The organism is Nonomuraea sp. AD125B, from assembly GCF_041402765.1.
Lineage (GTDB): Bacteria > Actinomycetota > Actinomycetes > Streptosporangiales > Streptosporangiaceae > Nonomuraea > Nonomuraea bangladeshensis.
In genome coordinates, this window is record NZ_JBGLOU010000032.1 from 1 (window position 1) to 46,961 (window position 46,961).

Here is a 46,961-nt window from a genome sequence, read left to right on the forward strand (position 1 = left end):
GTTCCGGGGCAACGCCGACCCCCCGCCCCGATCACGCCGCCTGTCGCTCCCCGTGCCACGCGGGTTCCGGGTGCTGGTCCCGGTCGAACGGCTCAGCCTGGTGCGGACGGCCGAGCTCCTGATGGCCGTCATCCTCTTCCTCACGACCCAGGACATGGTGAGGGTCTGGGCGATCGTGGCCGAAGCAGGCGGCCGGATGTCGGTGCCGACCCCGGGGACGCTCGCGTTGCTCTGCGCCGTCGCGGCCGCGCTGCCGGTGGCGCTGCGCGACCGATGGCCGCTCGCGGCCTGGCGTACGGCCTTCGCGCTGCTGCCGCTCTCCTTGTGGACGACCCTGCGTGTCAGCGAGCCGCCCTACCCGGTCTTCACCGTGCTGTCCTACCTGCTGGTGCTCTACTCCGTCGCCGTGCGCTGCGACCGGCGGATCACCCTGGCCGTGTGGGTCCTCACCATGCTGACCGCGTGGATCGCGCACCCCGACTCGATGGCCGTCGTCACGGTCGTGGTGACCGTGGTCGTGCTGTTCGGCCACAACGTACGGGTGCGGCGCACCGCGACGTCCCGGCTGGCCGAGGAGGAGCGGCGCAGCCGGCTCGCGCAGGACGCGCAGGCGGTGCTGGAGGAGCGCGCCCGCATCGCCCGCGAGCTGCACGACGTGGTCGCCCACCACATGTCGGTGATCGCGATCCAGGCCGAGGCGGTGCCGATCAAGGCGGCCGGGGACCCGGTGCAGCTGGAGGCGGGCCTGGCGGAGATCCGCAACCTGTCGCTGGAGGCCATCGCGGAGCTGCGGCAGGTGCTGGGGGTGCTGCGCGACCAGGACGGCCGCACCGAGACCACGCCGCAGCCCGGCCTCGACCGGGTGGACGAGCTGGTGGCCAACGCCCGCTCCACGGGGCTGGCGGTGCTGATCAAGCGGTCCGGGCCGCTGGACGGGCTGGGGCCGGCCGTGGAGCTGTCGGCGTACCGGATCGTGCAGGAGTCGCTGAGCAACGCCATGCGGCACGCGCCCGGAGCCGCCGTGGGCGTGGAGCTCCTCCGCGAGGGCGACGAGCTACGGCTCCGCGTGGCCAACAGCCGGGGCACGGGCGACGGCGGGCCACCAGGAGCCGGCCAGGGGTTGGTGGGCATGCGCGAACGAGCGTCCCTGCTGGGCGGCACGCTGACGGCGGGCCCGACACCGAGCGGCGGCTTCGAGGTGGCGGCGACCCTGCCGATCACCGCCCCGAGGACCGCCGCGAACGAGACGGACGACAGATGAGCAGGCGGCACCCCTCGCCGGCCGATGGCCGGGCAACGGGCCGCGCAGTACGGGCCACCCTGCGCCACGCGCCAGCGCCGCGGGCGACGGAGCACGGTGGCCGGGAGAATGGTGTCCGGTGTCGAGGAACGGAGCCCGGCGCCCAGGAGAAGACGGCCGGCGGGCAGGCAGGACAGAGGTGCCCGGTGAGCGGGCGGGAGAAGGGGGACCGGTGAGCGGCGGAGAGAGGGGGGACGGTTGATCCGGGTTCTGATCGCCGACGACCAGGGGATGGTGCGCACCGGGTTCACGGTGTTCCTGAGCGCGCAGCCGGACATCCAGGTCGTGGGCGAGGCGGCCGACGGCCGGGAGGCGATCCGGCGGGCGGCGGAGCTGGCCCCCGACGTGGTGCTCATGGACGTCCGCATGCCGGTCATGAACGGCCTGGAGGCCACCAGGGAGCTGCTGTCCGGCGGCGGCAGGCCGCCGAAGGTGCTGATCCTGACGACGTTCGACCTCGACGACTACGTGTACGAGGCCCTGCGCGCCGGAGCCAGCGGCTTCCTGCTGAAGGACGCCTCGGCGGCGCAGCTCGCCGAGGCGGTGCGCGTGGTGGCGGCCGGGGACGCGCTGCTGGCTCCGCAGGTCACCCGCCGGCTGATCCACGAGTTCGCCCGGCTGGGCGCGCCCCGGCCGGCGGCGGGGCGGCGGCTGGCCGAGCTGACCGAACGCGAGACGGAGGTGCTGACGCTCGTCGCGCAGGCGCTGTCCAACCAGGAGATCGCCGACAAGCTGTTCGTGGCCGAGCAGACGGTCAAGACGCACGTCGGGCGGGTGCTCATGAAGCTCGGGCTGCGCGACCGGGCCCAGGCCATCGTCTGGGCCTACGAGAACGGCCTGGTCCGCCCTGGGGAATGACCGCCCAGGCGGGACAACCGGGGATGCAGGTGGAGGGTGCGCCGGGACGCCGGAGATCGTACAGTCGGCTGGTGGAACCGGTTGAGCTCTTCCAGCAGGCCGCGGCGACCGTCCCCGCCTACGGCGCGTTCCTCGCCGAGCACGGCGTCGATCCCGCCCGCGTCCGGACCCTTGAGGACTTCCGGCGGCTGCCGATGACCACGAAGGACGGCTACGTCCGCCGTCACCCGCTGCCCGACCTGTGCCGCGACGGCGTGATCGGCGACATGATCGCGGTGTCGTCGGGCTCGACCGGCGTGCCGTCGTTCTGGCCGCGTTCGGCCGCCGACGAGCGGGCCGTCGCCGCCCGTTTCGAGGAGGTCTTCCGCGACTCCTTCGCGGCCGGGGAGCGCCGCACGCTGGCCGTGGTCTGTTTCGCGCTCGGCACCTGGGTGGGCGGCCTGTTCACCGTCAACTGCTGCCGTCACCTGGCCGAACGCGGCTATCCGATCACGGTCGTCGCCCCCGGCACCGACCGCAGGGAGATCGCCCGGGTGCTGCCGGAGCTGGCCCCCCACTTCGACCAGGTCGTGCTGCTGGGCTATCCGCCGTTCCTCAAGAACGTCATCGACGCCGAGGACCTGCCCTGGCACGAGTGGGACCTCAAGCTGGTCACGGCGGGCGAGGTCTTCAGCGAGGAATGGCGGTCGCTGGTGTGCGAGCGGGCCGGGATCGCCGATCCGCTGCGCGGCATCGCCTCCCTGTACGGCACCGCCGACGCCGGCGTCCTCGCGAACGAGACGCCGCTCTCGGTCGAGCTGCGCCGCTTCCTCGCGGCCCGTCCCGCGGCGGCCAGGGAGCTGTTCGGCGCGTCGCGACTGCCCTCGCTCCTGCAGTACGACCCGCAGGCGCGCTTCTTCGAGGAGGACGCGGGGACCCTGCTGTTCTCCGGCGACAACGGCATCCCGCTGGTCAGATATCACATCGCCGACGAGGGCGGCGTGCTCCCGTACGACCGCCTGCTCGGCTTCGCCCGCGACCACGGCTTCGCTGTTCCAGGCCGATCGCGATGTTCTCCGGGTAGACGTTCGCGCCGTAGTAGGAGACGGTGAAGTGGCTGCGGCCGAAGACGTACACGAAGGGCCGCTCGGGGCCGGGCGCCGACGGGCTGACCCACCTGCTCCGCCTCAACAGCGAGTTCGCGGCCTACGTCCCGCCGCACCGCCAGCGGCCGGACATCCAGCTCCGCGAGACCGGCGACCCCGACTACTTCCCGCCCGGCGCCAAGCACCGCTACACCCGCGGCTGACCGGTCAATTCAGCGGTTCGAAGAGGTTGACCACGGACACGCCGGTCCCTGCGAAATCCTTCACATTCCTGCTCACCAGCGTCCAGCCGTGCACCCTGGCCGTCGCCGCGATCAAGTCGTCCGCGGTCGGGAGTGGACGGACGGCGTTCATCCGTCCCCATTCCTCCGTGACCTCTGGGGCGACGGGGATGATGCGGTCATCGAACTGCCGGTGAAGAGCGTGCAGCCAGCGTTCCAGAAGGGTCGCCTGGGCTGGATTCTTGGGCCTGCGGAGCTCGGCTCCACAGCGAATCTCTCCGACGGTCAGGGCGCTGAGGTAGAGCGTGGGTCCATGAGCTCCGCCGATCCAGTCCCTGACGTGCGGGCTGCCGTTGCGTTTGCGGACTTCGGAGACCACGTTCGTGTCGAGGAGGTAGCCGACGTCCATCAGTCGAAGTTCACCTCTCGGGGGAGGTCACGGTTCCGATCCCGCGAAGACTCGTACGCACGTCACTGGGTACAGAAGAAGGAAACCAGGCTTTGATGACATGGTGTCATCAAAGGGTTGACGTGCGCTCCCAGTGTTTGTGACACTTCGTCATGAAAGTACCGTGCGATTGAGGTGGGCCGTGACGACGTCGTTCTCCGAGACCTTGAGGAACGCCACCTGGGGCGACCACCAGTCCGCCGAGGCCGAAGGCTACCTGACCGAGCTCATGGCGGGACGCCTGACCGAGCACGAGTACGGCGAGATGGTGGCTCAGCACTACTTCGCGTACGTGGCCCTCGACGGCGTCTCCCGCGAGCTGGCCGACCACCCGGTCGCGGGCGCCTTCGTCTTCCCCGAGCTGTACCGCGAGGCGGCGCTCGAACGCGACCTCACGACGATCTACGGCCCGTCGTGGCGCGACCGCGTCACCCCTTCCAGGTCCACGACCGCGCTGGTCGACCGGATCCGCAAGGTGGCCGACTGGCCGTGCGGCTACATCGCCCACCACTACACCCGCTACCTCGGCGACCTGTCCGGCGGCCAGTTCATCCGGATGGAGCTGCAGAAGATCTACGGCTACGACAGGGGCGGTGGCGTCGACTTCTACTTCTTCGACGAGCTGGGCAGCCTGCCCCGCTTCAAGAACGACTACCGCTCCCGCCTGGACGCCCTCGACCTGGACGAGCGCGAGCGGCAGCGGATGATCCGCGAGGTGCGGCTGGCGTACCGGCTGAACACGGACGTCCTCACCGAGCTGCTCGACGTCGTCAGGACCGCGGCCTGACCCCCGGGCGGTACGGGTCCCGCAGCGGCGTGACGCGCTCGGCGAACTCCTCCTTGAGCCGCGCCAGCCGGGGGCCCGCCGTGTAGTGGCGGCCCTTCGTCTCCCCGTACGGCTGGAGCCAGCGCTTGGCGGTCAGGTCGCGCAGGTCACGGGCGGCCTGGCCCTGGCTGAGGTCCTCGTCGGCCTGGTAGCGGCTGCGGCGCACCCGGCGGCTGACGAAAGCCTCGTACAGGGCGGACACGCAGCGCGTGTTGAGGCCGTCGCGGTCCACCTCGCCTTCGAGCAGCGTCCACACCTCGCCCGCCTCGGCCAGGCGCTGGCGTACGCGCTGGGCCTGCAGGTGGTGGGCGCGCAGGCAGAAGCGCACCCACGCGAGCGTGTCGCCGTGCGGCTGCCAGTGCCGGCCGCCGACCGCGCCCAGCACGTCGTAGTAGTCGACGGTGACCCGATGCCGGCCCAGCCACTCCTCGATCGAGGAGAACTCCGGTGTCGTGATCTGGTCGCGGCCGAGGACGAGGGTCTGCAGGGCGCGCGACATGCGGCCGTTCCCGTCGCGCCAGGGATGGATCTTGACGAGGTTGAGGTGGGCCATCGCGGCCCGGACGTGGCTCGGCAGGTCCAGGTCTCCGTCGTTGAGCCAGCCCACTAGCTCGTCGAGGAGGCCGGGGACGAGGGCGGCGTCGGGGCCCTCGTACACGACCTCGCGGGAGAGGGAGTCCCGGATGTAGATGGGACCGGGGCGTACCAGCCCAGGGGTGTTGTGGCGGTGGTGGCCGATCATCATGAAGTTGAGCGCGTTGAGCATGCCGAGGTCGTAGCGGAAGAACGGGGCCTTCGACAGGAGCGCGATGCAGGTGAGCGCCTGCTGGTAGCCGCCGATCTCCTTGGCCACGGCGTCAGAGGCGTCCAGCGGCTCCTCGCCGGCCATGATCGACTGGATGTCCTCCACGCTCGCCTGGTAGCCCTCGATGGAGTTCGAGCCCTGGATGGCGCGGGCCTGGAGGTGGCGCCGCAACTGGCCGTCCCATCGGTGCGTCTCGGCGAGACGGCGGGTCAGGTCCCGCCGCATGTCCCCGACCTCGTCGAGCACCACCTGGTCCGCCGCTTCGAGGACGGGCGTGCCGTACAGCATGAGGACATCGAAGCATGAACGGATCATCCGCCGCGGGCCTACCATGGGCCTATGCCCAGGATCTCGGCCGCCACCATCGGTGAGCATCGTGCTCAGACGCGCGACCGCATCCTCCAGGCCGTCTCGCGCCTGTCGAGGACGCAGGGCATCGACGCGATCTCCATGACCGACGTGGCGAGCGAGGCCGGCATCACCCGCACCGTGCTCTACAACTACTTCCCGGACAAGGCGGCGCTGCTGCTGGCGTTCACCGAGCGGGTGACGAGCTACTTCATCGACAGCTACGAGCGTGAGCTGCCCGCCGGCGCCTCGCCGGCCGACCGGCTGCGGGCGTTCGTACGGCTGCAGCTGGAGGGGCTGCTGGCGCATCCGCACCCGGGGGCGGCCGATCTCGGCGCGGCGCTCGGGCCGGACGCCTACCAGCAGCTCGCCGAGCACGTGGCGCCCATGCAGCGGGTGCTGGCCGGGATCCTGGAGAGCGGGGCCGCCTCGGGCGACTTCCGGGTGGTGGACGTCGCGGCGACGGCGCGGATGGTCCTGGCGGTGATCGGCGCCGAGCGGGTGCCGCTGATCAGCGGGAGCGTCACCGTCGAGGCGGCGGCGGCGCTGGTGTCCGAGTTCGTCCTGCGGGCGCTGGGCAGTCCGGCGGAGGCAGGCAGCCGGGGGGAGGCAGTCGGGCGGGCGGAGGCAGGCAGTCCGGCCGAGCTGGGCAGTCCGGCTCAGCCTGGCAGTCCGGCCGACCTGGCCAGTTCGGCCGAGCTGGGCGCTGCGGTGGAGCAGTGAGCGGTCCCGTTCAGGCCGGCGGGCATCTGGAGCTGAAGTCCGCGCGCGGCCGGTGGGTGTTGCTCGCGACCGTGCTCGGCTCCGGGCTGGCCCTGCTGGACAGCACGATCGTCAACGTCGCGCTGCCGTTCCTGGGGCGTGAGCTGAACGCGGGCATGGCCGGGCTGCAGTGGACGGTCAACGCCTACACGCTGACGCTGGCCGGGCTGATCCTGCTGGGCGGCTCGCTCGGCGACCGGTACGGCCGGCGCACCGTCTTCGTCATCGGCACGATCTGGTTCGCGGTCGCGTCGGCGCTGTGCGGGCTGTCGCCGAACATCGAGTTCCTGATCGCCGCCCGCGCGCTCCAGGGCGTCGGCGGGGCGCTGCTGACGCCGGGCGCGCTGGCGATCATCCAGGCGTCGTTCGCCCGAGCCGACCGGCCGCGGGCGGTCGGGGCGTGGTCGGGGCTCGGCGGCGTGGCCAGCGCGGCCGGGCCGCTGCTCGGCGGCTGGCTGGTGCAGAGCGCGGGATGGCGGTGGGCGTTCCTGGTCAACCTGCCGTTCGCGCTGCTGGTCGTGGTCGTGGCGGTGCGGCACGTGCCGGAGTCCAGGGACGAGCAGGCGGCCGGGCGGTTCGACGTGCTGGGCGCGGCGCTGGCGGCGCTGGCGCTGGCCGGGATCACGTACGGGTTGATCCAGGGGGGCGCGCCGGTGCCGCTGGCCGTGGGGCTGCTGCTGGCCGCGGCGTTCGTGGTGGTCGAGGTGCGCCGGTCGCCGGACGCGCTGGTGCCGGTGGGACTGTTCAGGAACCACGTGTTCACGGCGGTCAACGTCGTGACGCTCGTCATGTACGCCGCCATGGGCGTGGCGTTCTTCCTGCTGGTCGTGCAGTTGCAGGTGGTGTCGGGGTTCTCGCCGATCGCGGCGGGCCTGGCGATGCTGCCGACGACCATCCTCATGCTGCTGCTGTCGGCCAAGGCCGGGGACGTCGCCAAGCGCTACGGCCCCCGCTGGCCGATGACGATCGGCATCCTGCTGGCGGGCGCCGGGTTCGTGGCGATGAGCACGATCGGGTTCGGCGCGTCGTACCCGCTGCGGGTGCTGCCGGCGGTGACGATCTTCGGGCTCGGGCTGTCGGCGGCGGTCGCGCCGCTGACCGCGACCGTGCTGGCCACGGTGGACGAGCGCTACGCGGGCACCGCCAGCGGCGTCAACAACGCGGTGGCCCGCACCGGGGGCCTGCTGGCGGTGGCCGCCGTGCCGCCCCTGGTGGGGCTGGTGGGCGAGGCGTTCCAGAACCCGCCGGTGTTCGACGCCGGGTTCCGGGCCGCGATGCTGGTCAGCGCCGCGATGATGGCGGTGTCGGCGCTGGTCACGTTCGTGACCATCCGGACGAACGTGCTCGCCCCAGAATGATCAGAACGTGAAGGGCTGGCTGCGGACGCTGTTGTCGAAGTTGGACAGCAGCAGCTCCGGCTCGCCGGTCGCGCGCAGATCGGGCAGGCGGGTCAGCAGCTCGCGGTACATCGTGCGGATCTCCTGACGGGCGAGGTTGGCGCCGAGGCAGAAGTGCGGGCCGGGGCCGCCGAAGCCGACGTGCGGCTTGGTCTCGCGGGTGATGTCGAAGGTGTCCGGGTTGGGGAAGACGGTCTCGTCGCGGTTGGCGGAGCCGTAGAAGAGCACGACCTTGTCGCCCTTCTTCAGCTCCAGCCCGCGCAGGGAGTAGTCCTCGGTGACCGTGCGGCGGAACTGCATGATCGGCGAGACGTAGCGGACCATCTCCTCGACGGCGTTGCCGATGTGCTTGTCGAAGTCGCTCATCAGCAGCTCGCGCTGCGCCGGGTTGTCGGTGAGAATCTTCAGGCCGTGGGCCATGGTGTTGCGCGCGGTCTCGTTGCCCGCCACCAGCAGCAGCGAGAAGAACGAGCCGAGCTCCTTGTCGGTCAGCTTCTCGCCGTCGACGTTGGCGGTGACCAGCAGCGAGACGAGGTCGCCCTTGGGGTCGGCGGCGCGTTCGTGGCCGAGCTTGATGACCATGCGCTGGAGCGCGAGCAGGGCCAGCATGTTCTGGCCGGCCATCTGGACGCTGCGGGCCAGGCTGGGCCGTACGCCGGTGTAGGCGGTGGAGATGTCGACGTGCTGGTGCACCTTGTCCCGCAGCTCCTGCGGGATGTCCAGCATGTCGCAGATGACGTGGATCGGCAGGCGGGCGGCGACCTGCGACACGAAGTCGCGGGGACCCTCGCGGACCACGTCGTCCACGATGCGGGCACAGGCGGCCTCGATGTCGCTCTGCAGGCCGGCCAGCATCTTGGGGCTGAACGAGCGGGTCACGATGCGGCGCAGCCGGGCGTGTCGGGGATCGTCCATGTTGACCATGGACTCGCCGAACACCTGCTTGATCCAGCCGGGCGGCTCGGGATTGGTCACCGCGGGCTCGCTGGAGAAGATCTTGGCGTTGCGGCTGGCCTCGACCACGTCCGCGTGCCGGACGAGGGCGTAGAAGCCCTTGCCCGAGCGCAGGAAGGGCACTTTCTTCTCCGGGAAGAACACCGGATGCTCCAGCTGACGGAGCCGGGCGAAAGCCTCGTGCCGCTCTTTCAGCGGTTTGCGCCAGAAATCCAAATCCGCGAGATCGATGTCCACGCGACTATCCTGGCACGTTCCCACCGCGTTAAGCCCGAGTTCGCGCCGGGAGGACATCACTGGTCGTATGAACGCGCTGCTCGCCGCCCTCCTGGCGGTTCCGCTCGCCTCCGGCACGGCTCCCGCGGCCCGCCCGTGCGGCGGCCACCCGCTCGACTTCGACGGCGACGGCCGCGCCGACCTCGCCGTCGCCGCCCCCTACGACCGCGACCGGGCCGGCTCGGTGGCCGTGCTGTACGGCTCCGGCACGAAGGTCACCCTCACCCAGGGCGACGGGGCCGAGCCGGGCGACTCGTTCGGCTCGGCGCTGGCCGTGGGCGACTTCGACGGCGACGGGTGCGCGGACCTGGCGGTCGGCGTGTCGGAGGAGTTCGCAGGCGAGCGGGTGCCCGGCGGCGACGGCAACGGGGTCGTGCAGGTCTTCCGCGGCTCCCCCGCCGGGCTCGTCAAGGGCGAGGAGCTGGCGCTGCCCAAGCCGTCCAGCGACCGGTTCGGGGCCGCGCTCGCCGCCGGGGACCTCGACGGTGACGGCGTGGACGAGCTGGTCGTCGGCGCGCCCAGCCACCGCTCGGGCGGCGCGGTCGCCGTGTACGGGCTGAAGGGCCGCGAGCCGTACGTGATCACGCAGCGGACGACGTGGGTGCGGCAGTCCGCGCAGGTCACCGACCAGTGGGGGGCCGCGCTCGCCACCGGCGACTTCGACGGCGACGGCCGGGACGAGCTGGCCGTCGGCGCGCCCGCCGACAGCGTCACGCAGGACGGCCAGGGCTCGGTCACGGTCGTCGACGTACACCGCAAGCGGGCAAGGCTGCTCACCCAGAGCACCCCCGGCATCACCGGCGCCGCCGAGAAGTGGGACGCCTTCGGCGCGGCGCTCGCCACCGGCGACTTCGACGGCGACGGCCGCGACGACCTCGCCATCGGCGTGCCGGGCGAGGGCCTGAGCGCGAACCAGCGGGCCATGGACTACGGCGACGGCACGGTGGACGTCCTGTACGGCTCGCGCGGCGGCCTCAGCACCGCTCGCGCCGAGGCGTGGTCGCAGAACACCCTCAAGGGGCGGCCCCGCTACTACGACCGGTTCGGCTCGGCGCTGGCGGCCGGCGACTTCAACGGCGACGGCCGCGACGAGCTCGCCATCGGCGTGCCCGGCGAGCGCGCGGTGCAGGTGCTGGCCGGCAGCGCCGGCGGCGGGCTGACCCGCAAGGGCAACCTGCTGATCAAGGGCGAGGGACGCGACTTCGGCGCCGCACTGGCGGCGCTGCCCGGCGGCGGACGGTTCCGATCGCTGGAGCGGAACGAGTCGCTGGTGCGGGGCGGGGCGCCGCAGGGGCTCGTGGTGGCCGCCCCCGGCCAGGGGCTGGTGATGTACGCGCCCGGCTCGCGGACGCGGGGCCTGCGCCTCGGCCAGGTCCGCGAGATCGCCAAAGGCACCGGCCTGTACGGCTACGCCTTCGGCTGAGCCGGGCCCTCCCGCGGCCGGTCCGCCGTCGGCGGAGCTGAGCCCTTCGCCCAGCCGCCAGGCGATCGGCCACGCGTTACGGGTTCGGCTGATCCGTGCCTTCCCCCGGCCGGTGCGCCGGCAGGATCACCCGGAACAGCGCCCCCTTGCCCGGCTCGCTCTCCGCCACGATCACCCCGCCGTGCGCCTCCACCAGCGTCGCCGCGATCGACAGCCCGAGCCCCGACCCGCCCGTGCTCCGCGCCGGATCGGCCCGGTAGAACCGCTCGAACACCCGCTCGCCCACCTCCGGCGGGAACCCCGGCCCTTCGTCGGCCACCTCGACCACGGCGTGGTCGCCGTCCACGCCCACCCGCACCTGGAACGGCGTGCCGGCGGGCGTGTGCGCGAGCGCGTTGCCGACGAGGTTGCCCAGCACCTGCGCCAGCCGCGGCTCGTCGCCGGTCACCAGCACCTCGCCGTCGCCGCCGAAGAGGCGTACCAGCTCGATACGCCGGTCGGGGGCCAGCGTCTGCGCGTCGATCACCGCCGTGGCGGCCAGGCTGAGCAGGTCGACCGGCCGGGTGGCGAGGGCGCGCCGCTGGTCGAGCCGGGCCAGCAGCAGCATGTCCTCCACCAGCAGGCCCATGCGGGCCGCCTGCCCCTCGATGCGGCCGAGGAGCCGGACGGCCTCGTCCAGGTCCTTCTCCTCCCCCAGCCGGTACAGCTCGGCGAACCCCCTGATCGAGGTGAGCGGCGTACGCAGCTCGTGCGAGGCGTCGGCCATGAAGCGGCGCATCAGCTCCTCGGAGCGGCGGGCCGCGGTGGCGGAACGCCGGGCCGACTCGGCGGCCTCCTCGCGCTCGCGCACGGCGTCCTCGATGCGGGCCAGCATGGTGTTGAGCGAGCGGCCGAGCTTGCCGACCTCGGTGGTGCCGGACCAGAGGGGGACGCGGCGCGACAGGTCGCCGCCCGCGATGTCGTTGGCGGTGCGGGAGATCTCCTGGAGGGGGCGCAGGCTGCGGCGTACCAGCCAGTGGCAGGCGAAGCCGAGCACGATCACCGTGCCGCCACCGCCCACCGCGACGATGAGGCCGAGCTGGGAGACGGTGTCGTCCACGTCGCCCAGGTTGATGGCGATCACCCGGCTCTCGTCGTCGCGTCCCGGCACGGCGACGACCCGCCAGGTGGGCCCGGCGGCATCGACGGACTCGACGGTGAAGGGCCGGCCCCCCAGCTCGGCCACGTCGGCGGCGGCCAGTCGGGGCAGGCTCGGCGTGTGCGCGGCGGTGGACTCGCTGAGCGTACGGACCGGCGCGCCCCTCGCGTCCAGCACCACCACGTGGAACAGGCCGAGGAAGCGCTGCGGCCGGGTGCCCGCGAGCCGCGGCTCCGGCGGCGGGAGCACGTCACGCGGGGCGGCCGCGGCCCTCAACTGCTGGTCCACCCGCTCCACGAGGTAGCCGCGCAGCAGCCGCACCGCGAACAGGCCGGTCAGCGTGATCGCCAAGGTGACCAGCAGCAGGGTCGCCGACACCAGCCGGAGCCACAGCGGCGTCCTGGCCAGGTGCTTGCGGAGCCTGCTCGGCATCGCGTTCACAGACCGCGCGGCGGGCGCAGGATGTAGCCGACGCCGCGCAGGGTGTGCAGGTACTTGTGCTCGCCGGTGTCGACCTTGCGGCGCAGGTAGGAGACGTACGACTCCACGAGGCCGACGTCGGTGCGCCAGTCGCCGTTCCAGACGTGGTCGAGGATCTGCGTCTTCGACAGCACCCGGCCCACGTTGAGCATGAAGTAGCGCAGCAGCCGGAACTCCGTCGGCGACAGCTTCACCGGCAGGCCGTCGCGCCACACCTCGTGGGTCTCCTCGTCCAGCTCCAGGTCGGCGACGCGCAGCCGGTTGGGCGGCGGGGTGCCGCGCCGGGTGCGGCGCAGCACGGCCCGGATGCGCGCGATGGTCTCCTCCAGGCTGAACGGCTTGGTCACGTAGTCCTCGCCGAGGCCGAGCCCGGCGATGCGGTCCTCGGGGGTGTCCTTGGCGGTCACGAACAGGACGGGGACCCGCCGGCCGCGCGAGCGCAGCCGGCCCGCGACCGTCATGCCGTCGAGGTCGGGCAGCATGATGTCGAGCATCACCAGGTCGGGGCTGCTCTCCTCGGCCACCCGCAGCGCCTCCCGGCCGTCGGCGGCGGTCAGCACCTCGAACCCGGCCATGCGCAGGCTGGCCGAGAACAGCTCCCTGATGTTGGGCTCGTCGTCGACCACCAGCAGCCTGGCCTCGGGCTCGGGGCTCATCGCGGTCCGCCTCCCGGGAACTGCCGGCCGCCCTGGGTGATGGCGGAGGCCGTGACCGAGCCGTCGGCGCCCTGCTCGCCGCGTACGGTGACGTCGCTGCCCTGCTCCAGGTCGGTGACCTTGCCGGGCTTGGAGATCTGGACCGTGGTCTGGTCGGTGGTGGTGACGGTGACCGTCTTGCCGTCCGCGGTCTTGACGTACACCTTGCCGTCCTCGACCTTCTCGACGGTGCCGAACGTGCCGCCGCCCATGCGCTGGCCACCGCCGGGGAAGCCGCCGTTCCGCTGCTGGCCGTAGCCGGGAGGGCCGCCGCCCTGCTGCTGGCCGGTGCCGGCCGCCGGGCGCTGCCCGCCGGCGACGGCGGGCGTGTCGTCGCCGAAGAGCTTGCCCGCCTGGATGCCGATGAGGATGCCGGCCACCAGCACCACGCCGGCGGCCAGCGCCAGCGTGACCTTCGACCTGCCCTGGCGCGGCTCGACGGCGAGCTCCTCCCCCAGGTCGTCGGGGAACGGCGAGGAGTCGAGCTTCGACATGTGACTCTCCTTACTCGTGGCGCAGGGCCTGGATCGGCCGGAGCTTGGCCGCCCGGTTTGCCGGATAACTGCCGAAGAACAGACCGATGCCCACCGACACGCCCAGGGCCAGCGCCACCGACGACGGCACGAGGACCGGCTCGATGCCGGCGATGCTGAACCTGGTGCCGATGAAGGCCACCAGCACGCCCGACAACCCGCCCACCAGGCTCAGCAGGGTGGCCTCCACCAGGAACTGGCCCAGGATCGCGCCGCGCGGCGCGCCGATCGCCTTGCGGATGCCGATCTCGCGGGTGCGCTCGGTGACCGTCACCAGCATGATGTTGGTGATGCCGATGCCGCCCACCAGCAGCGAGATCGCGGCGACCGCGCCGAGCAGCACGGTGAAGGTGCCGGTCGCCTCACTGACGGTCTCCTGCAACGTGGCCTGGTTGAGTATGCGGTAGTCGGGGTTGTTGCCGGTGATGCCATGTCGTTGGTTGAGAATAGCGGTGACCTCGGACTGCGCCGTCGTGGTGGTGCCGGCGCCGGTCGCCTGGACGACGATCTGGCCGAGCGAGCCGAACCCGCTCAGGCTCTGCTGCACGGCCGGCAGCGGCGCGATCGCGATGTCGTCGGCGTCCTGCATGCCGGTGGACCCGGCCTCCTTGAGCACCCCGACCACCGTGAACGGCACCCCGGACACGCTGACCTGCTTGCCGATCGGGTCCACCGTCCCGAACAGCTCCTCGACGACGGTCCGGCCGAGCACCACGACCTTCCGCGCGGCCAGCACGTCGTCGTTGAAGAAGTACGTGCCCTGGGCGACGGGCTTGTTCATCGCCTCGAAGTAGCTGGGGTAGGTGCCGACGAACTGGGAGATCGCGTGGCTGGCCGGCCCGTACACGGCCGTCGCCGAGGAGGCGTTCACGACCGGCGAGACGCTCTTGACCGACGGCGCGAGCGTCCGGTCGGTCAGCGCCTTGGCGTCGGCCAGGGTGAGCTGCCTGGCCTGGGTACGCGGCCCGGTGTTGCCGCCCCCGCCCGCCCCGCCGGCGCGGAAACCGCCGCCCCCGCCGCCGCCGCCCGAGAACGACGGGGAGATCGTGAGGGTGTTCGCGCCGAGGCGCTGGATGTTCTGCTGGATCGAGCGGGAGGAGCCCTCGCCGACGGCGACCAGCAGGATGACCGCCGCCACGCCGATGAGGATGCCGAGCGTGGTCAGCACGCTGCGCATCTTGTTGGCCAGCAGGCCGCGCAGCGCGAAGCGGAGGATCTCGAACTGGTTCATCCGGCTGCCGTCCTCGGGGGCGGGCCGTCCACCGGCGCCTGCCTGCGGTCCTCGACGACCTCGCCGTCCACCAGGCGGATCACCCGTTTGGCGTGCGCGGCGACGTCGTCCTCGTGCGTGATGCAGACGATCGTGCGGCCGGCCGCGCTGAGCCGGTCCAGGATCTGGAGCACGTCGTTCGTGGAGGCGGTGTCCAGGTTGCCGGTCGGCTCGTCGGCCAGCAGCAGGGCCGGCGCGGTGACCAGCGCCCGCGCCACGGCGACGCGCTGCTGCTGGCCGCCGGAGAGCTGGTTCGGCTCGTGGTGCACGCGGTCGCGCAGGCCGACCTCCTCCAGCGCGGCCAGCGCGCGGGCGCGCCGTTCGGCCTGGGGGACGCCGCCGTACACGAGGGGCAGCTCGACGTTGGCCAGCGCGCTCATGCGCGGGATCAGGTTGAAGGACTGGAAGACGAACCCGACCCGCCGGTTGCGCAGGATCGCGAGCTGCCGTTCGTTCAGGCGGCCCACGTCGGCGCCGTCGATCAGGTACGTCCCCGAGGTCGGCACGTCCAGGCAGCCGAGGATGTTCATGAGCGTGGACTTGCCGGAGCCGGAGGCGCCCATGATGGCCACGTAGTCGCCCTGCTGGACGTCCAGGCTGACGCCGCGCAGGGCGCGGACCCTGGCGTCGCCCTCGCCGTATTCCTTGACCAGGTTCCGTACCCGGAGGACCGGCACGTCCTCCACGACGCGCAGCCCGGCGGTCATCGCCCGCCCCCGGGTATGCCGCCACCGCCGGGGAAGCCGCCGCCGAAGCGGCCGTTGCCGCCCTGCGTGGTGCCGGTCGAGGCGGCCGGGGGCACGATCTGCTCACCCTCCGAGACGCCCGACCTGATCTCGGTCAGGGTCGTCCCTTGTACGCCGACCTCCACCGGGGTCCGGGTCTGGCGGCCCTGCCGGAGCACGGTGACGGTGGTCTGGCCGCCGCTGGTGGAGATCGCCGTGGACGGGACGGCGACGACGTTCTCCGCGCGGCCGGTGACGACCTCGACGGTGGCGGTCTGGCCCAGCCGCACCTCGTCGGGCACCTCGGTGAACGTCACCGTGACCGGGTACTGGACGACGTTGTTGCTGGTGGTGGCGACCGGCTCGATCTGGGTGACCTTGCCGGTGGCGCTCACGCCGGGCAGCGCGTCGAACGTGACCGTGGCGCTCTGGCCCTTCTTCAGCTTGCCGACATCGGACTCGGTGAAGGTGCCGACGAGCTGCAGCTTGGTGGTGTCGGCCAGCTCGACGAAGCCGGAGCCGGACGTGGACGTGGAGGTGGACCCGCTGGAACTCTGCGACTGACCCTGCCCTGCGCTGCTCTGGCCGCCCGAGCCGCCGGCGTTCGCGCCGACCGAGCCGTTGACGGCCGTGACGGTGCCGCCGAAGGGGGCCTTCAGCACCGTGGCGGCGGCCGTCCGCTGCGCCTCGCGGTAGGAGTTGCGGGCCTTGACGTAGGCGGCGTAGAGCTGCGCCGTGTCCGTGCCGTCGGCGAGGGCGCTGTCGTAGGCGGCCTTGGCCGCCGACAGGTTCTCCTGGGCGGCGGCGTCGTCCAGCCGGGCCAGGAGCTGGCCCTTGCTCACCTTGTCGCCGGCCTTGACGTAGATCTTCTCGACCGTGCCGGACGTGCCGAAGGACAGGGCGCGGAACCTGGCGCTCTCGACCGCGCCCGTGGCGGACATCGCGGCCACGACCGTTCCGCGGCTCGCCGTCACCGTCCGTACGGCGCTCTCGCTCGCCGCCTCCTCCGTACCGAGCTGGGAGTAGGCGAACGCGGCCCCACCCAGCAGGAGCACCGCCAGCGCTCCGTTGGTCATCAGCGCTCCGCGGCTCTTGCGCGATCTGCGCCTGTTCGACACCTTCACGAGCGGTGACCCTTGCACACCAGGCTGCGTCGCAGCCGCGAGCAAGCTGAACGTTCGCTGACAGCGGGCCCGCCCCTGCGGGCGCACAGAGAACTTGCAGGCGGCTCGCAGGCTGCCGCGAACCTGCTTCGCCAGGATGATCCGTCATGAGACGGACTTTCGCGCTGGGCGGGCTCGCCCTGGTCGTGCTCGCCGCCGGGTCGGGCGTGGCCGTGCTCGCGACGCGCGACGACTCCCCCGCCGCCGTCCAGGTACGGCTCGCCGCGGCGCAGCGCGGGCAGGTCACGGCGGTGGTGAGCGCCGCGGGCAGCACCGTGGACGGCTCCCGCCGCGACCTGGCCTTCGGCTCCTCAGGCACCGTCACCAAGGTGTACGTCAAGACGGGGGCGAAGGTGAAGAAGGGCCAGGTCCTGGCCCGGATCGACGGGCGGGAGGCGCGGGAGGCGTACGAGGCGGCCAAGGCCGACCTGGCGGCGGCCGAGGAGGCACTGGACAAGGCGTCCACCGCCAGCTCCACGACCACGGGCACCTCCACGTCCGCGGGCACGTCGGCGTCCAAAGGCGCATCCGCGACGCGCGGTGGCACGGACTGCACCCCTGTCGGCGGCAAGCCCAGCGCCACGGCGTCCGGCCGTCCCGCTGGAACCCCCTCGGCCACCCCGGCCGGCACCCGGACCAGCGCCGCCGCCGCCACCGGCGGCCCTGCCGGGGGCGCGCTGCTCGGTCCCGTCCGCTCCCCCGGCCACGGCGGCACGACCTCGCCGACCCCCGAGCCGACCCGCACCCCGCGTCCCACGGCCACGCCGACCGCCACTCCTACCTCCACCCCGACCACCCCGACCACCCCGACCACCAGGCCCACCGAGCCCGAACCTGGATCCACGGTGACCGTCACCGCCACCGTGACGGCCACGGTCACGGTCACCGAAACCGTCACCGCCCCGCCCCAGGACGACGGGACGCAGCAAACCCACCGCCCGGCCGCCTCCCCCACGTCCAAGCCGTCCGCCACGAAGAGGCGGACCACCGCCGGCAAACCCTCGGCCCGCCCGGACACCGGCTCCTGCGCCCCCTCCACCGCCCCGTCCACCAGCCCGAGGACCGCCGGCCAGGGCACCACCAAGGAGCAGGCCACCGCGAACGTGGACCGCGCCGAGGCCGCCCTTGAGGAGGCCGCCGACGCCGTACGCGCCACCCGCATCCTCGCCCCGGCGGCGGGCACCGTCCTCTCGGTGGCGGGCGCGCCCGGCGACCAGGCCGGCACCGGCACCTTCATCAGCCTGGGCGACCTGGACGAGCTGCAGGTCCAGGCCATGGTGACCGAGTCCGACGTGAACCGGCTGCAGCTCGGCCAGCAGGCCGCGATCACCCTGGCGACCCGCCCGGGCGAGCGTCACACGGGCACGGTGACGGCGATCGCGCCGACCGCGACGAGGGACGGTCAACTCGTCCGCTACTCGGTCACCCTCGCCTTCGACGAGCCGCCGACCGGCCTGATGCTGGGGCAGACGGCCTCGGTGACGGTCACCACGGACGCGGCCGCGGACGCGATCTACGTCCCGGCGGCGGCGGTCCGCAGCAGGCCGGACGGCGCCCAGGTGATCACCGTACGGTCCGGTGGCCGTGACCTGGCCAAGGTGGTGGAGACGGGCGTGCGCGGCGACCAGTACGTCGAGGTCACCTCGGGCCTGACCGAGCGCGACCAGGTGGTGATCTCGGACGGCACCACGGGTGAGTTCCCCGACGGCGCCTGGCCCGATGCCTGACGCGTCCGGCGTCCCATGATCCCCGGGCCGCGACCCGGGCCCGCCCCGCCCCCCGGCGGCCTCGGGAGAGGGCGGACCTGCCCCCGGGTCGCGGCCCGGCCTCGTTGCCGGGCCGCCTGTTGAGCGGATCCTCAGTTTGCTCTCAGCGGGCGTTCAGGGAGTCGGCCGTCAGCGTGAGCCGGTGCGAGGTCTTGGCGGGCGCGCCGCGCCGTGAGACGCGGTCGAGCGTACGGAAGTCGACCGACAGCTCGTCCCTGGTGAGCCGGGCCATGAGGTAGCCGCGGCGCTGGTCGATGTAGGAGAAGTGGGGGTTCTCCCGCAGCGCGGCGGCGATCCACTCCCGGTCGCGGTAGCCGTCGCCGTCGCTGGCGATGGACGAGGTGATCAGCTCCTTCGCGACGACCGGCGAGTCCGGGTCGTCGAAGTCGGGCTTGAGCTCGGCCAGGTGGTGCATGTGGGCGTCGCCGGTCAGCACCACCGGGTTCGCGGTACGCGACAGCGCGCCGAGGAGGCGGGTGCGCTCGGCGGCGTACCCGTCCCAGGAGTCCAGGTTGACCTCGCGGCCCGGACCGGTCCTGAAGTCGCGCTGGGCCACCATGATCTGCTGGCCGAGCAGGTTCCAGCGGGCGGTGGAGCCGTGCAGGCCGTCCTCCAGCCAGCGCCACTGGTCACGGCCGAGCAGGGTGCGCCGGCCGGACAGCCGCTCGTCGCAGCCCGCCCGTACGCCGTCCAGGCAGGCCTGGTCGTCGCGGAACTGCCGGGTGTCGAGCAGGTGGAAGCGGGCCAGCGTGCCCCAGGAGACGCGCCGGTTCACCCGCAGCGAGGTGCCCCGCAGGCTGGCGCGGCGCAGCGGCATGTTCTCGTAGTAGGCGCGGAACGCGTGCGCCCGCCGCCCGGCGAAGCCGGTCGCGCCGGTGCTGGAGACCTCGCCGGCCCAGTTGTTCTCCACCTCGTGGTCGTCGAAGGCCACCAGCCACGGCGCGCCCGCGTGCGCCCGCTGCAGGTCGGGGTCGCTCTTGTACTGGGCGTGGCGGAGGCGGTAGTCGGCCAGGGTCCGGCACTTGCCCGGCGTGTGGGTACGGACGCGACCGGCCAGGGCGGTGTAGCCGCTGGGGCCGTACTCGTACATGTAGTCGCCGAGGAACACCACGAGGTCGGGCTCCTGCTCGGCGAGGCGGCGGTAGGCGGTGTAGTAGCCGTGCTCGTAGTGCGCGCAGGCGGCGACGGCGAACGTGAGCGGCGTTGTCGCGCCGGCAGGCGTGGTGCGGGTGCGGCCGGCCGGGGACAGCCGGCCCTCGGCGCGGAAGCGGTAGAAGTACTCGCGGCCCGGCTCCAGGCCGGACAGCTCGACGTGCACGCTGTGCGCGCCGCGGGCGCGGGCGGTGGCGGTGCCTGACCGGACGACCTTGGAGAAACGTTCGTCGGCCGCGACCTGCCAGCCCACCTCGACGTCGCGGGAGGGCATGCCGCCGCGGCCGTCGCCGCCGAGAGGGTCGGCGGCGAGCCGGGTCCACAGCACGAAGCCGTCGGCCGACGGGTCGCCGGAGGCCACGCCGAGCGTGAACGGGTCGGAGCGGAGGGTTCGGGAGGTTCTGGACGAGGTGGCCGAGGCGGGGGCGGCCCACGCCGGTGAGGTGACGAGGCCGGCCGCCGCTGCGGTCAGGAAGGCTCTGCGGTCCACGTACCAGGTATGTCCGGCCGGGCTGACCCGCCCGTGGCCGGGGAGTCAAGGCCCGGTGAACAGCAACGGTCGTCCTCAGGCGGCGAGCACGGCCCCGAGGGCGGCGCGCAGGTCGGCGGAGCCGGTGTAGAGCAGGCCGGTCATGCCCGCGCGTTCGGCGCCCTCGACGTTCTCGAGGCGGTCGTCGATGAAGACGACGTCGGCCGGCTCGGTGCCGAGCGCGCGGGCGACCTCGTCGTAGATCTCCCGGTCCGGTTTCACCAGGCCCATCCTGCCGCTGTAGAAGCGGCGTGCGATGGCGGCGATCCACGGCAGCTCGTCCAGGCCGTCGCCGAGGCAGATCGGCGCGTTGGACAGCAGCGCCACGTCGCGGCCGTCGGCCAGCAGCTCGCCGAGCAGCGCGACGGTGCCCTGGTCGGGGTGGGCCCAGCCGGCGACGTCCATGGCGACCAGGCGGGCGACCTCGCTGTGGGTGACGGGCCGGCCGAGCACCGCCGCCCAGTAGGCGTGCGGGGTCAGGTCGGCCCGGTCGAAGTCCAGCCGGTGCCGCCAGTAGCCGGTCACGAACGCCTCGGGGTCGGCGTTCATCGCGCGGGCCATCTCCAGGGTGTCGGCCTCGGGCTGGGGCAGCGACAGCACGCCGCCGTAGTCGAACACGATCCAGGTCATGCCAGGAATGGTCGCAGATGCGGGTCGAGCGCGGGGCAGCCCAGGTATTTCTCGGCCGTGTGGAAGTCGAGCCAGTCGAGGTTGACCAGCTCCTCGGCGTCCACGCCGGTGAAGCAGCCGCCCAGGCCGGGCGGGATGGCGGCGATGTCGTCCTTGTCGGCGATGTTCACCCAGCGGGCCACGCCGGGCGGCCGCTCGCCGCGGCCGTTGATGGGGGCGGGCAGCAGCCGTTCGAAGACGACGTTGCGCATGCCGAGCGGGCTGCCGAGGGTGATCAGCAGCTCGATCCGCAGGTCGGGGTTGGCCCACAAGGTCTCGTACGCGACGACGCTTCCGAGCGAGTGCGCGATGACCACCTTGGGACGGTTGCGGCGGACCGTCTCGGCCACGGCCTGCCGGCACCGCTCGCGCCTGGCCGCGTCGGTGAGGTAGGCCGCCACCTCGGGCGCGAAGAGCTCGGCGAAGGCCGTGGACCGGGCGTCGAGCGCGGTGAGCAGCCATCCGGTGAACGCCCTGAGCGCGCCCGTGACCTGCTCGCCCAGCCCCCGGTTGCGCGCCCACTCCAGCAGGACCTGCTGGGCGGGGGCGTCCATGGCGGCCAGGGAGCGCGCCCGCGCCTCGCCGTCCCGCAGCAGGTGGGAGAAGTAGGCGATCTCGCTGAAGTAGTGTCCGTCCCCCTTGCCGCCGAGGGCCGCGTGCAGGTAACGGTCCCACTTCAACCGCATGGCCTCCGCCGCCCCGGCGGCCGAACCAGCCTCCTGGAAGTAGTCGTACTTGCCGATGCCGTGCACCCCGACGATGACCGCCACTCCTGCCTCCCTCATGCGCGTATCCAAGGAAATACCGTTGGAATCGGCATATGTCATCCAGATACGGTGACACTCGGTCAAGGACCCACGATCCATCCCGACAGGAGTTCCGCTCATGCCCGGCCCGCTGGTCGTCAACGACGCCGTCGTCATCCCCGACGCCGAGCTCGTCTGGCGCTTCTCGCGTTCGTCGGGGCCCGGCGGCCAGGGCGTCAACACCACCGACAGCCGGGTGGAGCTCACCTTCGACGTGGCGGCGAGCACAGCGCTGCCGCCCGCGCTCAAGCAGCGGGCGCTCGACCGGCTGGGGTCGGCCACGGTGACGATCGCCGCCTCCGAGTACCGTTCGCAGCTCAGGAACCGGGAGGCCGCCACGCAGCGGCTGGCCCAGCGGCTGCGCGAGGCCATCGCCCCGCCGCCGAAGCGGCGGCGCCCGACCAAGCCCAGCCGGGGCTCCGTCGAGCGCCGCATCGCCGCCAAGAAGCAGCGCTCGGACATCAAACGGCTGCGCCGCGGCCTCTGAGCCGGCGCTTCCCGGGGAGAGGGTTCAGAGGGAGAGCACGGGCTCGCGCAGTCCGAGGGCGGGCTCCATGACCTCGTCAAGGACCGGTTGCGCCGGCTGGGCCAGGCACAGCTGACCGATCACGTCACGTACCTGCGCGCGCAGGACCGGGTCGGCGAGGCGGCCGTCCTCGTCGAAGTGCCGGCGGCCGGGCAGGATCACCAGCTCGGCGCCCGTCACCACGGCCCCGGCGATCTGCAGCCTCTTGTACAGCTCCGCCTGGGCCCACATCGCCCCGCACGCCCGCGCGCTCGCGCTCATCACCGCGACCAGCCGGCCCGCCAGCACCCCGGACGCGGCCAGCCAGTCAAGGGTGTCGATCAGCTCGTCCGGCAGCAGGCTGTGCTCGGGCGCCGTCACGACCACCGCGTCCGCCGCCAGGATCAGCCGGATGAGCTCCCCCACGGGCGCGGGCATCGGCCCCGGCTCGTACGGCGGCATCTCCCCCAACCCGGACCACACCTCGAATCCGACGTCCTCGGGCAACTCACCGCCCGCCGCTCCCAGCAGCCTGTTGACGAAGGAACCGGCGTGCAGGCCGGCGGCGATGCCGATGATTTTCACCCTCTGCTCCCAAGGGGGTCCGGTGTTACCGGAAACCTGCCCGATGCGTAGGTTGTCCAAGACCATGCCCGAGTCAAGAGTGGTTTCCGCGCCGCAGCTCTACCCCTGGTGCGGGAGTTAGTCCTCGGATTCCGGACGTCTTCTGAAGATCGGCGCGAGCACCCGCAACATGAGGATCGCCGAGATCATCAGCAGGTTGTAGCCGATGAGGTGGTAAAGCGTCGCCCCCGGCATGATCTGCGGCCCGCCGTCGTTGGCGAGCAGCATCACCCCCATGACGCCCGACGTGGCCCCGAGCACCGTCAGCAGCACCTGGTGCAGCAGCCCGGTCAGATAGCGGCGGTCGCGCTCGTCGGCCAGCAGCCGCACATTGAACGCCAGCCGGCCGTGCTCGGCGGCGCTGGCGATGCGCTCGACCCGGCGCGGCAGGCGGCGCAGCATCGGCAGCAGCGCGGCCAGCTCCTGCGTGAGCGTCTCCCGCACCGCGGCCGGCTCGGCCCGCTCGGCGATGTGGCGGCCCGCGAACGCGCGGGCCTCGCCGATGAGGTCGAAGCCCGGCGACAGGCGCACCAGCGTGCCCTCCAGCGTGGCCAGCGCGCGGAAGACGGCCGCCACCTCCGGCGGCACGGACAGCCCGTACGCCGTGACGATCCTGAACAGGTCGGTGAACATCTGGACGCTGTCCATGCCCGGCCCCAGATGGCGGGCCATGAACTGGCCGAGCGCGCGTTCCAGCGCGGCCTCGTCGATGTCCTCGGGGCGGGGCACCACCTCCAGCAGGGCGTCGGTGACGCCGAGCGGGTCCTGGCGGTCCATGGCGAGCAGGAAGCGTTGCAGGGCGGAGCGGACCGCGGCGTCCAGGCGGCCCACCGAGCCGAAGTCGAGCAGGCCCAGGGCGCCGTCGTCGAGCAGCATGAGGTTGCCGGGGTGCGGGTCGGCGTGGAAGACGCCGTCCACGAGGATCTGGCGGAGCAGGCAGTCGAGGAGGTCGCGGGCCAGGCGCGGGCCGTCCTCGGGCGCGGCATCGGTGACCGGCCGCCCGGACAGCCGCCGCATGACCAGCACCTGCTCGGTGCAGAGCGCCGTCATCGGCGCCGGGTACCGGACGCGCGGGGCGCCCTCCGCGTTGGCGGGCGGCTGGGGGGCGGTGACGGCGGCCATGTTGGCGGCCTCCACGCGGAAGTCCAGCTCCTCGCGGATGGCCGCCGCGAACCCCTCCGCGAGGTCGCGCAGCCCCAGCGAACGGCCCCACCGGGTGCGGGACTCCAGCGTGGCCGCCAGCCGCCGGACGATGTCGAGGTCCTTGGCCACCACCCTTCCGATGCCCGGCCTGCGTACCTTGACCACGACGTCCTCGCCGCCGGGCAGCCGGGCGGCGTGGACCTGCCCGATGGAGGCGGCGGCCAGCGGCGTACGGTCGAAGGCGGCGAAGACCTCCTCCACCGGCGCGCCCAGCTCCGCCACCAGCACCGGCTCGATCTGCGCCCACGGCGCCGGGACCACCTGGTCCTGCAGCCGCCCCAGCTCCTCGACGAACTCGGCGGGCAGCAGGTCACGCCGGGTGGACAGCACCTGGCCGAGCTTGACGAACGTGACGCCGCCCTCGTCCAGCGCCTCCCGCAGCGACCTGGCCAGGCGCACCTTGCCCGTACGGTCCTCCAGCCGCTCGCCCCGGCCGCGCAGGTAGGGGCCGAGGCCGTGCTTGATCGCGATCCTGGTGATCTGCGAGTAGCGGCGGGCCCGCGAGACCCGTCCCCGCACCGAGCGCAGCAGCTCCACCGGCCCCGGCAGCGAGCCGGGCGGGACCAGCGCCTCGGCCAGCACCAGCAGCACCATGGGGATGAGCACCATGGCCATCGTGGCGAGCAGCAGGACACCCAGCGCGCCCGCGTCCGGCACCTGCCCGTCCGCGGGGATGTTCATCGCCGTCAGCAGCGGACCGAGCAGCGGCTGCGCCAGCAGGAACGCGGCCAGCCCTGCCACGAGCGTGCGGACCGCGCCGAACCTGACGCCCAGCAGCCGCTGCGCCGCCAGGGCGAGCAGGATGATCGTCAGTAACGCGAACAGGGCGATGAGCAACTGGGCCAGGACGTCCATGGGGCAGGATCATGGCACGTCCGGCCCGCGCGTCCCGCCACGGGCCGACCGTTTCCCGACCCGTGGGCCGGAACGACCGTCAACCGAGGCCGGCGTCGACCGGGGCGGCCGTCAACCGAGGCCGTCAACCGGGGCCGTCAACCGGGGCCTGCGTCACGGCCGTCAGCCGAGGCGGGCGGCGGCGCGGGCGCGGCGCTCCTCCCGGCGCTCGACGAACCTGGCGGCCGTCGCCTCGGTCCTGTCCAGGAACGCGGCCAGCTCGTCGCGGGCCGCCTCCCCCTCGGGGCCGAGCCCGGTCTTGTCGAACACCGACCACTGCCGCAGCACCGGCATGAGCACGTCGTCGAGGTGCAGGCGCAGGTCGTAGATGCCCTCGTTGGCGATGATGAGGGCCTTGCGGGTGAAGCCCTCCATGCCCTGGCCGGGCATCTGGAACGTCGTGACGACGTCGGTCACCGCGCGCATGGTCTGGCCCGGGTCGAGCTCGAAGGCCGCCTTGAGCAGGTTGCGGTAGAAGAGCATGTGCAGGTTCTCGTCGGCGGCGATGCGGGCGAGCAGGCGCTCGCAGCCCTCGTCGCCGGAGGCCCTGCCGGTGTTGCGGTGGGCGATGCGGGTCGCGAGCTCCTGGAAGGAGACGTAGGCGAGCTGCTGGAGCATGGTGCCGTACTCGGTGGCGAAGCCCTGCTCCATGTGGTGCATGCGGGCCCGCTCCAGCGCGACGGGATCGACCGCGCGGGTCACCGTGAGGTAGTCGCGGATGGCGGTGCCGTGCCGGTCCTCCTCGGCCGTCCAGCGGTGCACCCAGGTGCCCCACGCGCCGTCGCGGCCGAACGTGGTGGCGATCTCGTGGTGGTAGCTGGGCAGGTTGTCCTCGGTCAGGAGGTTGACGATGAGGGAGACACGGGCGGCCTCGGGGATCTTCGAGTCGCTCTCCTGCCACGCCTCGCCCCCGTAGATGCCGTCGAAGTCACGGCCTTCGCTCCACGGGATGTACTCGTGCGGGAACCACTCCTTGGCCATCTTCTCGTGGCGGTCCAGCTCGACGGCCACGACGGGCTCGAGCTCGTGCAGCAGCTCCGTCTGAGTCATCGCCATATATGATCTTCTCCTTCAGGTTACGGTACCGTAGGTTAGGCTACCTGAAGGACCTACCGGTCAAAGAGTGTGGGCGTCTATGACTCGGTGCGACTTTTTGTGCACGATGTCCATTGTGGCCATGTCTGCCTTGCCCGGCCCGGTCCGGTTCAGTCGTCCTCCCGGGCCAGTAACCGGTCGAGCTTGATGCCGAGGTCGAGCATCTCCGAACGTACGGACTCGAACTCCTGGGCCATCTCGGCCCGCACCTCCGCGAACCCCTCGGCGATGTCGACGCGCAGCTGGATCTCGTCGCCGGAGCTCCTGGACACCCGGACGAACGGCGGGACCATCGCGCGACGCACGCCCTCGACCTCGGTCTGCAGGGCCGCGAGGTCCTGGCCCATCTCCAGGCAGACCTCGCCGACGCGGCCACGGAGGGCGGCTATCTCCTTCTGGAGGACCCGGGTCCGTTCGTTGATCTCGCGCAGCAGCTCCGCGTGGCGGGCCGCCGACGGGCCGGCCGACCTGTCGCGGTCCGCCTCCAGGTCCTCAACACGGAGCTTCAAGCCGAGAATCTCCGTCTGCACATCCACCCACGCCCGCCTTCTCCCTCGCGTCGTCGTGTCCGTCCGATCGCGTTCTGTGACGATCGTAGCCAGCACGCCCCCTCCGCGAGACCGGCTTTGCCCACATCAGACGCGTCGTGTCGAACATGCTGGAGCCCCCGGCCCTCTTCGGCCGAGGGCTCCCCCGCCTTACGCGCTCAACTTCTCCAGGATCAGATCCACCTTGGAGTCCAGCTTCGTCACCTTGTCATCCAGGCGGGTCACCTTGTCATCCAGGTGCGTCACCTTCGCATCCAGGTCGGTGACCCTCGCGTCCAGGCTCGTGACAGTGACTCGGAGCTCGGACACCTCGCCCTTGATCTCAGTGACGTCCCCTTGCAGGCAGGTGATGTCGCCTTGCATCGTGGTGACGTCCTTGCGGAGGTGCGTGATGTCGCTCTGCATCCTCGTGACATCGCCCTGAAGACGGGTGATGTCGCCCTGCATGGTTGTGACATCGCTTTGGAGGTGCGTGATGTCGCCCTGCATGGCTGTGACGTCCTTGCGGAGGTGCGTGATGTCCTTCTGCATCTTCTCCGTGCGGACGTCGACGCGCTCGAAGAGCTTGAGGTGTCGGTCGAGTTCCTTGGTGTGGTCCGTCACGATGCCCCCCGTTTTCAGGAACTTCTCGATGTCGCCCACCCGGCGCTTCAGGCCGTCGATCTCGAATTCCACGTACACGAGCCCCTCCAATGCCTACAGTGACTGGTGGGACCTGGCTACGTAGTTTAGCCAGGTCCCTTTCTGCGCCAGGCGATGATTGCACAGAGTGGGAGAGTTGCGACGGTGAGTAGTGAGTTCTGATCTACTTGCGGTCCTCGATCTCCCAGAGGTGGTCGAGGACGTGCCAGGTGACGCGGCGCAGTGCGTAGCGGGGTGGCCAGGCGGTGGTGAGGGGTGGCTGCCAGGCGGAGGACAGGGTGGCGGTGAGTTCCTGGCGCAGGGCATCGCGGTCGGCGGCCGACTTGTACGGCTTGTGCCGCACGTCCACCTTGCGGGCGAAGGCGCGTTCGGCCTCCACCACGTGACTCACGATCCGGTCGCGGTCGCGCCCGCCGCCGCGCGGGCCCTTGCGCAGCTCTTCGGGGGCGTCCCCCGCGACCTCGTCGAACAGGTCCCAGGCGGCGCGCATCAGCGCGACCTGGCGCGTGGCGTCGGCGGCGGGCAGCGGCTCCAGGTCCAGGCCGGGGACGACGATCGCGGGGACGCCGAAGTCGGTGGAGGCGTCGCCGGGCACGCGGGCCACCACCTCCGGCTCCCCCGGCAGGAACGGGACGCCGGCCCGGTCGGCGACGACGCGGTAGCGGGCCTCGTAGTCCATCAGGCGGTCGAGGGCCGCCTCCTCGCTCTTGTCGGAACGGGCCCAGCCGGGCCAGTCGAGCGAGCAGGCGAACACCTTCTTGCGCCCGATCTCCAGGTGAACGCGGTTCATGGCGTCACAGCCTGCCAGGCGTACCTGTCGGGATCCGTCAGGTTCAGATGAGGTCGATGAGGTCGGCGACCGACTCGACGATGAGGGACGGCCGGTAGGGGTAGCGGTCGATCTGCTCGCGCTGCATGACGCCGGTGAGGACGAGGATCGTGTAGAGGCCCGCCTCCATGCCGGAGACGATGTCGGTGTCCATGCGGTCGCCGATCATCGCCGTGGTCTCGCTGTGCGCCTCGATGTCGTTGAGCGCGCTGCGCATCATGCGGGGGTTGGGCTTGCCGACGAAGTAGGGGGCGACGCCGGTGGCCTTGGTGATGAGGGCGGCGACGGCGCCGCAGGCCGGGAGGGAGCCCTCGGTGGACGGCCCGATGGGGTCGGGGTTGGTGGCGATGAAGCGGGCGCCGTTCTCGATGAGCCGGATGGCGCGGGTGATCTGGGTGAAGCTGTAGGTGCGGGTCTCGCCGAGCACGACGTAGTCGGGGTCGAGGTCGGTGAGGATGTAGCCGACCTCGTGCAGTGCGGTGGTGAGCCCGGCCTCGCCGATGACGTACGCCGACCCGCCCGGCCGCTGGTCGTCGAGGAACTGGGCGGTGGCGAGGGCGGAGGTCCAGATGGACTCGGCGGGCACGGTCAGCCCGGCCCCGGCCAGGCGTACGGACAGGTCGCGCTGCGTGTAGATCGAGTTGTTGGTGAGCACCCGGAACTTCTTGCCGGATTCGCTGAGCTTCTTGATGAATTCGGCGGCCCCGGGAACCGGCCGCCCCTCGTGGACGAGGACGCCGTCCATGTCGGACAGCCAGGAGTCGATCCGCTTACGCTGAGTCACCCGGCCATCGTACCGACGTATCTTGTCGACTTCCGTGCCGGTACGTGAACAATGTGCTCATGTCGTTCATGGAATCCGCACAGGACATGCGGGACGAACTCGTACAGCTCAGGCACTCCCTCCACACCACGCCGGAGCTCGGCCTCCACCTCCCCCGCACCCAGGAGAAGGTGCTGGCGGCGCTGGACGGGCTGCCGCTGGAGATCAGGACCGGCGAGGCGCTCAGCTCGGTGACGGCCGTGCTGCGCGGCGGCAGGCCGGGACCCGCGGTGCTGCTGCGGGGCGACATGGACGCGCTGCCGGTGACGGAGAAGAACGACCTGCCCTTCGTCTCCCAGCTGCCCGGCCAGATGCACGCCTGCGGCCACGACCTGCACACCGCGATGCTGGCGGGCGCGGCGCACCTGCTGAGCGCGCGGCGCGAGGAGCTGGCCGGCGACGTGATCTTCATGTTCCAGCCGGGCGAGGAGGGCCACGAGGGCGCCAAGTACATGATCGACGAGGGCGTGCTGGAGGCGGCGGGCGAGCGGCCCGTGGCCGCGTACGGGATGCACGTGGTGTCGTCGATGCTGCCGAACGCGCTGTTCGCCTCCCGGCCGGGGCCGATCATGGCGGCAGCGGACGTGTTCTGCGTGACGGTCAAGGGCCGGGGCGGGCACGGGTCGAGCCCGCACCGGGCGCTGGACCCGATCCAGGCGGGCTGCGCGATGGTGACCGCGCTGCAGACGATGGTGACCCGGACGTTCGACGTGTTCGACCCGGTGGTGGTGACGGTGGGCAGCTTCCACGGCGGCTCGGCCGACAACGTGATCCCCGACGAGGCCCGGTTCGAGGCGACGGTGCGCACGTTCAGCAAGGAGAACAGGGCGCTGGTCAAGCGGCGGCTGGTGGAGCTGGTCGAGGGCATCGCGGCGGCGCACGGCATGACGGCGGAGACGTCGTTCGGGATGGGCTACCCGGTGACGGTCAACGACCAGGACGAGGCCGGGTTCGTGGGCAGGACGGCCGACGAGCTGTTCGGCCCGGGGCGCTACTTCGTCGCCCCGCAGCCGGTGATGGGGTCGGAGGACTTCTCGTACGTGCTGGAGCGGGTGCCGGGGGCGTTCGTGTTCCTGGGCGCGTGCCCGCCCGACCTGGACCCGGCCACCGCCCCCTACAACCACTCCCCCGAGGCGCGCTTCGACGACGCGGTGCTCACGGACGGCGCCGCGCTCTACGCCTCACTCGCGGCGACGCGGCTCGCCGGGGCCTGAGCCGCCGCCCGAAACGCGAGTGAACGCGGCCTGAGGAGGTAACACCGCAGGAGGAGGTGGCGCGGCATGAGAGCGTGGGTGGTGCGCGAGCCGGGACCGATCGCGTCCGGCCCGCTGGAGCAGGTCGAGCGGGACGTCCCCGAGCCGGGCCCCGGCGAGGTGCTGGTGCGGGTGGAGGCGTGCGGCGTGTGCCGGACCGACCTGCACCTGGCCGAGGGCGACCTGCCGCCCCGCCGCCCGCGCACCACGCCCGGCCACCAGGTGGTCGGCCGGGTCGAGGGCACCGGGCGCCGGGTGGGCGTGGCCTGGCTCCGCTCGACCTGCGGCACGTGCCGCTACTGCCGCCGGGGCATGGAGAACCTGTGCCCCGCCTCCGCCTACACGGGCTGGGACGCCGACGGCGGCTTCGCCGAGTACGTGGTGGCGCCCGAGGGCTACGTCTACGACCTGCCGGACGACGTGCCCGCCGAGCGGCTGGCGCCGCTGCTGTGCGCCGGGATCATCGGCTACCGGGCGCTGGCCCGCTGCGACCTGCCGCCGGGCGGGCGGCTCGGCATCTACGGCTTCGGCGCCTCGGCGCACCTGACCGCGCAGGCGGCTATCGCGCGGGGCGCGACCGTGCACGCGGTGACCAGGTCGGCGGCCTCGCGCCGGCTGGCGCTGGAGCTGGGCGCGGCCTCGGCGGGCGACCGGCCGCCCGAGCCGCTGGACGCGGCCATCCTGTTCGCGCCGGTGGGCGACCTCGTGCCGCCGGCGCTGGAGGCGCTGGACCGGGGCGGCACGCTGGCGATCGCCGGGATCCATCTGACCGACATCCCGTCGCTGAACTACGAGCGGCACCTGTTCCAGGAGCGCACGGTGCGCAGCGTGACGGCCAACACGCGGGCCGACGGGCGGGCGTATCTGGAGCTGGCGACGGCGCACCCGCCGCGGGTCTCGGCGGTGCCCTATCCCCTGGAGGCGGCCGGCCGGGCGCTGGCGGATCTGGCGAACGACCAGGTCAACGGCGCGGCGGTGCTGGTCGTCCCGTAAAGCTTTACTTGATGGCGCTTAGCGTCACTCTGTACAGTGATGAAGGAAAGTTACATTAACCTCACAGTCTCTGGAGATTATTGACGCTTTCCGGAGGCGACCGTAGGGTCCGGTCAATCCCTTGAGACATCCCCCGGAGCGGCAAATGAAGCGACTGGCAGCGGTAGTGACGTTGCTGGGCCTTGCCGCCGCGACAGCGGCGTGCAGCGGTGGTTCGACCAACAAGTCCGGCGACGCGGCGGGCGGTGGCGGTGGCCTGTTCACCACCATCGACGTCAACCGGCCGGGCCTGGAGGCATCCGCCCCGGCCAACCCGTACAACCCCAAAGGCAACTCCTTCCCGGGCTACAGTTCCATGAAGCTCGGCTGGGTCAAGAACCACCTCACCGATCCCAACCAGGCTCTCCCCGGCATCGCGGCCAGCTGGGAGATCGCCCCTGACAACTCCGCGATCACGCTGAAGCTGCAGCCGAACGCCAAGTGGTCCGACGGCAAGCCCGTCACCGCTGACGACGTGAAGATGTCCATCGGCATCGCCTACACGCAGGGCAGCACGGCCTTCTCCGTCACCCCCGGCGCCGCGGGCGCGGCCGCCGAGGTCACCGTGGTGGACCCGCAGACCGTGAAGATCACGCAGGACATGGCCAACCCCAGTCCGAAGTTCGCGCGCGGCGTGCTCGACACCACCGTACTGCCCGCCCACGTGTGGAGCAGCGTGCTGCCGGCCGACTTCTGGGACAAGCTGAAGGCCGCCCGCGGCGAGGGCGCCGACGCCGAGAAGGCCCGCGAGGAGATCACCGGCCTGGGCGAGAAGATCATCGCCTTCGCGCCGGAGAAGGACGTCTCCGCCGGCCCGTTCGTGCTGGAGCGGGTGAACCCGTCCGAGGCGCTGCTGGTCAAGAACAAGTACTTCTACAACGCCGCGAACGTGGCCCCCGCGCAGGTGAAGTTCCTCAACTACACCGGCAACGAGCAGATCTGGAACTACCTCATCGCCGGCAAGCTCGACCACGCCGGCTTCACCGCCGCGCCGACCGACGTGATGAACCGGATCAAGTCGGCCAACGGCAACGAGGTCATCAAGGGCTACTCGCCGGTCGCGGTGAGCATGGCCTTCAACCAGACCAAGAAGCCGTACGACAACGTCCACGTGCGCCGCGGCCTCGCCTACCTCATCGACCGCGAGCAGGTCACGCAGGTCGCCTCGCCCGAGGGCGGCACCGCCGCCGTCACGACGAGCGGCATCCACCAGAAGGCCGCCCAGGCCTGGATCCCGGACACGCTGCCGTCGCTGGAGCCGTACAAGGTGGACGTGGCCAAGGCCGAGGAGGAGTTCAAGCAGGCCGGCCTCGTCAAGAAGGACGGCAAGTGGGCGCTGGCCGACGGCTCGGCGTGGAAGGTCTCCATGCACGCGCCCGCCGGCTTCTCCGACTGGCTGTCGGCCCAGGAGAACATCAAGAGCCAGCTCGTCAAGGCCGGCGTGGACGCCGAGGTCGTGACGACCGCCGACTACCCGCTCTACCTGGAGGAGCTGGCCGCCGGCAAGTACGACGTCGGCTTCTGGCTGATGGCGCTCGGCCCCGCGCCGTACGACATCTTCCAGCGCCTCTACGGCGCCTCCAACGGCTGGGCGAACGTGGCCGGCAAGGTGCAGCACTCCGCGCCCGGCAAGAACGGCAACTGGATGGGCGGCCCCGAGGAGATCGAGGTCGACGGCGAGAAGATCAACCCCGGTGAGCTGACCGCCAAGCTGAACTCCTCCGACGAGCAGGCCGCCAAGCCGATCATGGCCCAGCTCGCCAAGGCCGCCAACCAGGACCTCCCGGTCATCCAGCTCTGGGACTACGTCAACACCCAGTTCGTCAACAACAGCCGCTTCACCGGCTGGCCGCACGACGACTCCATCCTGCGGATGGGCACCGGTGTCCTGCCCTCGGGCGTGTGGATCCAGCAAGGTCTGATCAAGGCGAAGCAGTAGCCTATGACGCTCATCGCACGGCGACTCGCGGGCCACCTGGCCCGCGGGTTCGTCATGATCCTCGTAGTCGCGACGATCAGCTTCTTCATCGTCAACAACATCCCGGGCGACCCGATGGCCGCGCGGTACGAGAAGCTGATCGAAGGCGGCATGGCCCCCGAGGCCGCCCGGCAGGCGGTCAAGGTGCTCTACGGCTTCCAGCCCGACGGCAGCCTGTGGCAGCAGTACACCGACTTCATGGCCGGGTTGTTCCGGCTCGATCTCGGCGTCTCGGTCAGCAGGCCCGGCACTCCGGTGCTCGACGTGCTGACCGACGCGGCCAAGTGGACCGTTCTACCGGTGCTGGCCGGCACGCTGCTGAGCTTCCTCGTCGGGATCATCCTCGGCGTGTACGCCGCCGTCAAGCGCAGCGGCAAGCTCGGCGACGCCCTGTCCATCTCGGGCTCGCTGCTCCACGGCGTCCCGCAGTACGTGCTGGCGCTGCTGGTCGTGATGATCTTCTCGACGCTCCTCGGGGTCCTGCCCGCGGACGGCTCGGTGGACATCCTGTACGAGCCCGGCTGGAACGCCGGCTACCTCGGCTCGCTCGTCGAGCACGCCCTGCTGCCGGTCCTCACCTACGCCCTGTCGGCGTACGGCGGGTGGATCCTGGCGATGAAGTCGTCGGTGGTCACCGTGCTCGGCGACGACTTCATCCTCGCGGCCGAGCTGCGCGGGATGAAGCGCTCGATCGTCTTCCGCTACATCGCGCGCAACGCGATCCTGCCGCTGTTCACCATGCTGGCCCTGTCGCTGGGCCTGCTGCTCGGCGGCGCGGTCTTCATCGAGAAGATCTTCAACTATCCCGGCCTCGGCTGGCTGCTCATCGGCGCCGTCAACGACCGGGACTACGCTCTGATGGGCGGCGCGTTCCTGCTCATCACCGTCGGCACCATTCTCGCCAACATCGTCGCCGACCTCTTCTACACGGTCATCGACCCGCGGGTGCGCAGCGGGGAGGAGGTTTCGTGAGCGCGACGCTCATCCCCGAGACCGGATCGGCCGCCTCGACCCTGCGCCGCAACTTCTGGCGCGGCGTGTGGCGGGTGATGCGGCGCAAGCCGAGCCGTCTGGTCGGCGTGGTCATCCTGGCCGGGTTCGTCGTCATGGCGGTCGTCGGGCCGATGCTGCTGCCCGACCCGCTGCCCAACGACCCGGCCGCGATCACGCAGCCGCCGAGCTGGGAGCACTGGCTCGGCACCGACCCGCAGGGCCGCGACGTGCTGGCGCTGGTCATCACCGGCTCCCGGTACGTGCTGCTGACCGCCGCGATCACCGCGCTCATCACGGTGGTCGTCGGCACCTCGATCGGCCTGTTCTCCGGCTTCAAGCGGGGCCGCTGGGACACCGTGCTCATGCGGGTGACCGACATGAAGCTCACCATCCCCGGCCTGCCGCTGCTGCTGGTGCTGGCCACCGTGTGGCGCTTCGGCAGCCCGTGGCAGATGGGCCTCGTGCTCGGCCTGCTGGGCTGGGGCGGCGTGGCGCGGGCGGTGCGCTCGCAGACGCTGTCGCTGCGCGAGCGCGGCTTCATCGAGGCGGCGCGCGGGCTCGGGTTGTCCACGACGCACATCATCGGCAAGGAGCTGCTGCCGAGCATGGCGCCGTACATCGCGATGAACATGCTCATCTCGGTGACCGGCGCGGTCTACTCGCAGGTGGGCCTGTTCTTCCTGGGCGTGCTGCCGTACGAGTCGGACAACTGGGGCGTGATGCTCAACCTGGCCGTGTTCCAGGCGGGCGCGCTGATCACCCCGAACGCGCTCGGCTACCTGCTGGGGCCGCTGCTGGCGATCCTGCTGCTGACGCTGGCCATCGTGCTCGTCGTGGACGCGATGGACGAGATCTTCAACCCCCGGCTGCGCGAGGAGTAGTGAGGGTGAGCAACCAAGCGCCGGGAGTGCGCATCGACGGACTGACCGTCGTCTACAAGACCCCCGCGGGCGAGCTGCCCGCCGTCAGAGGCGTGACGCTGACGCTGGAGCCGGGCTCGATCACCGGCATCGTCGGCGAGTCCGGCTCCGGCAAGTCCACGCTGGCGCTGTCGCTGCTGAACGCGGTGCAGCCGCCCGGCAGGATCGCGGGCGGCAGCGTCGAGATCGACGGGCTCGGCGACGTCGTCGGGCTGCGCGGCGAGGAGCTGCGCAAGGCCCGCGGCAAGCACATCGGCTACGTCTTCCAGGCCGCCCAGAACTCCCTCAACCCGCTCAAGACGGTCGGCAAGCAACTGCTCGACCTCGGTCGCTCGCACGGCGTGGACGACCTGCGCGGCCTGGTGCGCGAGGCCAAGGAGCTGCTCGGCCGCATGGGGCTGGACGGCGCCCGGGTGCTCGACTCGCACCAGCACGAGCTGTCGGGCGGCATGCGCCAGCGCGTCGGCATCATGCTGGCGCTGGTGCTCAACGCCCACCTGGTGGTGCTGGACGAGCCGACGACCGCCCTCGACATGATCACGCAGGCCAACATCCTGCGGATCGTGCGCGAGGTGCACGCCGAGCGCGGGCTGACCACGCTGGTCATCACGCACGACATCGGCGTGGTGGCGGAGGTGGCCGACCGGCTGGCCGTCATGTACGGCGGCCGCCTGGTCGAGCAGGGGCCGACGCGGGAGGTGCTGGGGGCGCCGCGGCATCCGTACACGCGGGGCCTGATCCAGGCCATCCCCCGGCTGACCGGCGACATCGGCGAGGCGCGGGCGCTGCCCGGCCGGCCGCCGACGCTGGCGACCGTGCCGAAGCAGGGGTGCGTGTTCAGGGAGCGCTGCGAGCTGCGCATGGACGTGTGCGACACCGTGGACCCGGAGACCGTCGCCGACGGCCCGCGCCTGGTGGCCTGCCACGCCGTGAACAGCGCGCCGGCGTCCACGACCGTCGCGACGAAGGAGCACGCGTGATCACCGGGACCGGCGTCGTCAAGACGTTCAAGCAGCGCGGCAAGGTGCTCGGCGCCCGCGAGGTGCGGGCGCTGCGCGGCGTGGACTTCGCGATCCCGAAGGGCGGGGCGGCCTCGTTCATCGGGGAGTCCGGCTGCGGCAAGACCACGCTGGGGCGCATCATCGCGGGGCTGGAGAGCTACGACGAGGGCGAGATCGTCATCGGCGACGTGCCGATGACGCCGCTGCGGCCCAAGCAGCGCCAGCCGCACTTCCGCAAGATCCAGATGATCCACCAGGACCCGTACTCGGCGCTCAACCCGACCCGGACCATCCACCAGACGCTGTACGCCCCGCTGAGCCTGCGCGCCAAGCAGACCGGCCGGTCGGCGGCGTGGATCGAGGAGCGGGCGGCCGAGGTGCTCTCGCTGGTCGGCCTGGACCCCGGCACGGTGCTGGCGCGCTACCCGCACCAGCTCTCGGGCGGCATGCGGCAGCGGGTGGTCATCGCGCGGGCCCTCACGGTGGACCCGGAGATGCTGGTGGCCGACGAGGCGGTCTCGATGATCGACGTCTCGCTCCGGCTCGGCATCCTGGCGCTGCTGAAGGACCTGCGCGAGCGGCTCGGCGTCAGCGTGCTGTTCATCACGCACGACGTCGCCACCGCCCGCTACATCGGCGACGACGGCGAGCTGTACGTGATCTACCGCGGGCAGGTCGTCGAGCGCGGCCCCGTGGACACGGTGATCGCCGATCCGGTGCACCCGTACACGCAGTCGCTGCTGTCGGCCATCCCGGTGCTGCACGGCCTGGAGCGGCCCGGCGAGGAGCCGGTGACGCCGCTGTCGTCGCTGGACGAGAGCCAGTCCGACGAGGGCTGCCTGTTCGCCCGCCGATGCCCGTTCCAGGGCGAGCGGTGCGCCGACGAGCGGCCGCTGCTGCGGATCACCGAGGGGATCCCGCAGGAGCACGCGTGCTATTACCCCGAGCGGCGCAGCGTGATCGCGCGCCCGATGAGTGAGGTGTGATGGCCTTCGAGGCGCGGCCGATCGCGGACGCGGCGGAGCTGGCGGAGGCGGCCGGGATCGCCGCGGACGCGCTGACCTGCGACCCCGGGGAGGGGGCCGCGCTGGTCCGGCGGCTGGCCGCGCCGCCGCCCGGCCGGACGTGGACCGCGCTGGCCGTGGACGGCGGCGTGGTGATGACGTCCCTGTCGGAGAAGGACCCGGGGACCGGGCATCTCGACCTGCTCGCCGTGCACCCGTCGGCGCGCGGCGAGGGCCGCGGCCGGGCGCTGGTGCTGGCGGCCGAGGAGTGGCTGCGCGAGCGGGGCGCGCGGGAGGCCCGCTGGGCCGGCAACCCGCCCTGCTACGCCTGGCCCGGCATCGACGTGCGCTACACCGCCGCGGCCTGCCTGGCCGAGAGCCTCGGCTACGAGCGCTACCACGTGGCCTGGAACATGACGGCCGACCTGGGCGGCGGCGACCTGTCGGTCGAGGACGACCTGGTCCGGCTGGAGCAGGCCGGGGTGGCCGTGCGCGCGGCCGACGCGGACGAGCGGGAGCGGGTGGCGGCGTTCGTCGCCGGCCACTGGAACGAGCGGTGGGCCTGGGAGGCGGCCAACGCCACCGGGCTGCACTTCGCCGAGCGCGACGGGGAGATCCTCGCGTTCGCCGCGTGGGGGGCGCGGCCGTCCTGGTTCGGGCCGATGGGCACCGCGCCGGCCGCGCGGGGGCTCGGGCTGGGCCGGGTGCTGCTCCGCAGGTGCCTGGCCGAGCAGCGGGCCGCCGGGCAGGCGGACGCCCAGATCGGGTGGGTCGGGCCGTTGCGGTTCTACTCGCGGGCCGTGGGCGCGCGGGCGGAGCGGGTCTTCTGGCTCTACCGGCGCGCCCTGGCGTGATGTCAGCCGTAGAGCAGCGGTCCCGAAGGGGTTCCCGGCGGCGGACACAGCTCGCGCGGGTCTTCACCGGCCTCCAGCCGCCGGGTCAGCTCACCGGACCCCCACAGGTGGTCCAGGCCCGGCAGCAGGCGCAGATCGTCGGGGTAGAGGGTGCGGGCCACGTGCAGCATCGACACGCCGGTCAGCACCGGACGGAACGCCTCGCGGTCGTGCACGTGGAGCTGAACGCCGCGGACGGGCGTGCCGGCGTGCTTGTGGAAGGTGGGGGTGAAGCGGACCTCCCGGAAACGCACCCCCGGCAGGCCGAGCGCGTCGAGCGCCGGGGCGAACCGGCCGTCCACGTAGGGGGCGCCGATCAGCTCGAACGGCCGGGTGGTGCCGCGGCCCTCGGAGAAGTTCGTGCCCTCGAACAGGCAGGTGCCCGGGTAGACGAGGGCGGTGTCGGGGGTCGGCATGTTGACCGAGGGCATCACCCAGGGCAGCCCGGTCTCCTCCCAGGGCGTGTCGCGCCGCCAGCCGGTCATCTCCACGACGGTCAGGTCCGCGTCGAAGCCGAACCGCCCGGCCAGCTCGCCCGCCGTCAGCGCGTGCCGCACGGGGATGGGGTGGCGGCCGACGAAGCTGGCGTACGCGGGGTCGAGCAGGGGGCCCTCGGCGACCGTGCCGCCGAGCGGGTTGGGCCGGTCCAGCACCACGAACCGCAGGCCCAGCCGGGACGCCGAGGCGAGCAGGTCGTACATCGTCCACACGTAGGTGTAGAAACGGCTGCCCACGTCGGCGATGTCGAAGACGAGCGTGTCCACGCCGACGGCGGCGACCGCCGCGTCCAGCTCCTCGCCGGCCAGCTTGTACGTGTTGTGCACCGGCAGCCCGGTCCGCTCGTCCACGCCGTCGGCCTCGCCCCCGTCGGCCTGGGCGGTCCCGTGCAGGCCGTGCTCGGGGCCGAACAGGGCGGTCACCGGCGCCCCGGCGGCCAGCAGCGCCTCCGCCGTGGGGGTCAGGTCGGGCAGCACGCCGGTGGGGTTCGTGACGAGGCCGAGGCGGGTACCTCCCGCGAGCGCGGGATCGTTGGCCAGCCGTTCGGCTCCGGTACGCACAAGAGTCATGGAGCCATTGTGCTGAAAGATATTTACAAGAGGGAAGATAAGGGTGGAAATTAGCGTCATGATTGATCCGCTACCCGAGCTGTCCACCGAGCAGAGCGACCCCCGCTACAGCCAGATCGACCGGCTGCCGACGGAGCAGATCGCCCGACTGATGAACCAGGCCGACGCCGCCGTGCCCGCGGCCGTCGCGGTGGCCATCCCGGCGATCTCGGGAGCCATCGACGCGATCTCCGCCCGCATGTCGCAGGGCGGCCGGCTCCTCTACGTGGGCGCCGGCACGTCGGGACGCCTGGCCGTGCTGGACGCCAGCGAGTGCCCGCCCACGTTCGGCACCGACCCGTCGCTGGTCCAGGGCGTCATCGCGGGCGGCCCCGACGCGCTGACCCGGTCCGTCGAGGGGGCGGAGGACGACGCCGAGGCGGGCGCCGCCGCCATGAGGGACCTCGACGTGGGCGCGCTGGACTCGGTGGTCGGCGTGTCCGCGAGCGGGCGGGCCCCTTTCGTGCTGGGCGCGCTGGCGGAGGCGGCCGTGCGCGGCGCGCTCACGGTGGGCCTGTCGTGCAACGAGGGCGCGCCGCTGTCGGCCGCCGCCCAGCACGGCATCGAGGTGGTCGTGGGGCCTGAGGTGGTGACCGGCTCGACACGCCTCAAGGCCGGCACGGCCCAGAAGCTCGTGCTCAACATGATCTCGACGATCAGCATGGTGAAGCTCGGCAAGACGTACGGCAACCAGATGGTCGAGATGTCGGCGATGAACTCCAAGCTGGCCGACCGGGCGCTGCGCATGGTCCGCGACATCACCGGCGCCGACCGGGAGACGGCGGGGGCGGCGCTCGACGCGGCGGGCGGGCGGACGAAGGTCGCGGTGCTCATGATCCAGCACGGCATCGACGCCGACGCGGCCCGCGCCCTGCTCGCCACGCACGGCGAGCGGCTGAGCGACGCGCTGAGCGGCTGAGCGGCTGAGCGGCGAGCTGAACGGCTGATCACGGGTGGAGGGGGCGGACATGCCGGACGGGCTTGCGGCGATCCTCGCGGGGGCGGTGCCGCGGGTCTGCCCGGCGGCCGTGGCGATGATCGCCGTGGACGGCGACGTCGCCGCCACGGCCGCCACGGGCGAGCTGGTGCGCTACACCGGCGCGGACGGCGCGCTGGCCGCCGAGCGCCCGCCGGTGCGGCACGACTCGATCTTCGACCTGGCCTCGGTCAGCAAGCTGTTCACCACGGTCGTGCTGCTCTCGCTGGCCGAGGAGGGCCGGCTGGCGCTGGACGAGCCGGCCGCCGCGCTGGTCCCCGGCCTCGACGCCGGGATCACCCCGCGCCGGCTGCTCACGCACACCGCGGGCCTGCCGCCCGGCCGCCGCATCGACAGGGAGCTGCCCGACGCCAGCGCCGCCGAACGCATGGCGGCGATGTGGCGCACGCCGCCCGCCCATCCGGTCGGCGGTCCCTACCTCTACAGCGACGTCGGCATGATCATGGCGGGCGGGCTCGCCGAGCTGGCCGGGGGCGCGCCGCTCGACGTGCTCGTCCGCGAGCGCGTCACCGGCGTGCTCGGCCTGGCCGACACCGGGTACGGGCCCCGTGACCCCGCCCGCGTCGCCGCCACCGAGTGCAAGGCCGGGCGTCCCGGCGCCGGCTGCGTACGCGGCGAGGTGCACGACGAGACCTCCTGGGCCCTCGGCGGCGTCACCGGCCACGCCGGGGTGTTCGCCACCGCCGCCGACCTGCTGGCCTTCGGCGAGACGCTGCGGCGCGGCGGCGGCCCGGTGCTGCGGCCGGAGAGCGTGGCCGAGCTGACCCGCGACCAGGGCGCGACGGGCGCGCCCTTCCGCCACGGGCTCGGCGTGCGCCTCGGCGACCCGGCCATCGTCGGGCCGCTGACCGGCGCCTACGGCCACTCGGGCTTCACCGGCACGTCCCTCGTCGTGGACCCGGTCCGCCGCCTCACCGTGGTGCTGCTCACCAACGCCGTCCACCCCGTACGGGGCCGCGACGGCATCCGCGAGCTGCGCCACGCCGTCGCCGCCGAAGCCCTGCGCCTGGCCGGCTGACCGTTCTGCCGCTTCTGCGCATAGCGTGGAAGTCATGGCAGTGCAGCTGAACCACACCATCGTCGCGGCCCGCGACCGGGACGCGACCGCCGCCTTCCTCACCGAGATCCTCGGGCTGGAGCCCGCGCCCGTCTACGGCCCCTTCCGGGTCGTCTCGCTCGGCAACGGCGTCTCGCTGGACGTGGCCCAGGCCGTCGGGCCGGTGACCGCCCAGCACTACGCGTTCCTGGTGAGCGAGGAGGAGTTCGACCGGATCTGGGGGCGTATCAAGGAGCGAGGGCTGACGTACTGGGCCGATCCGTTCCACCGGCGGCCCGGCGAGATCAACACCAACGACGGCGGGCGCGGCCTCTACTGGTCCGATCCCGACGGGCACAACCTGGAGATCATCACCGTCCCGTACGGCGGGGGCTAGGGAGCCAGCGCCTCCAGGGCCTCCTCGGCGCGGCGCGCGGCCTCCCCGGCGTCGAGGCCGACGAACTCCTGGTCGAAGCTGAGGTCGTGGAAGACGTCGGTCACGCCTGCCTCGGCGAGCGCGTCCACGTCGGCCCTGATCTTGTCGTACGGGCCGGTCAGCGGCCGCTCGCCGGGCTCGGGCCTGACCCGCGTGACGCCACGGCAGACGAAGCGGAACCCGGCCGCGTCCCGCCCCGACGCGGCCAGCTCCGCCTTGATCAGCTTGATCCGCTCCGCGATGGCCGTCAGGTCCTCCCTGCTGGAGCTCACCCACCCGTCCGCCAGCCGGGCCGCCCGGCGCAGCGCCACCTCGGCCGTGCCGCCGAGCAGGATCGGCGGCGGCCCCGGCTCCGGCTTCGGGTCGAGGTGCGAGGCCGGCACGCGGTAGAACTCGCCCTCGTGCTCGACCGGGTCGTCGTTCCACGCCTTGCGCAGCACCTCGACGAACTCCTCGCCGCGCCGCCCGCGCCCCTCGAACGCCACTCCGGCCGCCGTGAACTCCTCCGGCACCCACCCGAGCCCGATGCCCGCGATGAGCCGGCCGCCGGACAGCGTCTGCAGCGTGGCGAGCTGCTTGGCCAGCACCACGGGCTGCACGTACGCGTTGATCACGGCGACCGCGAGCCCGATCCGCCCGGTCACCCCCGACAGGTGCGCCAGCGTCACCACGGGGTCGTGCACGCTGCGGTAGGTCGGCCCCATCTCGTGCCCCACGGGGTAGAGCAGGCGCTGGAACGTCCAGAGGTCGTGGTAGCCGAGCTCCTCGGCCCGGACGGCGACCCGGCGCAGGTTGTCCGGTGTGGCCCAGGCGCCCGACTGCGGTACGGCGAAACCTATTCTCATGCTCCCAGTCTGACCGACCGGTTTGCCGCCAATAGTCTGTACCCCGTGGGTCTTGAGGAGGAACTGGCCGAGATCGCCGCCGGCTACGGCGGCACGGGCGCGCCCGTGTTGCATCCGACGCGTACGGACGTGGTCGTGCTGCGCAGGGGCGAGGTGGTGGTCAAGGCCCACTCGGCCCGCGACGACGCGGAGGAGCTGCGCGTACGGTTACGGGCCGCCGCCTCCCCCGCGGTGAGCGCGGTCATGCTGGCTCCGCTCGACCCCGAGGTGCTGACGGTCGCCGGGCGCGCGGTCACGGTGTGGCCCGCCGGGCGGCCCGTCCGTCAGGACGACCTCGACCACGCGCCCTGGGAGGAGGGGGCCAGGCTGCTGGCCGCGCTGCACGCCGTGCCGCTCACGCTGATGCCCGCCCTGCCCCCTGCGGGAGGGCCCGCGCGGGCCGCCCGCGCCGTCGGCAGGATGAGCGGCGACGGCCCGGTGGAGGCGCTGATCCGGCGGACGTTCAAGGAGCTGCCCGCGCCCCCGCCCACCCCAGGGCTGCTCACGCACGGCGACTGGCATCTCGGGCAGCTCGTCCGCCGCGACCGCTGGCTGCTCATCGACGTCGACGACCTGGGCGTCGGCGACCCGGCCTGGGACCTGGCCCGGCCGGCCGCCTGGTACGCCGCCGGGCTGCTCGACCCCGCCGTGTGGCAGCGGTTCCTGGGCGCCTACCTGGCCGCGGGCGGGCCCGCCCTGGGCGGCGGCGACCCGTGGGCGCGGCTGGACGTCCCGGCGCGGGCGCTGACCGTGCAACTGGCCGCCGTGGCCGTGGTCAATGCCGGGCGCGAGGGCCGGGAACTCGACGACGTCGAGCATTCGTTGATCGAGGCGTGCAACCGAATCGTCAGAGCGTAGGCGGGTTGCGCGCGGTAGGTTTCATCCTGGAACCTGAAAGCCAAGGAGAGCGACTTCGATGCAGTGCCCCAAGTGCCGCGGGAACATGCGGACCTATGAGCGCAACGGCGTCCACATCGAGCAGTGCGACAACTGCCGCGGGATCTTCCTCGACTACGGCGAGCTGGAGACCCTGACCAGGATGGAGTCGCAGTACCACGCGGCTCCCCCGCCGCCGCCCGCCCCCGGCCCGGCCTGGGGCGCGCCGCACGGCGGCTACCACCACGGCCACCACCGCCACCAGCGCAGCTGGGTGGGCATGCTGTTCTCCACCTGATCGTGCGCGGGCCGCGTCCTCCTCGCGAGGGCGCGGCCCCTGGCCGTCAGCCGGGGAAGGACTCCGGGTCGACCGGGGCGGTTCGGGCGTTGCCGCCCGTGATGGCGTGCAGCGTGACGCGCCAGTCGTGCCAGCGGATCTGCGTGGCCGTGACCGTCGTCTTGAACGTCACCGACTTCTGGAACCTCTCGAAGCTGCACTCCCGGGTGAACGCCTTGTTCCGGCCGTCCCAGTCCACGCCGTGCGTGAAGTAGATCTTGTACGAGCCGTCGCGCACGCCCTTCACCTTGAACTTGGCCTTGCGGCGGACGTACACGCTGAACGCCTTGCTCTTGCCGCGCATCACGGTCACCACCGCGTCCCTGCCGGCGCCGTTGTCGATCTCCAGCGAGCTGCGCCCGCCGAACGATCCGTTACGGACGAACGAGCCGTTGCCGAGCCGCCGGGTCTGCTTGCGCGCCGCCTTCACGTCCACCACGTCGGCCGGGTAGTCGCCGGCCTTCTGCAGCGCCTCCCCCGCCTCGTCCAGCGCCTTGAGCTTGGCGCCGAGGTCGGCGAGCACGGCCGAGGAGGTGCACAGGGCACGCGCGCCGACCTTGCCGCTCGTGGTGCCGAGCGCGGTGACGAAGTCCCGCAGGCTGGTGACGTACGCGTCGTGCTGCGGGCGCACGTCGGCCGGTGGGACCAGCGCGGCCAGCGACTCGGCCGCGCCGGACAACGTCTCCTCGGCCTTGCTGACCCGCTGGTCGAGCGCCTTGACCCCGCGCGCCCCCGCGAGCGAGCCGATCGCGTCGGCCATCGGCTTGTGCCTGCCGTCGAGCTCGGCCTTGTACGCCTCGGGGGTGAGCGCGCTCGCGCTCGGCGCGGCCGAGGCCGAGCCGCCGGTCCCGCCGGTGCCGCCGGCCACGCCGGAGACCGTGGACGAGCCGCCTTCCGGGGTCGGCGCGGTGGAGGAACAGGCGCCGACCGTGAGGGTCGCGAGAGCGAGAACACACGAGATCAAACGGGGTGAAGCCACCTGCCACACTATCGCCCGGTTGCTCCCCGCCCGTCAATCGGAGCCCCCTCCGGTCAGGCCTCCGTCAACCCCCTCTCCCGGTCCTGGACCAGCCGCCGGGTGATGCCGATCGTCTCCAGGAACGGCAGGTCGTGGCTCGCCACGATCAGCGCCCCCCGGTAGGCCGCCAGCGCCTCGGCGAGCCGGCGGACGCTGGCCAGGTCGAGATTGTTGGTCGGCTCGTCCAGCAGGAGGAGCTGCGGCGGCGGCTCGGCCGACAGCAGCGCGGCCAGCGTGGCGCGGAAGCGCTCGCCGCCCGACAGCGTGCCGACGGCCTGGGCGGCCCGCTCGCCGCGGAACAGGAAGCGCGCGAGCCGGGCGCGTACCTCGTTGACCGACGCCGAGGGCGCGACGGCCCGGACGTTGTCGATGATGCTGAGCCCGTCGTCGAGCAGGTCGAGCCGCTGCGGCAGGTAGCGGACCGGCACGTGCGCGCCCTCGCCGGCGGCGATGCGCTTGAGCAGGGTCGTCTTGCCCGAGCCGTTCCTGCCGAGCAGCGCGATCCGCTCGGGCCCGCGCACGATCAGCGCCTCCAGCGGCACGACCCGGTCCTCCACCGCGTCCTCCGCCGCGTCCTCCGCCGCCGTCTCCCCTTCTGCCGCGCCCTCTTCCGTCGCGGCCTCTTCCCCCGTCTCCCCCTCTTTCGAAGGCGGGGCGAGCGCGAGGGACAGGACCGTGCGGCCGGACGGGACCTCGGTGCCCGGCAGCTCGATCCTGATCTCCGCGTCGCCCCGCACCGCCTGCTCGGCCTCGCCCAGCCGCTCGCGCGCCTCCTCCAGCTTCTCCTCGTGCAGGGTCCGCTGCTTGCCCGCCGTGGCCTGCGCCTTGCGCTTGAGCCCGTTGGCGACGATCTTCGGGGCCCTGTTGTTCGCGGCGGCCTTCTTGCCGGCCCTGATGTTCCTGTCGATCCTGATCCGCGCCTCGACGAGCTCGCGCTGCTGCCGCCGCACCTCGCCCTCTGCGGCGCGTACGGTCCGCAGTGCGGCCTCCTGCTCGGCGGCGGCCTGCTCCTCGTAGTCGGTGAGGTTGCCGCCGTAGAAGCGCACGCCGCCCTCGCGCAGCTCGGCGACCTGGTCGACGAGCTCCAGCAGCGCCCGGTCGTGGCTGACCACGACGAGCACTCCCGGCCAGGCGGTCACGGCGGCGTACAGCCGCTCGCGGGCGTCCAGGTCGAGGTTGTTGGTGGGCTCGTCGAGCAGCAGCACGTCGGGCCGCTTGAGCAGCTGGGCGGCGAGCGCGACCATGACGGTCTCGCCGCCGGACAGCGTGCCGACCGTGCGGTCCAGCCCGAGGTGGGACAGGCCGAGCCGGTCGAGCTCGGCCCGCGCGCGCTCCTCGACGTCCCAGTCGTCGCCGATCGCGGTGAAGTGCTCCTCGGCGACGTCGCCGCTCTCGACGGCGTGCAGCGCGGCCCGCTTCCCGCTGATCTCCAGCAGGTCGGAGACCGTACGGGCGGCGGCGAGCGGCACGTTCTGCGGCAGGTATCCGACCTCTCCGGTGACGGTGACCGAGCCGGACCGCGGGGCCAGCTCACGAGCGATGATCTTCAGCAGGGTGGACTTGCCCGACCCGTTGACCCCGATCAGGCCGGTACGGCCGGCGGGGAAGGCGGCGTCGAGCCCGTCGAGCACCCGGGTGCCGTCCGGCCAGGCGAAGCTGACGCGGTCGACGACGATGGAAAAAGGCATAGAGGCGGCTCCCAGCACAAAAGTCGAAATCGTGCGACAAATTTCGTGACAGGCGGGAAACACCGCAGACGCGCGACACATGGAAGCCGGGGCCGAGCCCGCGACGGAGGGGCGAAGAGGATCGCCGAGAGGTCCAGGTGTGCGCACGAAAAGCCCATGACAGGGCGGAACTGCGCGGTGCCCGCGACCTCAGATCCTCACGTCAACTGCCCCCGTGGGTCGGCGATAAGACCGTTCCAGGTTAGGGGATCACCCCGAGCAGGGGCAACCACGGGTCAGTGGAGGGCGCCGCCGGTCTCCTTCAGGTCCTCGGTCGTGGTGACCGCCGCGGACACGATCGCCGTCAGCGCCTCGGCGATCGACCCGGCGGGCATCGACGGCTTGTCGCCGTCCGGGACCTGCTCGGGCAGGTAGGGCACGTGCACGAAGCCGCCGCGCCGTCCCGGCCGGCCGGACTCCAGGTGGTGCATCAGGCCGTAGAAGACGTGGTTGCAGAGGTACGTGCCCGCCGTGTGCGACACGGACGCCGGCAGACCGGCGTCGCGGACGGCGGCCACGCACGCCTTCACCGGGAGGGTGGAGAAGTACGCCGCCGGCCCGCCCGCGACGACGGGCTCGTCGACGGGCTGGACGCCCTTGTTGTCCGGGATCCTGGCGACGTCGAGATTGACGGCGACGCGCTCGACCGTCATGGCCCCCCCCCCACCCCCCGGCCCC

Annotated in this window: 47 protein-coding genes; 23 read left to right on the top strand and 24 right to left on the bottom strand. The window is 72.3% G+C overall.

From position 1 onward, the window contains the following. From ACBR40_RS45840 to ACBR40_RS45855, 4 genes are all read left to right on the top strand, one after another. The coding region (locus ACBR40_RS45840; protein ID WP_371252818.1) for a sensor histidine kinase at nt 1-1,261 on the top strand (1,261 nt) is incomplete at its 5' end. Between the two features lie 237 nt (nt 1,262-1,498). Beyond that, the gene (locus ACBR40_RS45845; RefSeq protein ID WP_344205828.1) at nt 1,499-2,158 is read left to right on the top strand and encodes a response regulator transcription factor; all 660 of its coding nucleotides are present in this window, start codon (nt 1,499-1,501) and stop codon (nt 2,156-2,158) included. Between the two features lie 71 nt (nt 2,159-2,229). Continuing rightward, the gene (locus ACBR40_RS45850; protein WP_371252819.1) at nt 2,230-3,249 is read left to right on the top strand and encodes a phenylacetate--CoA ligase family protein; all 1,020 of its coding nucleotides are present in this window, start codon (nt 2,230-2,232) and stop codon (nt 3,247-3,249) included. Then, nucleotides 3,246-3,446, top strand: a complete 201-nt coding sequence (locus tag ACBR40_RS45855) for a hypothetical protein (RefSeq protein ID WP_371252820.1) — start codon at nt 3,246-3,248, stop codon at nt 3,444-3,446. Before ACBR40_RS45850 ends, ACBR40_RS45855 begins: the two co-directional genes overlap by 4 nt. A gap of 4 nt (nt 3,447-3,450) precedes the next feature. On the opposite strand, the gene ACBR40_RS45860 is transcribed toward ACBR40_RS45855, so the two are convergent. After that, a complete protein-coding gene (locus ACBR40_RS45860; protein ID WP_371252821.1) occupies nt 3,451-3,873 on the bottom strand; it encodes a type II toxin-antitoxin system VapC family toxin in 423 nt (140 codons plus the stop codon). Between the two features lie 181 nt (nt 3,874-4,054). Between ACBR40_RS45860 and ACBR40_RS45865 the strand changes: the two genes are divergently transcribed. Further along, a complete protein-coding gene (locus ACBR40_RS45865; protein ID WP_344205826.1) occupies nt 4,055-4,699 on the top strand; it encodes a biliverdin-producing heme oxygenase in 645 nt (214 codons plus the stop codon). Here the strand turns inward: ACBR40_RS45865 and ACBR40_RS45870 are convergent. After that, entirely contained in the window at nt 4,683-5,831 is a 1,149-nt protein-coding gene (locus ACBR40_RS45870) for a Fic family protein (protein ID WP_371252822.1), read from the bottom strand. The two genes, ACBR40_RS45865 and ACBR40_RS45870, sit on opposite strands and share 17 nt — an antisense overlap. Nucleotides 5,832-5,882: 51 nt before the next feature. Between ACBR40_RS45870 and ACBR40_RS45875 the strand changes: the two genes are divergently transcribed. Continuing rightward, nucleotides 5,883-6,614 (top strand): TetR/AcrR family transcriptional regulator, encoded by a 732-nt coding sequence (locus ACBR40_RS45875; RefSeq protein ID WP_371252823.1) that lies wholly within the window; start codon nt 5,883-5,885, stop codon nt 6,612-6,614. Then, nucleotides 6,611-8,011, top strand: a complete 1,401-nt coding sequence (locus ACBR40_RS45880) for an MFS transporter (RefSeq protein WP_344205822.1) — start codon at nt 6,611-6,613, stop codon at nt 8,009-8,011. Before ACBR40_RS45875 ends, ACBR40_RS45880 begins: the two co-directional genes overlap by 4 nt. Here the strand turns inward: ACBR40_RS45880 and ACBR40_RS45885 are convergent, their stop codons facing one another. Beyond that, nucleotides 8,012-9,241 (bottom strand): cytochrome P450, encoded by a 1,230-nt coding sequence (locus tag ACBR40_RS45885; RefSeq protein WP_371252824.1) that lies wholly within the window; start codon nt 9,239-9,241, stop codon nt 8,012-8,014. It abuts the gene before it with no gap. 67 nt (nt 9,242-9,308) lie between these two features. Between ACBR40_RS45885 and ACBR40_RS45890 the strand changes: the two genes are divergently transcribed. After that, nucleotides 9,309-10,703, top strand: a complete 1,395-nt coding sequence (locus ACBR40_RS45890) for an FG-GAP and VCBS repeat-containing protein (protein ID WP_371252825.1) — start codon at nt 9,309-9,311, stop codon at nt 10,701-10,703. A 76-nt stretch (nt 10,704-10,779) separates the two neighbouring features. Here ACBR40_RS45890 and ACBR40_RS45895 read toward each other — a convergent pair whose 3' ends face one another. Genes ACBR40_RS45895 through ACBR40_RS45920 form a run of 6 tightly spaced genes read right to left on the bottom strand, consistent with a single transcriptional unit; the run spans nt 10,780 to nt 16,620 of the window. Then, nucleotides 10,780-12,273, bottom strand: coding sequence for a HAMP domain-containing sensor histidine kinase (locus ACBR40_RS45895; RefSeq protein ID WP_344205819.1), 1,494 nt, complete (start codon nt 12,271-12,273; stop codon nt 10,780-10,782). 5 nt (nt 12,274-12,278) lie between these two features. Then, complete coding sequence (locus tag ACBR40_RS45900) at nt 12,279-12,977, bottom strand: response regulator transcription factor (protein ID WP_344205817.1); 699 nt, start codon at nt 12,975-12,977, stop codon at nt 12,279-12,281. Next, entirely contained in the window at nt 12,974-13,510 is a 537-nt protein-coding gene (locus ACBR40_RS45905) for a hypothetical protein (RefSeq protein WP_371252826.1), read from the bottom strand. Before ACBR40_RS45905 ends, ACBR40_RS45900 begins: the two co-directional genes overlap by 4 nt. Nucleotides 13,511-13,520: 10 nt before the next feature. Continuing rightward, on the bottom strand, nt 13,521-14,780 hold the full coding sequence (locus ACBR40_RS45910; protein WP_371252827.1) for an ABC transporter permease: 1,260 nt from the start codon (nt 14,778-14,780) through the stop codon (nt 13,521-13,523). After that, nucleotides 14,777-15,526: an ABC transporter ATP-binding protein gene (locus tag ACBR40_RS45915; protein WP_344205814.1), complete on the bottom strand. Its 750-nt coding sequence runs from the start codon at nt 15,524-15,526 to the stop codon at nt 14,777-14,779. Before ACBR40_RS45915 ends, ACBR40_RS45910 begins: the two co-directional genes overlap by 4 nt. Further along, nucleotides 15,523-16,620 carry an efflux RND transporter periplasmic adaptor subunit gene (locus ACBR40_RS45920; RefSeq protein WP_371252828.1) on the bottom strand — a complete coding sequence of 366 codons (1,098 nt, stop codon included), beginning with the start codon at nt 16,618-16,620 and terminating at the stop codon, nt 15,523-15,525. The genes ACBR40_RS45915 and ACBR40_RS45920 overlap by 4 nt, the downstream gene beginning before the upstream one ends. A gap of 194 nt (nt 16,621-16,814) precedes the next feature. Here ACBR40_RS45920 and ACBR40_RS45925 point away from each other — a divergent pair, with 194 nt between their 5' ends. Beyond that, nucleotides 16,815-18,434 carry an efflux RND transporter periplasmic adaptor subunit gene (locus ACBR40_RS45925; RefSeq protein ID WP_371252829.1) on the top strand — a complete coding sequence of 540 codons (1,620 nt, stop codon included), beginning with the start codon at nt 16,815-16,817 and terminating at the stop codon, nt 18,432-18,434. Between the two features lie 142 nt (nt 18,435-18,576). Here ACBR40_RS45925 and ACBR40_RS45930 read toward each other — a convergent pair whose 3' ends face one another. The 3 genes from ACBR40_RS45930 to ACBR40_RS45940 all read right to left on the bottom strand — a co-directional run bounded on the left by ACBR40_RS45930 (nt 18,577) and on the right by ACBR40_RS45940 (nt 21,608). Beyond that, nucleotides 18,577-20,115 (bottom strand): alkaline phosphatase, encoded by a 1,539-nt coding sequence (locus ACBR40_RS45930; protein ID WP_371252830.1) that lies wholly within the window; start codon nt 20,113-20,115, stop codon nt 18,577-18,579. Between the two features lie 75 nt (nt 20,116-20,190). After that, the gene (locus ACBR40_RS45935) at nt 20,191-20,784 is read right to left on the bottom strand and encodes an HAD family hydrolase (RefSeq protein ID WP_371252831.1); all 594 of its coding nucleotides are present in this window, start codon (nt 20,782-20,784) and stop codon (nt 20,191-20,193) included. Continuing rightward, nucleotides 20,781-21,608, bottom strand: coding sequence for a hypothetical protein (locus ACBR40_RS45940; protein ID WP_371252832.1), 828 nt, complete (start codon nt 21,606-21,608; stop codon nt 20,781-20,783). The genes ACBR40_RS45935 and ACBR40_RS45940 overlap by 4 nt, the downstream gene beginning before the upstream one ends. Before the next feature lie 100 nt (nt 21,609-21,708). On the opposite strand from ACBR40_RS45940, the gene arfB reads away from it, so the two are divergent. Next, on the top strand, nt 21,709-22,116 hold the full coding sequence (gene arfB / locus ACBR40_RS45945; protein ID WP_344205804.1) for an alternative ribosome rescue aminoacyl-tRNA hydrolase ArfB: 408 nt from the start codon (nt 21,709-21,711) through the stop codon (nt 22,114-22,116). Between the two features lie 24 nt (nt 22,117-22,140). Here the strand turns inward: arfB and ACBR40_RS45950 are convergent, their stop codons facing one another. From ACBR40_RS45950 to ACBR40_RS45980, 7 genes are all read right to left on the bottom strand, one after another. Then, on the bottom strand, nt 22,141-22,719 hold the full coding sequence (locus ACBR40_RS45950; RefSeq protein WP_344205803.1) for an NAD(P)H-dependent oxidoreductase: 579 nt from the start codon (nt 22,717-22,719) through the stop codon (nt 22,141-22,143). Between the two features lie 117 nt (nt 22,720-22,836). Then, entirely contained in the window at nt 22,837-24,816 is a 1,980-nt protein-coding gene (locus ACBR40_RS45955) for an ABC1 kinase family protein (protein WP_371252833.1), read from the bottom strand. 162 nt (nt 24,817-24,978) lie between these two features. Then, nucleotides 24,979-25,911, bottom strand: a complete 933-nt coding sequence (locus ACBR40_RS45960; RefSeq protein ID WP_371252834.1) for an acyl-ACP desaturase — start codon at nt 25,909-25,911, stop codon at nt 24,979-24,981. Nucleotides 25,912-26,060: 149 nt separating this feature from the next. Beyond that, entirely contained in the window at nt 26,061-26,459 is a 399-nt protein-coding gene (locus tag ACBR40_RS45965) for a hypothetical protein (protein WP_371252835.1), read from the bottom strand. Nucleotides 26,460-26,648: 189 nt separating this feature from the next. Then, complete coding sequence (locus tag ACBR40_RS45970; protein ID WP_371252836.1) at nt 26,649-27,173, bottom strand: hypothetical protein; 525 nt, start codon at nt 27,171-27,173, stop codon at nt 26,649-26,651. Between the two features lie 130 nt (nt 27,174-27,303). Further along, a complete protein-coding gene (locus tag ACBR40_RS45975; RefSeq protein WP_371252837.1) occupies nt 27,304-27,930 on the bottom strand; it encodes a hypothetical protein in 627 nt (208 codons plus the stop codon). Between the two features lie 43 nt (nt 27,931-27,973). Further along, nucleotides 27,974-28,753 (bottom strand): HAD-IIA family hydrolase, encoded by a 780-nt coding sequence (locus tag ACBR40_RS45980; RefSeq protein ID WP_344205794.1) that lies wholly within the window; start codon nt 28,751-28,753, stop codon nt 27,974-27,976. A gap of 59 nt (nt 28,754-28,812) precedes the next feature. Between ACBR40_RS45980 and ACBR40_RS45985 the strand changes: the two genes are divergently transcribed. The 8 genes from ACBR40_RS45985 to ACBR40_RS46020 all read left to right on the top strand — a co-directional run bounded on the left by ACBR40_RS45985 (nt 28,813) and on the right by ACBR40_RS46020 (nt 37,827). Beyond that, nucleotides 28,813-30,006 carry a M20 family metallopeptidase gene (locus ACBR40_RS45985; RefSeq protein ID WP_344205792.1) on the top strand — a complete coding sequence of 398 codons (1,194 nt, stop codon included), beginning with the start codon at nt 28,813-28,815 and terminating at the stop codon, nt 30,004-30,006. Between the two features lie 66 nt (nt 30,007-30,072). Then, nucleotides 30,073-31,038 (top strand): zinc-dependent alcohol dehydrogenase family protein, encoded by a 966-nt coding sequence (locus ACBR40_RS45990; RefSeq protein ID WP_371252838.1) that lies wholly within the window; start codon nt 30,073-30,075, stop codon nt 31,036-31,038. Nucleotides 31,039-31,183: 145 nt separating this feature from the next. Continuing rightward, entirely contained in the window at nt 31,184-33,016 is a 1,833-nt protein-coding gene (locus ACBR40_RS45995; RefSeq protein ID WP_344205790.1) for an ABC transporter substrate-binding protein, read from the top strand. A 3-nt stretch (nt 33,017-33,019) separates the two neighbouring features. After that, nucleotides 33,020-34,027 (top strand): ABC transporter permease, encoded by a 1,008-nt coding sequence (locus tag ACBR40_RS46000; protein WP_344205788.1) that lies wholly within the window; start codon nt 33,020-33,022, stop codon nt 34,025-34,027. After that, entirely contained in the window at nt 34,024-34,929 is a 906-nt protein-coding gene (locus ACBR40_RS46005) for an ABC transporter permease (RefSeq protein ID WP_344205787.1), read from the top strand. Before ACBR40_RS46000 ends, ACBR40_RS46005 begins: the two co-directional genes overlap by 4 nt. Before the next feature lie 5 nt (nt 34,930-34,934). Continuing rightward, nucleotides 34,935-35,948 carry an ABC transporter ATP-binding protein gene (locus ACBR40_RS46010; protein ID WP_344205786.1) on the top strand — a complete coding sequence of 338 codons (1,014 nt, stop codon included), beginning with the start codon at nt 34,935-34,937 and terminating at the stop codon, nt 35,946-35,948. Next, on the top strand, nt 35,945-36,955 hold the full coding sequence (locus ACBR40_RS46015) for an ABC transporter ATP-binding protein (RefSeq protein ID WP_344205784.1): 1,011 nt from the start codon (nt 35,945-35,947) through the stop codon (nt 36,953-36,955). The genes ACBR40_RS46010 and ACBR40_RS46015 overlap by 4 nt, the downstream gene beginning before the upstream one ends. Next, nucleotides 36,955-37,827 carry a GNAT family N-acetyltransferase gene (locus tag ACBR40_RS46020; protein WP_371252839.1) on the top strand — a complete coding sequence of 291 codons (873 nt, stop codon included), beginning with the start codon at nt 36,955-36,957 and terminating at the stop codon, nt 37,825-37,827. The genes ACBR40_RS46015 and ACBR40_RS46020 overlap by 1 nt, the downstream gene beginning before the upstream one ends. A 2-nt stretch (nt 37,828-37,829) precedes the next feature. On the opposite strand, the gene ACBR40_RS46025 is transcribed toward ACBR40_RS46020, so the two are convergent. Next, nucleotides 37,830-38,933 carry an exo-beta-N-acetylmuramidase NamZ domain-containing protein gene (locus tag ACBR40_RS46025; protein WP_371252840.1) on the bottom strand — a complete coding sequence of 368 codons (1,104 nt, stop codon included), beginning with the start codon at nt 38,931-38,933 and terminating at the stop codon, nt 37,830-37,832. A 58-nt stretch (nt 38,934-38,991) separates the two neighbouring features. On the opposite strand from ACBR40_RS46025, the gene murQ reads away from it, so the two are divergent. Genes murQ through ACBR40_RS46040 form a run of 3 tightly spaced genes read left to right on the top strand, consistent with a single transcriptional unit; the run spans nt 38,992 to nt 41,402 of the window. After that, complete coding sequence (gene murQ, locus ACBR40_RS46030; RefSeq protein WP_364456625.1) at nt 38,992-39,891, top strand: N-acetylmuramic acid 6-phosphate etherase; 900 nt, start codon at nt 38,992-38,994, stop codon at nt 39,889-39,891. A gap of 49 nt (nt 39,892-39,940) precedes the next feature. Next, nucleotides 39,941-40,987 (top strand): serine hydrolase domain-containing protein, encoded by a 1,047-nt coding sequence (locus tag ACBR40_RS46035; protein WP_371252841.1) that lies wholly within the window; start codon nt 39,941-39,943, stop codon nt 40,985-40,987. 34 nt (nt 40,988-41,021) lie between these two features. Beyond that, nucleotides 41,022-41,402 (top strand): VOC family protein, encoded by a 381-nt coding sequence (locus ACBR40_RS46040; protein WP_371252842.1) that lies wholly within the window; start codon nt 41,022-41,024, stop codon nt 41,400-41,402. Here the strand turns inward: ACBR40_RS46040 and ACBR40_RS46045 are convergent. Beyond that, on the bottom strand, nt 41,399-42,286 hold the full coding sequence (locus ACBR40_RS46045; protein WP_344205774.1) for a TIGR03619 family F420-dependent LLM class oxidoreductase: 888 nt from the start codon (nt 42,284-42,286) through the stop codon (nt 41,399-41,401). The two genes, ACBR40_RS46040 and ACBR40_RS46045, sit on opposite strands and share 4 nt — an antisense overlap. 45 nt (nt 42,287-42,331) lie before the next feature. On the opposite strand from ACBR40_RS46045, the gene ACBR40_RS46050 reads away from it, so the two are divergent. Both ACBR40_RS46050 and ACBR40_RS46055 read left to right on the top strand, forming a co-directional pair. Next, nucleotides 42,332-43,183, top strand: coding sequence for a phosphotransferase (locus ACBR40_RS46050; RefSeq protein ID WP_344205772.1), 852 nt, complete (start codon nt 42,332-42,334; stop codon nt 43,181-43,183). 58 nt (nt 43,184-43,241) lie between these two features. Next, nucleotides 43,242-43,499 carry a zf-TFIIB domain-containing protein gene (locus ACBR40_RS46055; protein ID WP_344205770.1) on the top strand — a complete coding sequence of 86 codons (258 nt, stop codon included), beginning with the start codon at nt 43,242-43,244 and terminating at the stop codon, nt 43,497-43,499. 46 nt (nt 43,500-43,545) lie between these two features. On the opposite strand, the gene ACBR40_RS46060 is transcribed toward ACBR40_RS46055, so the two are convergent. The 3 genes from ACBR40_RS46060 to ACBR40_RS46070 all read right to left on the bottom strand — a co-directional run. After that, complete coding sequence (locus ACBR40_RS46060; protein ID WP_344205768.1) at nt 43,546-44,517, bottom strand: hypothetical protein; 972 nt, start codon at nt 44,515-44,517, stop codon at nt 43,546-43,548. A gap of 53 nt (nt 44,518-44,570) precedes the next feature. Then, nucleotides 44,571-46,244, bottom strand: a complete 1,674-nt coding sequence (locus ACBR40_RS46065; RefSeq protein ID WP_371252843.1) for an ABC-F family ATP-binding cassette domain-containing protein — start codon at nt 46,242-46,244, stop codon at nt 44,571-44,573. A 275-nt stretch (nt 46,245-46,519) separates the two neighbouring features. Further along, the coding region (locus tag ACBR40_RS46070) for a pyroglutamyl-peptidase I (protein WP_371252844.1) at nt 46,520-46,961 on the bottom strand (442 nt) is incomplete at its 5' end.

What these genes read in the sequence shown, in the direction of transcription:
- ACBR40_RS45940 (WP_371252832.1), bottom strand. Translation starts at nt 21,608, where the DNA reads ATGAGGGAGGCAGGAGTGGCGGTCATCGTCGGGGTGCACGGCATCGGC.
- ACBR40_RS45955 (WP_371252833.1), bottom strand. Translation starts at nt 24,816, where the DNA reads ATGGACGTCCTGGCCCAGTTGCTCATCGCCCTGTTCGCGTTACTGACG.
- murQ (WP_364456625.1), top strand. Translation starts at nt 38,992, where the DNA reads ATGATTGATCCGCTACCCGAGCTGTCCACCGAGCAGAGCGACCCCCGC.
- ACBR40_RS46040 (WP_371252842.1), top strand. Translation starts at nt 41,022, where the DNA reads ATGGCAGTGCAGCTGAACCACACCATCGTCGCGGCCCGCGACCGGGAC.
- ACBR40_RS46000 (WP_344205788.1), top strand. Translation starts at nt 33,020, where the DNA reads ATGACGCTCATCGCACGGCGACTCGCGGGCCACCTGGCCCGCGGGTTC.
- ACBR40_RS46035 (WP_371252841.1), top strand. Translation starts at nt 39,941, where the DNA reads ATGCCGGACGGGCTTGCGGCGATCCTCGCGGGGGCGGTGCCGCGGGTC.
- ACBR40_RS46025 (WP_371252840.1), bottom strand. Translation starts at nt 38,933, where the DNA reads ATGACTCTTGTGCGTACCGGAGCCGAACGGCTGGCCAACGATCCCGCG.
- ACBR40_RS45870 (WP_371252822.1), bottom strand. Translation starts at nt 5,831, where the DNA reads ATGCTGTACGGCACGCCCGTCCTCGAAGCGGCGGACCAGGTGGTGCTC.
- ACBR40_RS45995 (WP_344205790.1), top strand. Translation starts at nt 31,184, where the DNA reads ATGAAGCGACTGGCAGCGGTAGTGACGTTGCTGGGCCTTGCCGCCGCG.
- ACBR40_RS46065 (WP_371252843.1), bottom strand. Translation starts at nt 46,244, where the DNA reads ATGCCTTTTTCCATCGTCGTCGACCGCGTCAGCTTCGCCTGGCCGGAC.
- ACBR40_RS46055 (WP_344205770.1), top strand. Translation starts at nt 43,242, where the DNA reads ATGCAGTGCCCCAAGTGCCGCGGGAACATGCGGACCTATGAGCGCAAC.
- ACBR40_RS45920 (WP_371252828.1), bottom strand. Translation starts at nt 16,620, where the DNA reads ATGACCAACGGAGCGCTGGCGGTGCTCCTGCTGGGTGGGGCCGCGTTC.
- arfB (WP_344205804.1), top strand. Translation starts at nt 21,709, where the DNA reads ATGCCCGGCCCGCTGGTCGTCAACGACGCCGTCGTCATCCCCGACGCC.
- ACBR40_RS45860 (WP_371252821.1), bottom strand. Translation starts at nt 3,873, where the DNA reads ATGGACGTCGGCTACCTCCTCGACACGAACGTGGTCTCCGAAGTCCGC.
- ACBR40_RS46020 (WP_371252839.1), top strand. Translation starts at nt 36,955, where the DNA reads ATGGCCTTCGAGGCGCGGCCGATCGCGGACGCGGCGGAGCTGGCGGAG.
- ACBR40_RS45875 (WP_371252823.1), top strand. Translation starts at nt 5,883, where the DNA reads ATGCCCAGGATCTCGGCCGCCACCATCGGTGAGCATCGTGCTCAGACG.
- ACBR40_RS45960 (WP_371252834.1), bottom strand. Translation starts at nt 25,911, where the DNA reads ATGGCGATGACTCAGACGGAGCTGCTGCACGAGCTCGAGCCCGTCGTG.
- ACBR40_RS45975 (WP_371252837.1), bottom strand. Translation starts at nt 27,930, where the DNA reads ATGAACCGCGTTCACCTGGAGATCGGGCGCAAGAAGGTGTTCGCCTGC.
- ACBR40_RS45895 (WP_344205819.1), bottom strand. Translation starts at nt 12,273, where the DNA reads ATGCCGAGCAGGCTCCGCAAGCACCTGGCCAGGACGCCGCTGTGGCTC.
- ACBR40_RS45990 (WP_371252838.1), top strand. Translation starts at nt 30,073, where the DNA reads ATGAGAGCGTGGGTGGTGCGCGAGCCGGGACCGATCGCGTCCGGCCCG.
- ACBR40_RS45900 (WP_344205817.1), bottom strand. Translation starts at nt 12,977, where the DNA reads ATGAGCCCCGAGCCCGAGGCCAGGCTGCTGGTGGTCGACGACGAGCCC.
- ACBR40_RS45890 (WP_371252825.1), top strand. Translation starts at nt 9,309, where the DNA reads ATGAACGCGCTGCTCGCCGCCCTCCTGGCGGTTCCGCTCGCCTCCGGC.
- ACBR40_RS45915 (WP_344205814.1), bottom strand. Translation starts at nt 15,526, where the DNA reads ATGACCGCCGGGCTGCGCGTCGTGGAGGACGTGCCGGTCCTCCGGGTA.
- ACBR40_RS46045 (WP_344205774.1), bottom strand. Translation starts at nt 42,286, where the DNA reads ATGAGAATAGGTTTCGCCGTACCGCAGTCGGGCGCCTGGGCCACACCG.
- ACBR40_RS45925 (WP_371252829.1), top strand. Translation starts at nt 16,815, where the DNA reads ATGAGACGGACTTTCGCGCTGGGCGGGCTCGCCCTGGTCGTGCTCGCC.
- ACBR40_RS45985 (WP_344205792.1), top strand. Translation starts at nt 28,813, where the DNA reads ATGTCGTTCATGGAATCCGCACAGGACATGCGGGACGAACTCGTACAG.
- ACBR40_RS45905 (WP_371252826.1), bottom strand. Translation starts at nt 13,510, where the DNA reads ATGTCGAAGCTCGACTCCTCGCCGTTCCCCGACGACCTGGGGGAGGAG.
- ACBR40_RS45935 (WP_371252831.1), bottom strand. Translation starts at nt 20,784, where the DNA reads ATGACCTGGATCGTGTTCGACTACGGCGGCGTGCTGTCGCTGCCCCAG.
- ACBR40_RS45910 (WP_371252827.1), bottom strand. Translation starts at nt 14,780, where the DNA reads ATGAACCAGTTCGAGATCCTCCGCTTCGCGCTGCGCGGCCTGCTGGCC.